General features: G+C 60.0%; 35 protein-coding genes and 2 pseudogenes. 21 read left to right on the top strand and 16 right to left on the bottom strand.

The genetic code is table 11. The annotated features are described in order from the left end of the window. Positions 1-100: 100 nt before the first annotated feature. From CFR78_RS12510 to CFR78_RS12490, 4 genes and pseudogenes are all read right to left on the bottom strand, one after another. Positions 101-439: pseudogene (locus tag CFR78_RS12510) on the bottom strand (EamA/RhaT family transporter); the annotation flags it as partial. 140 nt (positions 440-579) lie between these two features. Next, entirely contained in the window at positions 580-1,500 is a 921-nt protein-coding gene (locus CFR78_RS12505) for a helix-turn-helix domain-containing protein (RefSeq protein WP_223846657.1), read from the bottom strand. A gap of 158 nt (positions 1,501-1,658) precedes the next feature. Then, on the bottom strand, positions 1,659-2,549 hold the full coding sequence (locus tag CFR78_RS12500; protein ID WP_034932244.1) for a transporter: 891 nt from the start codon (positions 2,547-2,549) through the stop codon (positions 1,659-1,661). A gap of 796 nt (positions 2,550-3,345) precedes the next feature. Beyond that, on the bottom strand, positions 3,346-4,266 hold the full coding sequence (locus tag CFR78_RS12490) for a LysR family transcriptional regulator (RefSeq protein ID WP_007398020.1): 921 nt from the start codon (positions 4,264-4,266) through the stop codon (positions 3,346-3,348). A 158-nt stretch (positions 4,267-4,424) separates the two neighbouring features. Here CFR78_RS12490 and CFR78_RS12485 point away from each other — a divergent pair, with 158 nt between their 5' ends. The 10 genes from CFR78_RS12485 (at position 4,425) to CFR78_RS12435 (ending at position 16,395) form a co-directional block, all read left to right on the top strand. After that, entirely contained in the window at positions 4,425-4,904 is a 480-nt protein-coding gene (locus CFR78_RS12485) for a lipocalin-like domain-containing protein (RefSeq protein ID WP_034932232.1), read from the top strand. Between the two features lie 596 nt (positions 4,905-5,500). Then, the gene (locus CFR78_RS12475) at positions 5,501-7,000 is read left to right on the top strand and encodes a carbohydrate porin (protein WP_007398015.1); all 1,500 of its coding nucleotides are present in this window, start codon (positions 5,501-5,503) and stop codon (positions 6,998-7,000) included. A 147-nt stretch (positions 7,001-7,147) separates the two neighbouring features. Further along, positions 7,148-8,647 carry a glycerol kinase GlpK gene (glpK, locus tag CFR78_RS12470; protein WP_039998799.1) on the top strand — a complete coding sequence of 500 codons (1,500 nt, stop codon included), beginning with the start codon at positions 7,148-7,150 and terminating at the stop codon, positions 8,645-8,647. Between the two features lie 35 nt (positions 8,648-8,682). After that, positions 8,683-9,522, top strand: a complete 840-nt coding sequence (locus CFR78_RS12465; RefSeq protein ID WP_110581207.1) for an MIP/aquaporin family protein — start codon at positions 8,683-8,685, stop codon at positions 9,520-9,522. Between the two features lie 88 nt (positions 9,523-9,610). After that, a complete protein-coding gene (locus tag CFR78_RS12460; RefSeq protein ID WP_110581206.1) occupies positions 9,611-11,239 on the top strand; it encodes an FGGY-family carbohydrate kinase in 1,629 nt (542 codons plus the stop codon). A 142-nt stretch (positions 11,240-11,381) separates the two neighbouring features. After that, the gene (locus tag CFR78_RS12455; RefSeq protein WP_258366111.1) at positions 11,382-12,668 is read left to right on the top strand and encodes an ABC transporter substrate-binding protein; all 1,287 of its coding nucleotides are present in this window, start codon (positions 11,382-11,384) and stop codon (positions 12,666-12,668) included. A gap of 14 nt (positions 12,669-12,682) precedes the next feature. After that, positions 12,683-13,603, top strand: a complete 921-nt coding sequence (locus CFR78_RS12450) for a carbohydrate ABC transporter permease (protein ID WP_258366109.1) — start codon at positions 12,683-12,685, stop codon at positions 13,601-13,603. Position 13,604: 1 nt separating this feature from the next. After that, positions 13,605-14,432 (top strand): carbohydrate ABC transporter permease, encoded by an 828-nt coding sequence (locus tag CFR78_RS12445; protein WP_007398009.1) that lies wholly within the window; start codon positions 13,605-13,607, stop codon positions 14,430-14,432. 48 nt (positions 14,433-14,480) lie between these two features. After that, positions 14,481-15,590: an ABC transporter ATP-binding protein gene (locus tag CFR78_RS12440; protein WP_007398008.1), complete on the top strand. Its 1,110-nt coding sequence runs from the start codon at positions 14,481-14,483 to the stop codon at positions 15,588-15,590. Between the two features lie 31 nt (positions 15,591-15,621). After that, positions 15,622-16,395: an SDR family NAD(P)-dependent oxidoreductase gene (locus CFR78_RS12435; protein WP_007398007.1), complete on the top strand. Its 774-nt coding sequence runs from the start codon at positions 15,622-15,624 to the stop codon at positions 16,393-16,395. Between the two features lie 105 nt (positions 16,396-16,500). On the opposite strand, the gene CFR78_RS12430 is transcribed toward CFR78_RS12435, so the two are convergent. The 3 genes from CFR78_RS12430 to CFR78_RS12420 all read right to left on the bottom strand — a co-directional run bounded on the left by CFR78_RS12430 (position 16,501) and on the right by CFR78_RS12420 (position 21,483). Then, complete coding sequence (locus CFR78_RS12430) at positions 16,501-17,976, bottom strand: NCS1 family nucleobase:cation symporter-1 (RefSeq protein ID WP_007398005.1); 1,476 nt, start codon at positions 17,974-17,976, stop codon at positions 16,501-16,503. Between the two features lie 88 nt (positions 17,977-18,064). Further along, on the bottom strand, positions 18,065-20,512 hold the full coding sequence (locus CFR78_RS12425) for a TonB-dependent receptor (RefSeq protein WP_258366108.1): 2,448 nt from the start codon (positions 20,510-20,512) through the stop codon (positions 18,065-18,067). A 194-nt stretch (positions 20,513-20,706) separates the two neighbouring features. Next, on the bottom strand, positions 20,707-21,483 hold the full coding sequence (locus tag CFR78_RS12420; RefSeq protein WP_110581203.1) for an aspartate/glutamate racemase family protein: 777 nt from the start codon (positions 21,481-21,483) through the stop codon (positions 20,707-20,709). 158 nt (positions 21,484-21,641) lie between these two features. Here CFR78_RS12420 and CFR78_RS12415 point away from each other — a divergent pair, with 158 nt between their 5' ends. Then, positions 21,642-22,322: a GntR family transcriptional regulator gene (locus CFR78_RS12415; RefSeq protein ID WP_007398002.1), complete on the top strand. Its 681-nt coding sequence runs from the start codon at positions 21,642-21,644 to the stop codon at positions 22,320-22,322. A 108-nt stretch (positions 22,323-22,430) separates the two neighbouring features. Here the strand turns inward: CFR78_RS12415 and CFR78_RS12410 are convergent, their stop codons facing one another. Further along, positions 22,431-24,950, bottom strand: coding sequence for a phosphocholine-specific phospholipase C (locus CFR78_RS12410; RefSeq protein ID WP_050800620.1), 2,520 nt, complete (start codon positions 24,948-24,950; stop codon positions 22,431-22,433). Between the two features lie 690 nt (positions 24,951-25,640). On the opposite strand from CFR78_RS12410, the gene CFR78_RS12405 reads away from it, so the two are divergent. Then, on the top strand, positions 25,641-26,891 hold the full coding sequence (locus tag CFR78_RS12405; RefSeq protein WP_007397997.1) for an MFS transporter: 1,251 nt from the start codon (positions 25,641-25,643) through the stop codon (positions 26,889-26,891). A gap of 59 nt (positions 26,892-26,950) precedes the next feature. On the opposite strand, the gene CFR78_RS12400 is transcribed toward CFR78_RS12405, so the two are convergent. The 6 genes from CFR78_RS12400 to CFR78_RS12375 all read right to left on the bottom strand — a co-directional run bounded on the left by CFR78_RS12400 (position 26,951) and on the right by CFR78_RS12375 (position 34,932). Beyond that, complete coding sequence (locus tag CFR78_RS12400) at positions 26,951-27,547, bottom strand: LutC/YkgG family protein (RefSeq protein WP_110581202.1); 597 nt, start codon at positions 27,545-27,547, stop codon at positions 26,951-26,953. Next, positions 27,544-29,070, bottom strand: a complete 1,527-nt coding sequence (locus CFR78_RS12395) for a lactate utilization protein B (protein ID WP_110581201.1) — start codon at positions 29,068-29,070, stop codon at positions 27,544-27,546. Before CFR78_RS12395 ends, CFR78_RS12400 begins: the two co-directional genes overlap by 4 nt. After that, complete coding sequence (locus CFR78_RS12390; RefSeq protein WP_110581200.1) at positions 29,067-29,810, bottom strand: (Fe-S)-binding protein; 744 nt, start codon at positions 29,808-29,810, stop codon at positions 29,067-29,069. Before CFR78_RS12390 ends, CFR78_RS12395 begins: the two co-directional genes overlap by 4 nt. Positions 29,811-29,845: 35 nt before the next feature. Then, positions 29,846-31,597 carry a D-lactate dehydrogenase gene (gene dld / locus CFR78_RS12385; RefSeq protein ID WP_181417540.1) on the bottom strand — a complete coding sequence of 584 codons (1,752 nt, stop codon included), beginning with the start codon at positions 31,595-31,597 and terminating at the stop codon, positions 29,846-29,848. Positions 31,598-31,629: 32 nt separating this feature from the next. Then, the gene (locus tag CFR78_RS12380; protein WP_110581199.1) at positions 31,630-33,111 is read right to left on the bottom strand and encodes a carbohydrate porin; all 1,482 of its coding nucleotides are present in this window, start codon (positions 33,109-33,111) and stop codon (positions 31,630-31,632) included. A 486-nt stretch (positions 33,112-33,597) separates the two neighbouring features. Continuing rightward, positions 33,598-34,932, bottom strand: a complete 1,335-nt coding sequence (locus CFR78_RS12375) for a sensor histidine kinase (protein WP_034930155.1) — start codon at positions 34,930-34,932, stop codon at positions 33,598-33,600. A gap of 337 nt (positions 34,933-35,269) precedes the next feature. On the opposite strand from CFR78_RS12375, the gene CFR78_RS12370 reads away from it, so the two are divergent. After that, positions 35,270-37,549: a TonB-dependent receptor gene (locus CFR78_RS12370; RefSeq protein WP_034930153.1), complete on the top strand. Its 2,280-nt coding sequence runs from the start codon at positions 35,270-35,272 to the stop codon at positions 37,547-37,549. A 448-nt stretch (positions 37,550-37,997) separates the two neighbouring features. Beyond that, positions 37,998-39,743, top strand: coding sequence for an oleate hydratase (locus CFR78_RS12365; protein WP_034930150.1), 1,746 nt, complete (start codon positions 37,998-38,000; stop codon positions 39,741-39,743). A gap of 182 nt (positions 39,744-39,925) precedes the next feature. On the opposite strand, the gene CFR78_RS12360 is transcribed toward CFR78_RS12365, so the two are convergent. After that, complete coding sequence (locus tag CFR78_RS12360; protein WP_240471385.1) at positions 39,926-41,413, bottom strand: HAD-IIIC family phosphatase; 1,488 nt, start codon at positions 41,411-41,413, stop codon at positions 39,926-39,928. A 634-nt stretch (positions 41,414-42,047) separates the two neighbouring features. Between CFR78_RS12360 and CFR78_RS16050 the strand changes: the two genes are divergently transcribed. Next, positions 42,048-42,335, top strand: coding sequence for a hypothetical protein (locus tag CFR78_RS16050; protein WP_146221289.1), 288 nt, complete (start codon positions 42,048-42,050; stop codon positions 42,333-42,335). Here the strand turns inward: CFR78_RS16050 and CFR78_RS12355 are convergent. After that, a complete protein-coding gene (locus CFR78_RS12355; RefSeq protein ID WP_084149661.1) occupies positions 42,301-44,616 on the bottom strand; it encodes a TonB-dependent receptor in 2,316 nt (771 codons plus the stop codon). The genes CFR78_RS16050 and CFR78_RS12355 overlap by 35 nt on opposite strands. A 570-nt stretch (positions 44,617-45,186) precedes the next feature. Between CFR78_RS12355 and CFR78_RS12350 the strand changes: the two genes are divergently transcribed. The 6 genes and pseudogenes from CFR78_RS12350 to CFR78_RS12325 all read left to right on the top strand — a co-directional run. Then, complete coding sequence (locus CFR78_RS12350; protein ID WP_007397977.1) at positions 45,187-46,200, top strand: LacI family DNA-binding transcriptional regulator; 1,014 nt, start codon at positions 45,187-45,189, stop codon at positions 46,198-46,200. A gap of 123 nt (positions 46,201-46,323) precedes the next feature. Continuing rightward, entirely contained in the window at positions 46,324-47,259 is a 936-nt protein-coding gene (locus CFR78_RS12345; protein ID WP_034930148.1) for a sugar phosphate isomerase/epimerase family protein, read from the top strand. Further along, complete coding sequence (locus CFR78_RS12340; protein ID WP_034930146.1) at positions 47,256-48,299, top strand: sugar phosphate isomerase/epimerase family protein; 1,044 nt, start codon at positions 47,256-47,258, stop codon at positions 48,297-48,299. Before CFR78_RS12345 ends, CFR78_RS12340 begins: the two co-directional genes overlap by 4 nt. A gap of 14 nt (positions 48,300-48,313) precedes the next feature. After that, entirely contained in the window at positions 48,314-49,411 is a 1,098-nt protein-coding gene (locus CFR78_RS12335; protein WP_034930163.1) for a Gfo/Idh/MocA family protein, read from the top strand. 42 nt (positions 49,412-49,453) lie between these two features. Beyond that, positions 49,454-51,118, top strand: coding sequence for a GMC oxidoreductase (locus CFR78_RS12330; protein WP_034930143.1), 1,665 nt, complete (start codon positions 49,454-49,456; stop codon positions 51,116-51,118). Positions 51,119-51,202: 84 nt separating this feature from the next. After that, positions 51,203-51,952 (top strand): annotated as a pseudogene (locus tag CFR78_RS12325) (IS3 family transposase); the annotation flags it as partial.

The raw sequence follows: 51,952 nt of genomic DNA, 5'->3' as shown, positions 1-51,952 counted from the left end.
CGACGCCATCTGGTCCGGGGTTAACCCCGGACCAGATGGCCAACAGCAACGCCGTCAGAAGGGCGGCATAACAACAACCGGGTATAGCTTATCAAGCCCGCAAAACTGTCCGAACGGACGGGACCACCTCTATGAGCGACAGCGCTTCAGGCATGGGCAGAAGCATGAAGGCCTCCACACTGGCGGCCGTGGCGGCAAAGGTTGCCACGGCCCGGACCAGCCACATGCCCGGATGCCTGGGAGAGAAAATATCAAGGTAGGATTCACTGGGCAGGCGGATGAACGGAATGATCAGGAAACCGAATACCCCGCCGGAGAACGCCACCTCGAACGGGTCCAGTTGCCCGGCCAGAAGCTTTGAATAGGCATCGCTGATCGAGAATGATGAATATGCCGCAAAGGCAAGCATCATACCTGACGTAAGAAAGGTCAATTTCATCTGTGGCATCCTAACCTGCGGTCAGAAAGGCCATTATAAATACGGGCGGTTAAAAACCAGTGCGGGTAAGGAGAGCCTGCCATGCGTGGCGCCCGTTCACCGGGCCGGGGTGTCCATGCCGCACGCCCCGTGCGCCCGGATCAGCGCAGGCCCAGCATCTTCATCTTGCGGTATAATGTCGCACGCCCGATGCCAAGGTTACGGGCCGTCGCGGCTACATTGCCATGCGCCAGCGCAAGGGCGGAGCGGATGACATTTTCCTCTGCCCTGCGAAAGCTGATCCGGTCCTCCACCGCCAGCGTGCCCAGCAGGTTGGGATGCGTGCGGATCATGTCATCCGTCCAGCCTGTCAGCATGCGGGCCCCACGGGTCGCACCGGTCACCTCACCATCGCGGTTGATGGCGACCAGCGATGCGGAACAGCCTTCTGCCGGGCCAAGGCTCAGTATTCTTTCGCCCATATGGTAATCACGGAACAGCTGTTCCTCGATCCGGCGACCGGACTGCTGCAATGTATCCAGCACAAGCGGCGCAACGCCGGCTGTTGCGGGACCGTTGAAGGCGGCAAGGTTGATCACCCCCGCCACCTGCCCCACCGCATTGAAAACCGGTACCGCATAGCTGGCCAGCAGCGAGAAACAGAAACGCCAGTGCTCGCCCTCGCCCAGAAAGATGGCGCAGCAGTCCTGCACAGCCGTGCCGATCCCGTTTGTTCCGGCAATCCGTTCATCCCATATCGCCCCTTCCCGCAGGGCAAGCCTGGTGCACAGGGGCAGATGCGCATCATCTATGTTACGTGCCAGGATGGTCGCGTCGGGATCGGCCAGCAACACCATGAGATCCAGCCCCTGCACCAGTCTGAACAGCCGCCGCATTTCCGGCATGGCGGTCCCCAGCAGCGCGGCGGAGCGGTGGCTGACATGACGCAGTTCCGCCCCGGACAGGACCTCCGCCTTCCACCGCTGTGACGGATCAAGATTATAGGAGGACAGGCAGCGCTGCCAGGACTTGATGATCTCGGTCGTGACCGTTCCCTGTAAAGCCGGCCCGGGGCGGGGCATGGGCCGACTGCAAAGCGTATTCATCCCTGTGTATCCCCCTGCACCGTAATCCTGCCTTCCGTCATGCACCTGAGGAGGCCCTGAAGATTTCCCGAAACGGCTTCATGTAATGATCTGGCAATATTTGAAAACCGTTATCCGGCACTCTACTTTTCATTTTACCACAGATAGACGAATTTCACGTAATATGCATTACTTTCCGGCACGTTTCGCCCATCAACAGAATGCGAATATCGTGTCGTGAAGGAAAGATGCTGTGAAATATTGAACATCGCACCCGCCCCCAGGGTTATCTCGCGGCTGTTGGAATCATCCAGATACTGCCCGGCTGTCCGGTCGTACGTGCCTTTTACATTCTGCCAGTCCAGTGCAAAAAACGGTTCGAACAGACGGGTCGCCTTCCAGCTGAAACGCAGGTTGGTATAGAACACCACGCCGGGGGAATAGGTGTGTCCCCCCTTCACATGTTTGGCAGCCCCCGCCACGGTCCCGGCATCGCCATCGAAGCTGAAATGCTTCCATTCATAGTCAAAAATGAAACTGGAAATGTTGGACCAGTAATTGGGTGATGTCGCATCCCGCGTGCCAACTGCCGTCTGCATGAAGGTCTGGATGCCGAAAGTACTGTGTTTGTTGGGCTTGAACCATGCCGCTGGCCCGACAATGGTCGGGCCAAGCCCACCATAATTCGTGCCATCCGCCAGGCTGTAGCTCTCGCTCTGGATCAGTTCGAAGGCAAAGCCGACATGGGGAATGGCTTCAAAACTGCGGAAGTGCACATATTTCGTCATGCCTGACCAGGTATGGCTGCCGCCCGTCGGCTTGCGCGCGCCCAGACTATTATAGGAATGCCCCGCGGCGTTGCCATCACCGTATTGGACCAGCACGTTGAATGGCTTGAAATCAACCGGCAGGTCATATTCATGGGGGCCGATTATCCCTAGGGTCACATCCGATGCCCTGGCCCCGGACGCAAGGAAAAGCACTGCGGGCGGAATGGTGAGACACAGCACGGCATGCAGCCATACCGATCTTTCTGTCAGACGCATGGGAGAAATTTCCATGTAAAGCTGCGGCATCCGGCGGGGGCCGGAGTCCTGCACGGTTATTGTTGTTTATTGGGCCATGGCACCATGATGCGTACCATCGGGCATCCGGATGACCGGGGCATGACTGGTGCCTGACCATCCACGGGGGCGTGGCGGCTCCGCATGACCTTGCCGTCATTACGATTGAAAGGACGCCGATGATCATCGGCCCTTGCGCGGCCGGACACAACGCCGCTGCCGGTCACAATATTGCCACCGCAATGGTACCGGCCCGTGACTGACGGCCGGCTGCCATGTGTCTGAAATCGCGGCATATCATGCATCATGCCGGCCTGGCGCCCCTTTCCGCTGCCATCCGCGGGGCGGACAGCGCCGGCCAGCACCCACCGGAACGTCCCGCATGGGGCAGGCCGCACGGCCATCGGGCAGGCAGGCATGGCAGCGCCATGCCGCCATGCGGTTGGGGGTATTACGGTTTCGTGCCGGATTTCAGGCGTGGACCCGCCCTGCGCAAACCGGCCCGTTCCCGTTACAGGCCATAACAAAGATGTCAGGAGCGATAATATCTCTCCACTCGTTTCCTGCATGCCGCGTATCTTTCATCGTTCTCCTGTGGCAGCACGATATGTGAAGGTAACGGTTCCCTATCGCGTCCAGCCCATGCCCCTGTTCAGCATGAAGAGCCCGAAAAGGGCCATGCCTTACCCGAATGCCATCACAAAGGTTTGTCCCGTTTCGGCCAGACTGTCTCATATCCGAGACAGTTTTCCGGCCCCGATGGCACCGGAAGGCAGGGTTATCCCTGATCCATGAAGCCTGCGGTGCGGATATAGGGCCGGAGTTCATTCACGAAGGCCCGGACACTGGCCCGTGTATGCTGGCGACCTGGCAGAACGGCGTACAGGTCGATCTTTTCACCCTGCAGGTCTGGAAAGATGCGTACGAGTTTCCCCTCTTCCAGGTCCTGGTACACATCACAGAGCAGTTTATAGGCAATCCCCTGCCCCGACAGCGCCCAGTCATGAATGATTTCCGCATTGGTGGCGGAAAGGCGTGGCTCGACCGTCACCACTTCCGTTTCCGTGTCATTCCCGATGGCCCAGCGGTTGAGCAGGGCCATGGTCTTGTTGCGACGCAGGCACAAACAGTCATGCCGGACCAGCTCACGCGGATGCGCGGGCAATGAACGGCGCCGGATATAGTCGGGAGAGGCACACAATACCCGCATGGTCGAAGCCAGGCGGGTCACCACGGCACCGGGCGTATCAGGCAGGCCCAACCGGAGCACGACATCAAGCGAGTCACTGAAATCATAGACCCCTTCTGATGCCAGGGCGAGATTGATGTTCAGCTTCGGGTGACGGGCACTGAAAGCCTCGATGAAAGGGGCTATCTGGCGACGCCCCAGTTCCACCGGCGCACCTATGCCCAGCGTGCCCCTTGGCGCACGGGTGGAAGAGGAGATTTCCTCCTCCAGGTAATCAATCTCGGCCACGATCGCCAGGCCACGTTCGTAATAGAGACGCCCCGTCTCACTCAGCCCGAAATGGCGTGTATTGCGGATGACCAGCGTGCTGCCCAGCCTGGCTTCTATGCGCGCCAGCCGCCGCGATACGGCGGCAGGGGACGTGCCCAGTCCCCGCGCGGCGGCCGTCAGGCTGCCTGCATCCACCAACGCACTGAAAAAACGCAGGTCTCCAATTTCATCATAAGACAATTCCGTCGCCTCCCGCCTGCCTTTCTTGCGTTTTTCGCAATATTATTTTTCCTTACAGATCACTACCGGCCTGTCCAGGTAAAAGGCATGTTACCGCCGACAGACACCGACACTGCGCGTGCACCGGTGCCAAGCATCAGCGATGGAGACATAAAAAGATGCCCGTTCAGGACACCATGCAGCAGCCCGAAACCATGCTTGAAGGCGAAGAACTGCGGCAGAAACTTGTCGGGACATGGGAACTCGTGTCCTACAGGGTGGAAGAGAAGGAAAGCGGCGCCTTCATCCCGGCCATGGGGCCTGCGCCACGGGGCCGCGTCGTGTTCACGGCCGATGGCTGGGTGGCCTTCAACCTTGAGGGCAGCCACCGCCATCCGGCAAAAAATGATGCGGAACGGGCCCGGCTCATGAAGACGCTGGTAGCCTATATCGGCCGCTACCGGGTGGAAGGCAACCAGTGGATCACGAATGTCCAGACCGCATGGGCACCTGAATGGGTCGGGACGGAACAGCGCCGGACCGTTGTGATAAAGGACGGGCACGCCAATGTCCTGACCCCATGGCGCAAGATGCCCAACTGGGCCGAAGGGCGCCTGTCACGCAGCATCATCCGGTTCCAGCGCGCGGCCGGGGCGTGACGCGGGCCTAAGGTAATGCCGCCTTTGCGCAGGAAGAAGGCGGCGTTGGAAACCTTCCGCTGGTCCCTGCTCCGTTTCCCGGATCAGCCGGGTCCCGTCCGCCTGCATCAGGGGGCAGCCGCTGCCGTGTGGCGGCTCCCTGCCTCCTTGAATGGATGATGCCCGGAACACGGCCCGCATGGAACACGATCCGGATCATGCGGGCATCGTACCCGCCGGGCACCAGCAGGGGCGACATGGCAGGCCGCGGGGTTATATCCCGTGCCCGTGTTTTTTCATGGTGTTCCGGTTCACAGGCCATGACCACATGGTCCTGTGCGCTGACCGGGACGGCCGGCAGGAGAATCCCGGACACATCCACCGAACCATGATCGTAGCGGGGCATATGGAGCGTGGATTGTGATTGATCCTCTCCATTACCGGAGACTGATGTAGTTTTCTTACGAAAGCCATTCTGTTCAAATAAAAATTAAAGAAAAATATCACAAAATTGTGTTATTCATGAATAAAATCTTTCTTCCCCGTGGGCCGATACACACTCTGTTCCTGATAGCCGAACCCGAGGCGCCAGTACGCCCGGGAAGGGAGAGCAGACAATGTGTGTCATCAAGACATGCGCCAATAACGAGAACAAGTCTGCAATAAAATGGAACTTCATCCCCGTCCGCATCAGGCTTCTGGCTGTTGCGGTGGGCATGCTGTTCATCGGTTGCACGCTCACGTCCGAAGTATTGGCCCAGACAGAAACAGCCAAGACCGCCTTCACAACCCATTATGACCCGGCCGCCTTTCCCATGACCGAAATGGGGCAGGTGGCGATCGGCCCCCTTGTGCCAATGCTGACCGCCTCCCCCCATCTGTTCGGGGACTGGGGCGGCATTCAGCCATGGCTGACGAACCGGGGCATTTTCCTCAACGTCACGGTCAATGAGGAATATATGGGCAACGTTACCGGCGGCAGGCAGCGCGCCAACGTGGCGGCCGGACAGGTTGCGGGCGCGCTGGACATCGACTGGCAGCGCCTGGCGGGGGTTCCGTCTTTCTGGACCCATATGCTGGTTGTAAACGGACATGGCAGCAGCCTGTCCAATGCCATAGGGGACTCGATCACCAATCCTGAAGAAATATATGGCGCACGCGGCAATGTGGTCGCCCATCTGGTGGACATGTATGCCGACAAGGGGTTCCTGCGTGACCGGATCATCCTTTCGGTCGGTGTCATACCCACGGGCAGTTTCTTCAATCAGGACTATCTGGCCTGTTCGTTCATGAACGTATCGGTATGCGGCAACCCGGCACCTTCCAAATACGTGCCGGGCGGTCGTGACTGGCCATCGGGCAACCTGGGGGCGGTGCTGCGGGTGCGCCCCACGCTGCGGACCTACATCATGGGCGGCATCTTTGCCGTCAGCCCCCATGCCTATAATGGCGGCATATCGGGCTGGGCGCTGGGCCAGGACGGACTGGGCAAGCTTTCCTCGCAGGTCGAGATCGGCTGGAGCCCTTCCTTTGGCCGCCATCATCTGCTGGGGCACTACAAGATCGGGTACTGGTATGACAATTCGCGCTATCCCAACCTGTATGCCGACATAAACGGCAATTCCTTCCAGGCGACCGGACTGCCACGCCGCTATGAATCCGGCATGAATGCGGCATGGTTCCTGTTCAACCAGATGATCCACCGCAGCGGGGATGGCCTGGCCAACGGCCTGATCGTGATTGGTGGCGCTGACTACACCCAGGGCAGTCAGGTGGCCATGCGCGATCATGAATGGATCGGCCTGCTGCAGAGCGGCACCCCCTGGGGCCGCCCGCTGGATCAGGTCGGGGCCATGTTCCAGTATATGGAAATGGGCCATACCGTCACCCTGCAGCAGGAATCCTCGCTGGCGCTTGGCCTGCCCTACCTGTCCAACCAGTGGGGCGCCGTTTACGGCATACAGAGCCATGAGAACGTGTGGGAAGCCTTCTACAGCATCCATGTGGCCCGTGGCACGGCCTTCCAGCCCGATTTCCAGTATCTCCAGCGCCCGGGTGCCACCACGACCTTCCATGACGCGGCGGTGATCGGGTTCCAGTTCACCACAAATCTCTGACCATCCGCCCCTAGGCGAACGCCATGGACCGCGACAGGGCAGATGCGCAGGCCACGATTCCATGCGGGGGCTGCCACCCGCGGGCAACGACACGACCGGGTCACGAAAAATCATGGACAGAACATAAAAACAAAAAAGGAATGCAGCATGACGGACTACGTTGGCGCGATAGACCAGGGCACGACCAGTTCCCGGTTCATGATATTCGACCGGAAGGGAACAATCGTTTCCGTTGCCCAGAAGGAGCACCGCCAGATCTATCCCCGCCCCGGCTGGGTTGAACATGATCCCATCGAAATTCTTGAAAACACCAATGAAATGATTGGCGCCGCCATGGCGCGCGCCAATCTGGGTGCCGCCAGCCTGGTATCGGTCGGGATTACCAACCAGCGTGAAACCGCCGTGCTGTGGGACAGGACAACGGGCCTGCCGCTCCACAATGCCATCGTATGGCAGGACACGCGCGTGGACCAGCTGGTCAGCGAATATGGCCGCGATGGGGGGCAGGACCGCTTCCGCGCCATTACCGGCCTGCCGCTGGCAAGCTATTTTGCGGGCCTCAAGCTACGCTGGCTGCTCGATAACGTGGAAGGCGCGCGCCAGAAGGCCGAGAGCGGACAGGCGCTGTTCGGCACGGTGGACAGCTGGCTTTCATGGAACCTGACGGGGGGGACCAGGGGCGGCATCCACATCACCGATGTGACCAATGCCTCACGCACCCAGCTCATGAACCTGAAAACCTGCGCGTGGGATGAGGATATGCTCGCGGCCTTTTCCATTCCCGCCGCCTGCCTGCCCCGTATCGTGCCCTCCTCGCAGGTATATGGCACGATCACGATCCCCAGCCTGCAGGGCACGAAACTGGCCGGCATTCTGGGCGACCAGCAGGCGGCCCTGGTCGGGCAGACCTGTTTTTCACCCGGCGAGGCCAAGAATACCTACGGCACCGGATCATTCCTGCTGATGAATACCGGCACCGACCCGGTCCAGTCAAAGGCGGGGCTGCTGACAACGGTGGCCTACCAGTTTGGCACGGAAGAACCCCGTTACGCGCTGGAAGGCTCCATCGCCATTACAGGCGCGCTGGTGCAGTGGCTGCGCGACAACCTGAAGCTGTTTGATCTGGCGACACAGATCGAACCGCTGGCGCGCAGCGTGGCGGATAACGGCGGCGTCTATATCGTGCCGGCGTTTTCCGGCCTGTACGCCCCATACTGGAAGGAGAATGCCCGGGGCGTCATTGTCGGACTGACCCGCTACGTCACACGCGCGCATTTTGCCCGCGCGACACTGGAGGCCACGGCCTATCAGGTGCGCGATGTCGTGGCCGCCATGGAGGAAGACAGCGGCATCGTACTGCGCAGCCTGAAAACCGATGGCGGCATGGTGGCGAACGAACTGCTCATGCAGTTCCAGGCCGATATCCTGAACGTGCCGGTTGTCCGGCCAAAGGTGGTGGAAACCACCGCGCTGGGCGCGGCCTACGCTGCCGGCCTGGCGGTGGGGTACTGGAAAAACATTGATGACCTGCGCGCCAACTGGGAAGTGGACCGCACCTGGCAGCCCACCATGCCGCCGGAACAGCGCGCGCGTTACCTGGCGTGGTGGAAGAAGGCCGTACAGAAATCCTTTGACTGGGCCGAATGAACCCGGCCCCAACCCATATGTAAGGAAACAGGCCAATGAATCGGGTATTCCTGGGCGAACTTATTTCCGAAGCGCTTGCCGTTTTCATCATCATCGCCTTCGGTGATTCGGTGGCGGCGATGTACCTTCTCTATGATCCCAGCCCGTACCTGCATGCCTACTGGGGCGTGTGCATCGTATGGGGGCTGGGGGTGACCGTTGCCATCTACGCCACCGGATCGGTTTCGGGCACGCATGCCAACCCGGCGGTCACGCTGGCACTGGCCACCTATCGCGCCTTTCCATGGAAAAAGGTAATTCCTTACTGGTTCGCACAGATCGTAGGCGGCTTTCTGGGTGCGGCACTGGTCTATGCGCTGTATTACCCCGTCATCGATCACTTCAATGACATGCACCAGCTTGCCCGCATGAGTGGCGGCGGAGCGGGCGTGTTCTTTACCGCCCCCGCGCCGGGCATAACCCTATGGCATGCCTTCAGTGATGAAATCATCCTGACCGCCATACTGGTATTCGGCATTTTCGCCATTACCGAACAGTATAACGAAATGGCGCCCGGCGCCAATTTCGGTGCGCTGATCATCGGCTTCCTGGTCGCGGCCATTGGCGCCTCCATGGGGTATCTGGAAGCCTGGGCCATCAACCCGGCCCGCGACCTGGGGCCACGGCTGTTCGCCTATGTTGCGGGCTGGCATGAGGCCGCCCTTCCCGCGGCGGGTCACTACTGGTGGGTACCGGTTGCCGGGCCACTGATTGGCGGCCTGCTGGGGGCGACCGCCTATGAATACCTGATCTACCCGTTCCTGCCCGCACAGCTTCGCGCGCGACAGGCCTTGCAGGGCAAGATCGCGGAAGAGACAATCATCATAGGAGAATGAGTCCCCCTTCCCCGCCACTGTCACGGGGGCAGGATTTCCATGGCCAGAAAGGGTCCGGCACAGCGATACAAGGGAGTGGACCAGGCAGATGGACGTCGTCATAGGCATTGATGTGGGAACCGGCAGCGCGCGGGCGGGCGTTTTCACACTGGATGGCCGCAAGCTGGGCGCGGGCACGACGCCAACCCGGACGTGGCGGCCACGCACCGACCACATGCAGCAGTCTTCCGCTGATATCTGGCGTGCGGTGTGCCAGAGCGTCGCCATCGCCCTGCCCATGGCGCGGGACACGGCGGGGGAGACGCTGGCTGTGCGGGGCATCGGGTTTGATGCGACCTGTTCGCTGGTGGTGGTAGGGCCCGATGGCCAGCCACTTTCCATTGATGCGGACGGCGCACCGGATCAGGACGTGATCCTGTGGATGGATCACCGCGCCATGACGGAGGCTGCCGCGATCAACGCAGGTCACCACGATGTGCTGCGTTACGTGGGCGGCGTGATTTCGCCCGAGATGGAAACACCAAAGCTGCTGTGGCTCCGGCGCCACCTGCCCGATGTGTTCGATCGCGCCGCCCTTTTCCTTGACCTGCCGGATTACCTGACCTGGCGCGCAACCGGAGCCACTTCACGCTCACGCTGCTCAACCGTGTGCAAATGGACCTACCTTGCCCACGAAGACCGCTGGGATGACACCTATTTCCGGGCCATTGGCCTCGGCATGCTGGCCGATGAGGGTTACCGCCGCATCGGCACGGACATCAGGGCACTGGGCGATCAGGTCGGGAACGGGCTGGACATGCGGGCAGCCATGGAACTGGGGCTGCCGGTGGGTACCCCCGTGGCGGTTTCAGCCATTGACGCACATGCCGGCGGCATAGGTGTCATGGGGGCAACCCCCGATGACACGCCGCCCGATTTCAACCGGCGCCTGGCCCTGATTGGCGGCACTTCAAGCTGCCACATGGCGGTCTCCCCCCTGCCCCGCTTCGTGCCCGGTGTGTGGGGACCATACCGGGATGCCATGCTGCCCGGCATGTGGCTGAATGAAGCCGGGCAGTCGGCCACCGGCAGCCTGATCGACTTCATCATCGCCACCCATCCCGCCACCCCGGCCCTGCGCCAGCAGGCCGAAAAGGAAGGCAGGACGATCTATCAGGTCCTGAACGACCTGCTGGCCACCGCCGAAGGCGACCGGCCCGCCGGCACCCTGACGGAATCCCTGCATGTCATGCCCGATTTCCATGGCAACCGTTCCCCCCATGCCGACCCGACCCTGCGCGGCATGATCAGCGGGCTGGGCCTGGGTGCCACGGCGCAGGATCTGGCCATCCTGTATCTGGCAACGATACAGGCCCTGGCCTATGGCACGCGCGACATAGTGCGCGTGCTGAACGGACAGGGCTATGCGATCGATACGGTCATCGCCACGGGCGGGGGCACGAAAAACCCCGTTTTCGTGCGTGAACACGCCAATGCCACCGGCTGCCGCATCCTGCTGCCAGAAGAACCGGATTCCGTTTTGCTGGGCAGTGCCATACTGGGGGCGGTTGCTGCGGGGGCCTATCCCTCCATCCGGGCGGCCATGGCCGGCATGGCACGCATACGGGCGGAAATTCGGCCCTGTGCCGGAAGCGCCCCCTTCCATGCCAGGAAATTCCGCGTCTTTACCCGGATGTATGCCGACCAGATCCGCTACCGGCAGATCATGAACAAATAAGACAGGCACCACGGGAACCGGACGGTTCCCGTGGCGCTTTACAGAAAAACCCAAGAACCGGACCTCCAGACCAAATACCGAAAAAAAACGGAACCAATCAATAAAGGGTATTGCAATGGTGACTTCCAGGATTCTGGCCGGCATGACCGTGCTCGGCATGCTGCTGGCCGGGCGCGCGCAGGCGGCCGGCACACTGACCATCGCCACGGTCAATAACGGTGACATGATCATCATGAAACAGTTGTCAGGTGAATTCGAAAAAGCCCATCCCGATATTCACCTGAACTGGGTCACGCTGGAGGAAAATGTCCTGCGCCAGCGGGTCACGACGGATATCGCCACCCATGCGGGACAGTTCGATGTCCTGACCATTGGCAATTACGAAGTGCCGATCTGGGCAAGACAGGGATGGCTGGCCCAACTCAGGCCCGGTGCGGATTACGACATGGATGATATCGTGCCCTCCGTGCGCGCCGGGCTGAGTGTGGACGCAAAGCTGTACGCCCTGCCGTTCTATGCGGAAAGTGTCATGACCTATTACCGGACCGACCTGTTTCGGAAGGCCGGGCTGACCATGCCGCAACACCCCACCTATGACCAGATCCGCACCTTTGCCGACAGGATTACGGACAGGGACAGCCAGACCTACGGGCTGTGCCTGCGCGGCAAGCCGGGCTGGGGGGAGAACATGGCCTATGTCACCGCGCTGGTAAATACGTTTGGCGGCCAGTGGTTTGGCGATGGGTGGAAGCCGATGCTCGATACCCCGGAATGGAATGCGGCGCTGACGTGGTATGTATCGGCCATGAAGGCCGACGGGCCACCCGGTGCGACATCCAACGGCTTTAATGAGAACCTGGCCCTGTTTGCCAGCGGCCATTGCGGCATATGGGTTGATTCAACCGTCGCGGGCGGCCTGCTGTTTGACCCCAAGCAGTCGCATGTGGCGGACAGGGTCGGTTTTGCCGCCGCCCCCATCGGGCCGTATGGCAAGGGACCGACATGGCTGTGGAGTTGGAACCTTGCCATTCCCGCATCGTCCAGACATGCGGATGATGCCCGCATCTTCATCGAATGGGCAACCTCCAGGGCCTATGTCCAGCTTGTGGCCCGGCATGCAGGCTGGGTGGCCGTGCCTGCGGGGACCCGTATCTCCACCTATGCCAGCCCCGATTACCAGAAGGCGGCGCCGTTCGCGGCCTTTGTCCATACCGCCATCGACACGGCCGATCCCAACGGCCAGACAAAGCAGCCACGCCCCTATGGCGGTGCGCAGTTTGTCGGCATTGCGCCGTTCCAGGCCATCGGCACGCAGGTTGGCCAGAGCGTTGCCGCGACCCTGTCGGGCCAGATGACGGTGGAACAGGCGCTTGCCGCGGCACAGGCATCCGTGACCCGCACCATGCGCCAGTCCGGCTACCTGCATTAAGAAAGGGGACGAAGATGGACAAAGCGGCAATCCGCGCCCCCCTGACGGCCAGCCCTGCGGGCGGCGGTGCCCGCAGCCGGGGCCTGCAGGGTTTCCTGCTTCAGTCACCCGCCATCATGCTGCTGCTGGTATGGTCGGTGGTACCGCTGCTCATGACGCTGTGGTATTCGCTGCGCAACTACAACCTTGTGGACCCGACCCGGCAGGGCTTCGCGGGTATCAGCAATTACTGGTACCTGCTGACGGACCCGGATTTCCTGACATCGCTGGAAAACACCGCCATACTTGTGGGTGGCGTGCTGGCCATCTCGGTCGGGTTGGGGACGTTGCTGGCAGTTCTTTACAACGAGGAATTCGCGGGGCGCGGCATTGCCCGCATCCTGGTCATCTCGCCCTTCTTCATCATGCCCACGGTTGCCGCCCTGTTGTGGAAAAACCTGATGCTGCACCCGATCTATGGCGTGTACTCCGCCATGATGCGCGCCGTGGGCCTGACACCCATTGACTGGCTGTCACGCTACCCGCTGGCAACGCTGGTAATGATCGTGGCGTGGGAATGGCTGCCCTTTGCGGTCCTGATCCTGCTGACCGCCATCCAGTCGCTGGATACGGAACAGAAGGAAGCCGCGCGCATGGATGGCGCGGGCATGGTGGCGCAGTTCATCAACATCACCCTGCCCCACCTGTCACGCGCGATTACGGTCGTGATCATGATCGAGACCATTTTCCTGCTGACGGTATTTGCCGAAATCTCGGTCACCACGGCGGGCGGCCCGGGTGTGGCATCGACCAACCTGGCGTTTCTCATCTATTCGCGCGCCCTCCTGCAGTTCGATGTGGGCGGGGCCTCGGCAGGTGGCGTCGTGGCCATTGTCGTCGCCAATATTGTCGCAGCCTTCCTGCTGCGCGCCGTGGCCCGCAATCTGGAGACCTGACATGGCAAGAACCCGCACACGCCTGCGCCAGGGCGTAGTCACCATCCTGGGCTGGGCCATTGCCCTGTGGATGTTCTTCCCCATCCTGTGGATGTTCCTGACGGGTTTCAAGAACGAACCCGATGCCATCTCCACGCCACCGCATCTGTTCTTCAGTCCGACGCTTTCAAGCTACCGGGACGTTTTCGCGCGGGAGGATTACTGGCATTTCGCCACCAACAGCGTCGTGATTTCGGTCCTGGCAACCGTGGTGGCCCTGCTTGTGTCCATTCCCGCGGCCTATGCCATGGCGTTCCTGCCGGGACCCCGCACGCGCATGACGCTGCTTTGGATGCTCTCCACGCGCATGCTGCCGCCGGTGGGCGTGCTGGTGCCGATCTACCTGCTGGCCCGCGCCACCGGCCTGCTGGACAGCCGGACGGGGCTGATCGTGATATACATGCTGACCAACCTGCCCATTACGGTATGGATGCTCTACACTTTTTTCAGGGAAGTGCCGGTACCCATACTGGAAGCCGGGCGGATGGACGGGGCAACCCGCTGGCAGGAAGTGACGCAGGTCCTGATGCCGCTGGCACTGCCGGGCATTGCCTCGACCGGGCTGCTGTCGCTGATCCTGTGCTGGAACGAAACGTTCTGGTCGCTGAACCTGACGTCTTCCATCGCGGCACCGCTGACAACGTTCATTGCCTCCTTCTCCTCACCCGAAGGGCTGTTTTTCGCCAAGCTTTCCGCGGCCTCCACGCTGGCGGTCGCCCCCATCATGGTCTTTGGCTGGGCCAGCCAGAAGCAGCTTGTGCGCGGCCTGACATTCGGGGCGGTAAAATAGGATCAGGCGGCCCGCACCCCGCGTAGCAGCGACAGGAACAGACATGCCATGGCGACCGTAGAACTGCGCAACCTGCGCAAGACCTATCTGCATGAGGAAATCATCAAGGGCATCTCGCTTGCCATCACGGACCGGGAGTTCGTCGTCTTTGTCGGCCCTTCGGGCTGTGGCAAGTCCACCCTGCTGCGCATGATCGCGGGGCTGGAGGACATAAGTGCCGGAGACCTGCTGATCGATGGGCAGCGGGTAAACGACACCGATCCCGCACGGCGCGGGGTGGCGATGGTTTTCCAGTCCTATGCGCTGTACCCGCATATGAATGTCTACCGCAACATGGAGTTCTCGCTACGGCTTGCCGGCATGCCCGAAGCCGAACGGCGGCGGCGCATCGGTGATGTAGCGCGCATCCTGCAGCTTGATCCCTACCTTGATCACAGGCCGGGCCAGCTTTCGGGCGGCCAGCGGCAGCGTGTGGCGATCGGGCGGGCGATCGTGCGCAACCCCAGGGTCTTCCTGTTCGATGAACCGCTGTCCAACCTTGATGCGGCGCTGCGCGGGCAGATGCGCGTGGAACTGGCCAGCCTGCACCGGCGGCTGGGCGCCACCACGATCTATGTCACCCACGACCAGGTGGAGGCCATGACCATGGCCGACAGGATCGTGGTGCTCAACAGGGGTGTTGTGGAACAGATCGGCACCCCGCTGGAACTCTATCACCGGCCACGCAACCTGTTTGTCGCACGCTTCATGGGATCGCCCGCAATGAACCTGCTGCCTGCGCGTATTCATGCCCTTACCCCCGACGGGATGGCACAGGTTCAGGCGGGGGCGGTCAGCGTCTCCATCCCCACGCGGCATGGTGGGCCGGAAGCAGGCACCGCGGGCACGCTGGGCATCCGGCCCGAACATATCCTGATTGACCCGCAGGGGGCGATCACGGGCATGGTCACGATTAGCGAGCGGCTGGGGGCGATAACCCTGCTGCATGTCCGCCTGACTGACGGACAGATGATTGTCGTGCAGACGGGCGGGGACAATACGGACCGTGCCGATACCCCCATCCGCCTGACATTAGGCGAAGAACACTGCCACCTGTTTGACGCGGATGGCATGGCGCTGGCCCGTGAAGCGGACCATCCCCTGCTTTCGGACCTCTGAAAAACGGCTTTCCTGTTCAGGATACAGACATATGTATACGCAAAAACTCCGCCTTGACGGGCGGGTCGCGGTTGTCACCGGCGGCGCGCGGAATATCGGCCTGGCCTGCGTTACGGCGCTGGCGGAATTTGGCGCCCGCGTCATCATTGCCGATCGTGATGCGGAACTGGCGGCTCGCGCCGTGACCGAACTGACCGCACAGGGGCTGGATGTATCGGCCACGGCCCTTGACGTGACCGATACGACGCAGGTGGATGCCTGCGCCACGCGCATCGGCGCCGAAGAAGGGCATGTCGATATCCTGGTCTGCAGTGCCGGACTCTGCATTTCCGAAGTCCGGGCCGAGGACATGACGGATGGACAATGGCTGAAACAGATGGATATCAACCTTAATGGCATTTTCCGCTGCTGCCGGGCGTTTGGGCGGATCATGCTGGCGCAGGGCCGTGGCGCGATCGTGAATATCGGGTCCATGTCGGGCCTGATCGTCAACCGGCCGCAGGAGCAGGCGGCCTATAACGCATCAAAGGCCGGCGTGCACCAGTATACCCGTTCGCTTGCGGCGGAATGGGCCATGCGCGGGATAAGGGTGAACGCGGTGGCACCCACTTATATCGAGACAACCCTGACCCGCTTTGGCATGGAAAACCCACGCCTGTACGCCGCCTGGCTGGATGGCACGCCCATGCACCGCGTGGGCCAGCCCGATGAGGTCGCCTCGGTCGTGCAGTTCCTGGCATCTGATGCAGCCAGCCTGATGACGGGGGCGATTGTCAGTGTCGATGCCGGTTTTACCGTATGGTAGAAAGCAGGCCACGACCCGTAATGATCCCCCCATGGCCCAGTCCGCCAGGGCCGGACAGAAAGATTTTTCTGGCCCGCCTATCGGCAATACCGCCCTGGCGGGCCATCAGGAAAGCGGATCGGCACGCCGCATGAAGGCGATGTAGCACAGGCCCCCGGTCAGGCACCCCGTAAACCAGGCAAAGCCGGACAGGGCCGATAGCGCAGGCACAAATACACTGGCCCCCCCTGCCACCACCGCGGCAAGCAGGGACAGGACCGCCGCCGGATTGACCCCGTTACGATACCAGTAACGCCCCTGCGGGCTGGTTGTATAAAGCGCATCCACATCCACCCGGCAGCGGCGCACGATATAATAATCGCATACCAGAATGCCAAATAACGGGCCAATAAATGTTGCCAGCACGTCAAGTGTCAGATGCATCACCTGCGGACTGCCGTACAGCTTCCATGGCATGATGGCCATGGACCCGATGGCGGCAATCATGCCGCCACGCCGCAGGTTGATATGCCGGGGCGAAAGATTGGAAAAATCAAACGAGGCTGAAACGAAGTTGGCCACGATATTGATACCCGCCGTTGCAATGATGAAGGTCAGCATGCCGAATACGACCGCACTCAGGCTGTCGATATGCGCCACGGTTTCCACCGGATCAGTCATGACATGGCCAAAGGCTGGCGCCGTCAGCGCAATGGTGCAGACCGTCAGCGCTGAAAACCCGACGAAATTGAACGGCAGCCCCCAGAAATTGCCACGCCTGATATCCGCCGCGCTGCGTCCGTAGCGGGCAAAATCACCAAAATTGAGCATCGGCCCCGAAAAATAGGAAACCACAAGCGCCACGGCATTCACGCTGGCCCAGACAAGCGCGCGCCCATGCAGGGGCGCACCGCCATCCGTGACATGAAAGGAAAAATGACGCCACCCCACACGATGGAGCAGATACACATCCAGCGCGATCATGACAGCATAGACTGCCGGCCCCGCCAGTTCGATGAACCGGCGGATCGTCTCGATCCCCCGCCAGAAAATAGCGGCCTGCACCAGCCATAACAGGCCAAACGCCCCCCACCCCACAGCGGACAGGCCCAGCATGCCATGGCGTTCAGCCTGCGCCCATGGCGTCATGCCTGGTGCAAGCCGCAGCGCCAGCACCACCAGCGCGTTCGATGCCAGCCACGTCTGTATGCCGTACCAGCACACGGCTATCACGCCGCGGATCAGCGCGGGAATATTGGCGCCCAGCACGCCAAAGGACATGCGGCATACAACCGGGAACGGCGTGCCCGTGCGCTGGCTGGGCACCGCCACAAGGTTGCACAGGGCATTGACGATCAGCACACCAGCCAGCAGGGCCGCAAAAACCAGTCCCGCCGGCAGGCCAAGCATGAACAGGTTGCCCGCCGTGACATAGCCACCAACACTATGCACGTCCGACATCCAGAAGGACAGATAGTCATACCAGGTCCAGTCCTGCATGGCCGCGGGCAGCAGGTCACGGTTACGCAGCCTGTCATCGTTCCCCCCTGTTCGTGTGGTGGAAGAAAGGGAAACCGGTTCCGGTCGGACCTGCACATTCATACGCGTAACCTCCGCCGGTCAGTATGCTGTGGCGCACCCGCCATGTGAAGGTTGTACCAGCCCGCACGCCCCATTACATGATGCCCGCTCAGAACCCGGCCCGGAACGTGACAACCGCCGAGAACCGGCCCAGCGTGTTATAGGTTGGCGCGGTGCCCTGAATCCTGCCGATTGTCGTATTGGTCAGGCTGACACTGTTGATGGCGGAATAGGCGTGGCTATCGATCATGTTGTTGACCCACAGCATGATTTCCGGGCTTTTGAGAAAACTCAGGCCACGGCCCACCAGGCTGTTGCGCGGCAGGCGGGCGCCCACGGTTGCATTCATGGTGTAAAGGGAAGGCAGCGCTTCCTGATTCATGAAGGTTGAATACTGCTTTGAAAAGTAGTTCAGGCCATAATTCCAGAAAAATATGCCGTTATCCCAATCTATGCCAAGTGATGCCGCCCAGGTCGGGGTATTGACCGCCATCTTGCCCTTGGTCGGCAGGCCATCAATGTTGTTGTCGATCGTGGAGTGAAGATACTGCATGGAGGCATAGGGACGGAAATGATGGATGGGCCGCGTCCCGATTTCCGCATCGAAACCGTTGGTGGTCTGGTTGCCTGCATCGATCACCTGTCCGATCGCCTCGTTCCCAAGGAACAGGGAGGTGGACACCTGGTGATGCGACAGGTTGTAATGGAAGTAGGTAAATGACCCGATGATATATTTCCCGGTATAGCGCACGCCCACTTCTTCAGTAATGTTGTATTCATCATGAATATGGGTGGCACCCTGATTGGCGATCTGCCCGGTATTGGGGTTGATGGTCGTGATCATGGCGCTGTCGGGTGGCGCCTTGGCTCCGGTCGAGACACCGCCGAAGATCTGCACGTATCTGTTCAGCTGGAAATGACCACCCAGCGTGGGCAGCGGCATGAATTCATTGGCGCTGACCTTGCGCTGCAGGCCGGGAATGTTGTCCGTGCCATCACGGTGGATCATGGTCACGCGCATACCGCCGTCCAGCACCAGCCGCCCGTCAAGAAGTGTGACCGTATCCCCCGCATAGATGCCATTGACGGTGGAAATGTCGCTGTAATTCTGGGAATAGAAGACCTTGCCATTGCTCAGGCGCAGCGAGTCACGCGCCCGCCCCCATGATGTTGCGGGGTCCCCGCCACTGCTTACGCCCGTATAACCAACCAGGTTGGTTGAATTGTCGTAATCGAACCAGTAGCCCAGGTAAATATGGTGATGCCCGACCTTGTAACTCAACTTGGCGTTCACGCCGCCACGCATTTCATTCAGGCTGCTGTACTGTTCGGTCACGCCATAGGACTGTCCAGCCTGCTGGCCCGGAATGACAATGGATTGCGGGCTGCTGCCATATCCATCATAGACCTGATCGTTCAGTTCAAAACCCGAACCGTAAACCTTCTGGTTGGCCGCGACATAGGGCGTCACATCCAGCCCCAGCCGCCCGAAGTTGAAATGCGAGGGGGCTGCGATGTTGAAGGTCTTGGAATGCAGCCAGTTAAGCTTCCAGTAATCAGTGCCGCCATCAGCGTCATTCAGGTTGTACGAACCTGCCAGTTCGTTCTTGAGCCCCTTCTGGCGCCAGCTTGCCATGGTCATGTCCCAGTATGGTTCATTGCCGATGATACCGCGCGTAAAGCCACCAACCAGCGAAACCCGGTTGCCATCACCCCATTCCTTGAGGATCTTGAAGTCGATATGCTTGAAATCTTCCTGGCCCGGGCCATGGTAGAACGTGTCATGCTGGTTGGAGAACGAAATGTAGGAACGGATGCCCGTCTTGCCCCACTCTCCCGTATCCACGCGCAGGAACTGGCGCGTGTAGTCACGGTTACCCACACCGACATCACCCAGGCCGCCGAATTTCTTGGATGGATCGCGGGTCTTGAACTCGAACATCCCCCCCGAACCGTTAATGGCGGGCGTATCAAGGTTGGACGAACCGGGCTGCACGGATACACTGCCAATATTTTCGCTATCGGTTACCCATGCCACATCAAGGTTATAGCCGCCAATACTGCTAAGCGGCATGCCTTCCCACACATTCGCGATCTGGTCCTGTGTCAGGCCACGCATGCTCAGGGCGGATTTTTCATGCCCGGCGGGATCTGTATTCGCCACCACGATACCCGGTAGCAGCTTGACCGCATTATAGGCGTTCTGTGCCGGGGACTGTTTCATGATATAGTCAGGGGTGACGGTGCTGCGGGCCTTGGGGGCTGTCTGCTTCTGGATCAGGCCGCCGCCGGGGGCACGCCCGGTCACGCCATCGGCGGAATGAACGATCGCAGCCCCTACATGGATCTGTTCGGCCGCGCCCGTGGCGCGTATGCCGCGTGGTGGCGTGGTGGCCGTATCCTGCGGCCGGGGAGTGGTGGCGCGCGAATGGGCGTCATGCCCCGCCACCGTGCGCGCAAGGGCCACCCCGCGCGGCGCACCCAGCGCCAGCGCGCCTGTCAGCAGCAGAAGAAGCCGGAAACCGGATTGCGGGGCGGGCAGCGGGCATGTGCGCATGTCATGTATGAAACAATATGATCCGGTCGGACTTTTTCCGTCAAGGCACATCGCGGGTGTCCTTATTGTCTATCCCGTACGGCAGGCGGGATTACGGCGGGAAATGATACTTGAGAGCAATATGTCTCGTTACGGATAGAGAATAATATGCACCCAAAATCCGAGTCAACGCATATTATTTACAAAATTGGATTTCAATTATGGGTTACACAGATATCGGGCCCGGATACCAGATAATGCTGCAGTTCAGGTGACAGGCCCACCGTTTCCATCCCGCCCCGACAGGGGGTGGTGGACAGTGCAGGCCGCGCAAGCTGCCGTTGTGCTTCCAGCAGGCTTTCCCGCAACGAACACAGGACCGGGGCCACAACCTGCGACGCAATACGTGGGGCAAAACCCGCAAGCCCTGCCCCGCCCAGTACGATTCGGCTTGCGCCGTCCTCATGCACGGCCCGATTGCAGGCCTGGACCAGCTGACGGCACGTACCGTCCCCATCAAGGGCCAGCACGTTCCCCGTTTCGGGCAGAATACGGATGGATGCCAGACGGTCCCGCAGCCCCATGGCCTGTACCAGTTCCGCCAGCATGGGTTCCCATTTCGCCCCGCCCGTTACAATGGAGAACCGGCCCGGCAGGCGGGCTGCCCGCATGATGGAAGCCTGCGCCATGCCCATGACCGGCACCGGACAGATGCTGGCCAGTGCCTGCCGTCCCGGATCGCCAAAACAGGCCACCAGTACCCCGTCAAATGGCTCCTGCATGCATGCCAGTGCATCCAGTACTGCATGGCCTGCAATCGTAAGCGAAACCCGGTCCGTTATGTAGCGTGCGCCAAAACGTGCGGTTACAGCCTGAACCGTAACGGTCCCGGCAAAAAGCGCCCGGGCATGGGCCGCCATGCGTTGCGTCATGTCCATATCGGTATTGGGGTTGATCAATAGCAGGCGCGGCACGGGCAGGCATCCAATCATGAACTGAAAACAGGTCGGGACGGGAACCTGTCCATGATCAGTATGGTTTGAAAACCATTTACGTCAACCATGATTGTTTACAATGTTCAGGCTCTTGACGCAAACGCCAGACTGCCGCAACAGAATGCGTTTCTGTTCAAGGGGGGGGAGAGCGGGCCATGGGATCAACAGCCAAGGAAGAAACGCGCATTGCTGATGCTTTGTGCAAGGCTGTCCTTGAACGCAGGCTTGCACCGGGCAGCAAGCTGCCGGAAGAGGAACTGGCCCAGATCTTCCGCTCCAACCGCGCCAAGATCCGTCGGGTGCTGCTCTCGCTTTCGCGTTACCATATCGTAACGCTGGAACCGGGGCGGGGCGCGTTCGTCAGCCGTCCCTCCCCCCAGGAAGCCCGTGACGTACTGGCCAGCCGCCGGCTGATCGAGGTCAGCCTGCTTGCCAACCCCCATCGCAGCCTGTCAGCCGAAGGCGCGGAGCGCCTGCGCAAGATCATGGCGCAGGAAGCAAAGGCCCATGCCGACCACGATGCGGCGGCCATGATCCACACATCCGGGCAGTTTCATCTGACCCTGATCGAGGAGCTGGGCAATACGGTCATCAAGAACATTATCGAGGAACTGATCCTGCGCATGTCACTCATCATCACATTGTATGAGCGCCACAACACGACATGCTGCCTGTCATCCGACCATAATGACCTGCTGGACCTATTGCTGGCGGAAAAGCACGCGAAAGCCTCCGCGCTCATGGCCCGTCATCTGGAAGGGATCGAAAGCTGTCTCGATTTCCACCGTGAACCGGCCAGCACCACCATCCTGAGCCAGATCCTCAAGCCCGTCTGACGCCCGCGACATCACACGCCCCGCCAGGCACACGCCCCGCCCGGACGGCACGACCCTGGCCATGGCTGGCGGCTGCCCCCCCATGGGCGCGACGCATATCACGGGCCCTTACGCTGCGGGCCGCGGCCCTGATCCGGCAGACGGCACGCCCCCCATGACCGGGTCCGTCCGCCCCGGCTGCCCGGTCTCGATCCGCCCGGCAAACTGGTAGAGGAATTCCGGCTCATGCGCGCAGGTCAGGGAAATATCATACCATAGCAGGCCCAGCGCCAGATCGAATGGGAGTTCAGCCACATGGCCCGGCGCCACCTGCACGGACCGTGCCATACCCGACAGGGCCAGCGTGCAGGTCAGGCCAGCGGCCCTGGCACCATGGTTGCTTACGCGCACGACCAGATCCTGCCCCGGCCCGCAGAGATAACGGCATTCCACCTGTAACCGCAGGCCGCCGTACATCCCCCTGTAGCGCCGGTAAAAACCATTGGGCGCATGCACATCCACATCATACCGGCCACTGGCGGAATGTGTGCGGGCAAAGGCCGTGTCCAGCACATCTCCGGCCGCCACGGCATAGGTGCCAGCCTGCATGCCACCGCCAGCACCCGTGCCATGGCGGTAGATGTTGAACGGCACACCCGCCGCACGGGCGCCGAAACGGGTGTTGCCGGCACGCAGGCGAATGGCCACCCGCCTGCCATCTCCCGACAGGCCGCCATCGCAGTATGGTTCATAAGGCAGGGCACAGGCGGGGCGCGTGCCCGCTTCCTGCGTCAGGACGGCGCGCAGCCCTGCCGGATCGTTCCGCAAGGCCGCGACCTGGGTTACATCCAGCGCACTGAACCCGCCGGGCAGCGGCCGGTCACGTGTCTTTTCAATGGTGCGCAGGTAGGCATCGCGCCCAAGAAAAGGCAGGCGGGGTACGGTCCCGTCATAGGGGCGGAAGCATGAAGTCAGGTCACCGCTGATCGCGCGACGCCACGGGGAAATATTGTGCTCGGTAACATCCTTGCCGAATTTGTCCTGCACGAAAGCTTCAAGGAAACGCAGCGTGGACGTATGTTCAAACAGTTGGGAATTGACCCATCCCCCACGGCTCCATGGGGAGGCGACGATCATCGGCACGCGAAAACCCAGCCCGATCGGGCCACTGCGTGCCAGATGTTCCGGCACACCCCGATCCGTTTCATCCTGCGCTGTCGTATATTCCAGCCCCGGCTGGCCAATACTGCGGGAGGAACAACCGGTTTCCGGCCGCCTGGGATCGGGCGCGGCATAGGAACAGCAATGATCGAAATAGCCATCATTTTCATCATAGGTCATGATGAAGATCGTTTTTTTCCACACCTCGGGATTGTCGGTCAGGATATCCATGATTTCCGAAACGTACCATGCGCCATACCAGGGCGAGGTCGGATGGTCGGAGAAATGTTCGGGCGCGGCCAGCCATGACACCGTGGGCAGCCTGCCCGTTTTTACATCCTTCCTGAACTGATGAAGGATATCGCCGCGTGGGGCCTTCATATGGATGGTCTTCCTGCCATCATGAAATTTGAGTTTTTCCAGCTTGCGGTAATGCTGGTCCCCCCTGTTGGTGACAAAGGCCTTTTCAAACAGGCTGCGTTCCGCCGGGGTCAGTTCCTCCGGTGTTTCACCTGCCGATGCCCGCCGGCGCATCAGTACGGCCAGCAGGGCATGCGCTTCGGCCAGTTGTTCCGCATGGGTCTGGGAAACCAGCAGTTCATGACTGTTCAGCCGGTCGATATGATTCTGGCATTCACTGATACGCTCTTCCAGCCATGTACCAAAACCGGGATTGGCCGTGATGTGGTACCGGTCAAAGCATTCCAGGACATTACAGCCGAAATTGGACAGCCATGCCCGTTCATCGCGGCTCATGCCACCAGTCTGTGACAGTTCGTTCTGGTAGAATTTCCATGAAACACCAGCCTGTTCCAGACGCTCGGGGAATGTGGTCCAGTTCATTCCCCCTTCCAGTATCTCACCATTGCGCATGTAAACCCTGGATGCGGGGTCCTGCCGGTCCCGCACGGTACCGGTCCAGAACATCAGCCTGTTGGGCGTTGTACTGGTCATGGCGCCACAGTAATTCTGGTCACATACGGTAAAGGCATCAGCCAGCGCGTAGTAAAAAGGAAGATCCTCACGCGTGTAATGGCCCATGGTCAGCGGATAATGCGCATAATCCTTATGGTATGACTTCTTGGCGTCGATCCATCCATCATGGCCGCCACCGTTCCAGGCATCAACCTGACTGTCACGCGAATGCGGGACTGATCCCATCCATGTCACACGGGTATCATGGATATTGAGCCGCCAGGGCAGGTAGGTTTCACCGGACCGGCTGCCCTGGGCAAAAACCGGGTTCCCGTCGGGCAGGCGCATGGCACGCGGGTCATGAAAGCCACGCACACCCTGCAGGGTACCGAAAACATGGTCAAAAGAACGGTTTTCCTGCATCAGGATCACGACATGTTCGGCGTCCCGCCATGTGGACCCCATTTCCGGCGCAATGGCGAAAGCGCGGGAGATGGAAGCCGGCAGCCGCGCGGCGGAAGCCGCCGCACCGGACATGAGAGCATACTTCAGGAAATTCCTACGTGTTGTCATCAATCGCCCCCCGCAAATACAAATAAAACAAAAAAATACCCATTGAAAATATTCGAATTCAATAATAATTCATGAATTCTTCACAGGAAACAGGGCGCCTGGGCAATTCTTCCTGAATCCTTTCAGCTATCCATATATGAAAATCTTACAGTCCGGCCTCTTTCGTGTCTTCCATCCTGATCCTGGAAATCAATGAAGCATGTAGCCATAATCACAGACGGGAACCCGAAAGGCACTTTCCACTCACGCCGCATCGTTGCGTTGGTGGCATAGTCATACATTGAAAACAGATAATGCCGCCCCTTGCCGGAATTGACAAGATTCAGCCTGCCCCTCAGCACAGCCCCACCACTTTCCGACCGTTTTCTACCAATGGCCAGGCGGACGGAAGACCCGAAGGCGGTACGGTGCGTGGTGCACGACCCGCACCGGATGCCATCACCAGACATCAGGCCAGGTGGCGGCAGCATGCATGCCACTTTCCATATCCGGTCCATGCATAAAATATATTTCCATATTACTGATACTTACCTGCGGTAACAGGAAGGAAAATCTGGTAAAGCCACCCATTCCCACCCGGACAGACAGGCCGCCGTGCCGACGGTTACGGCTGGGAACGGGCGCGATCGGTCCCGATGGCGTCCATCCCCTATTCCGGCGGGGCGGCATGGCCGTTACCGTAAATCAAGGATGCATATCTTGCCTGTTGCGTTGCTGGCCCTTGCCATCGGGGCGTTTGGCCTTGGCACGACGGAAACCATTGTCATGGGGCTGCTGCCACAGCTTTCCGCAGGGCTGCATGTCTCCATCGCACAGGCGGGGCTGCTGGTGTCGGGTTATGCCATCGGGGTTACCATCGCATCACCGCTTGTCGCCATCCTGACCAACAGCCTGTCGCGCCGTGCAACGCTGCTGCTGACAATGGGCATATTCATCGCGGGCAATGCCTGCAGCGCCCTGGCGCCGGATTACACCAGCCTCATGCTGGCGCGTGTGCTGACATCGTTCTCCCACGGCACGTTCTATGGCGCAGCCTCCATCATGGCGGCGCAGGTCGTGCCCCCCGCCAGACGGGCAGAAGCCCTGTCCCTTGTCTATATCGGGCTGACGCTGGCCATGATCCTGGGCGTGCCCATGGGCACCGTGGTGGCGCAGATGACATCATGGCGCATGGCCTTCTGGCTGATCTGCGCGGTGGGCGTGCTGGCCTGGAGCACCATGTGGCTGTGGATTCCGCAGGACAGGGCCAGCGGGCCTGCCATTCCATTATCGGCACAGTTCAGGGCCATGCTGCATCCGCTGGTCATTACCATGATGCTGGTTTCGATGTGCACGTCATCCAGCATGTTTACCCTGTTTACCTATATCACTCCGTTCCTGCAGACCCGCTCCGGCTTCGGCACGCATGCGATTGACGGCATCCTGCTCATGATCGGGGGCGGCCTGTGCCTGGGCAACCTGCTGGGGGGCAGGCTGGCGGACTGGAAGATGCTGCCATCATGTGCCGGGCTTATGGCAACGGTGGCCGTGGTGCAGGTACTGCTTGTGCCCGGCAGCCTGCACCCGTGGGCCTGCCTTGTGCTGCTGTTCCTGTGGGGGGTGTGCATCTATGCCCCCATGGCCCCATTGCAGACCTATGTGGTTGCCTGCGCGGGGGCGGCGCCCAATATCGCCGCCGTCATGAACCAGAGTTCCTTCAATTTCGGTAACGCGGTCGGGGCCTGGGCGGGTAGCCATATCGTGGAGACCCACTGGTCCTATGGCGGGTTGCCCGTCCTGTCCGCCTGTTTCGCCTTTACCGGGCTGGGGCTTGTGGGGCTGGCGGAATATTATGTCCGCCGACAGACGAAAAAACCCCGTGAAGTCGTGCCTCACCCGCTGACCAGCGCGACCCATGCCGTGGTCGCCCACCCGAAACAGAACCTGCGCCCCCACGCATAATGGGTGGCGCGGCCGGGCTCCGCGCAACGGTCCCGGCCCCACTGCACTGTCAGGACAGGTCAGCCAGCCCGATCAGGGACAAAAAACAGGCGCAGGGAGCGCACGCCCTGCGCGCCATGCACCAGCACCCCTTCAATATCCGCCGTGGCGGACGGGCCGCTCTGCAGGACCGCGTAATGCATCGTCCGCCATTCCGGGCGCTGATAGGCACGATGCAGGTTGCTGACAATCCGCGCGGGGTCCAGCAGCACAATCAGGTGCTGTGGCAGGTAACCCAGCGTATTGACCAGCAGGTCCACTTCCGTCAGGCAGACCGATCCCGTTTCCGCCACGCCAAAGGACGCGCGTACCACGCCAATATCGACATCCGCCAGCGATGCCGGGAGCGTATCGGCGCCCAGGGCACGGTTCCCCCGCACCTCCGGCACCTGCGAACAGCTGACGGGCACGGCCGCGACAATCCCGCGCACCACATCCAGCGGATCGGCCGCGCCACAATCGGGCAATGTGCCCCCCATCTGCACGAAGGACGCGCGGAAGACCGCGGTCAGGTCCGTGCCCGGGGGTGGGTCAAAGTACGGCACCTGCGGCAAGGGACGCGCAAGGGCCGGCTTGTGCGCGCGCACGCGGGCCAGAATGTCTTCGCGGCTGCTCATGACGGCTCTCCCTGCCCGGAAGCACGGTTTGCGGCGTACCACTGGTGGAATGTCTCACGCGGTGGGGCCGGCACTTCGCGGCCATGCCCCCATGTGTTCAGGCGATTGTATACCATGAAGCGCGGCAGATGCTTCAAGGCACTGTCCGCCGTTGCAATGGCTGCGCGGTACAGCGCCGGATGGGACAGCAGATGCCCGGCCTCGCGCATCATCGCCTTTTTCATCAGCGGCAGTTCATGCGTTTCCGCCAGCACCCTGCGCCAGCCCGCGATCTGTTCATGGATATTGATCTTTACGGGACAGACATTGGTGCAGCTTCCATTCAGCGTGGAGGAAAACGGCAGGCTGCTGTAGCGATGGCGGTTGAAGGTCGGGTCAATGATCAGCCCGATCGGCCCGGCATAGGTGGCACCATAGCTCAGCCCCCCGCTGCGGCGGAACACCGGGCAGGTATTCATGCACGCACCACAGCGGATGCATTTGAGCGATGTCCAGAACTGTTCCATGCCCAGCCGCTCGGAACGGCCATTATCCACCAGCACCACATGCAGTTCCCCCCCACGCCTCGGGCCACGGAAATGCGAGGTGTACTGGGTAATGGGCGATCCCAGCGCGCTGCGTGACAGCAGGCGCACGAAAACCGGCAGGTCCTCCAGACGGGGAATGACCTTCTCGATCCCGATGGAGGCAATCTGCAAAGGCGGCGTGTTGGCCGACAGGTCGGCATTACCCTCATTGGTGCACACCACGAAGGTCCCGGTTTCCGCCACTACGAAATTGGCACCCGTCAGCCCGGCCTGCGCATCAAGGATCAGCGGGCGCGTCTTTTCACGCTGCTGTTCGGTCAGGTAATGCACGTCGTCATCATTCGGGTCCGTACCCAGCGTGCGGGCAAACACATCCGCCACGTCCGAACGCAGCTTGTGCACCGCAGGCACCACAACGTGGCTGGGCGCTTCATCATCAAGCTGCTGGATGCGCTCACCCAGGTCGGTTTCCACGACCTCGACCCCGGATTCAGCCATGAAATCACGGAAGCCGCATTCCTCCGTCAGCATCGACTTGCTTTTGATCAGCCGTTTGACGCCATGATCGCGCAGCAGCGAAAGGATGATGGCATTATGTTCATCCGCATCCTGCGCCCAATGGACATGGATGCCATTGGCCCGCGCATTGGTCTCGAACTGTTCAAGGTAATGGTCGAGATGGGTCAGGGCATGTTCCTTGATTTCGGATGCCAGCCTGCGCAGGTCTTCCCACTCCGTAATCCCATGCATCTGCCGGTCACGCTTCTGCCGCAGGTCCCACAGGCGCGCGTCATGCATGCGTTCGTGTTCGGGGGCGGCCATGAAGCGTTCGGCGGCTTCGGCCTGATTGATGGGCTGGTCACCATTTATCACCGCCCCACGGGGCTGGGCCTCACGCACGCGTGAGTGCAGCGGGACGGACGCCCCTTCGGCATGGTCAAGCCTGCCGGGCCGGGGCGGATTGCGGTTCAGGTCGCTACCCTGTGCCCCGCTCATGCCCGTGCCCCGTTCAGGATCTGGGCAATGTGGATGAATTTGAGCGGCATATCCAGCCGCTGCGCGCAGCCCTGCTGGTGCATCATGCACGAACTGTCGGCCGAGACGACATATGCCGCCCCGGCGCTGCTGTGGTCACGCACCTTGTCATACCCCATCTTTTCCGACACGCCCTTTTCAAAGACCGAGAACGTACCACCAAAGCCGCAGCATTCATCCGGCCGCTGGATATGCACGAATTCCAGCCCGCGCACCCTGGCCAGCAGGTCGGCCGGTTTTGAAAAGGCCGGTTCGCGCAGTTCACTCATGCTGGCATGGTTCAGCCCGCGCAGGGCGTTGCAGTTGTTATGCAGGCTGACACGGTGCGGGAATTCCGCCCATGGAAAGGCATCGACCTTCAGGATGTCATGCAGGAATTCGACCAGTTCATAGGTCCGTGCGCGTACCTGGCGCACGTCATCGGTCTGTTCGACGGCATCCATGTCGCAGCGCACATGATGCACGCAACTGCCCGACGGGGCCACGACATAGTCGTACCCGGTAAAGTTGCGGACAAACAGGGCCTCCGTCGCAGCCGATTCCGCATGGCAGCCGGTATTGGTCATGGGCTGGCCGCAGCAGGTCTGGTTACGCGGATATTCGACATCCAGCCCGAAGCGTTCAAGCAGCTGGAGTGTTGCGATCCCGACCTCGGGATGGAAGGCATCAATGTAACAGGGCACAAACAGGCCAATACGCATGGTGGGCACTCCGGTCTTTGCGAATGGAAAGGCGGTCAGGACATGCTCTGCGCCTGCCAGTTGCGGCGCTTGGTGGTCTTGCCGATACCGGGATTGAAGCAGTTGCAAGGATCAAGCGCGCGGTAATGCTGCTGCAGTGCTTCCGGCGCCGCGTACAGGTGCCCGTAATTATGTTCCGCCGGGTAGCGCGCGCCACGCTGGTCCAGAAGGGCAAGCATCTGGGCCTCGATCGGGGCGCAGGCATTGCCCTTGCGCACGATATAGTCCTGATGCATGACGTGACACAGGAAATGCCCGTAATACAGCTTGACGATCAGCTGGCGGTCCAGGCCGGATGGCAGGGTTTCCTTCCATCTGCGGTCATTGCGGCGCAGGGCGACATCCAGGGCCACGATATCCTCCACCGTGCGGTGATGCGTGGCGCGGTAGCGGATGGCGGCACCCGCCGCGGCAAAGCGGTGCAGGAAGGCCTTTGCTCCCTCATCGGGCGTGCAGGCAAAATAGCGCGTGCCACCGCGTGCGCAGAAACCGTCAAGGAATGTCCGTGCCTCCGCTTCCAGATGGCTGCCGACTTTGAGCATGAGATGATGTTCAAAGCGGTCCCGGAAGTCATACATGCGTTTGGGCAGGTGGCGGGGGAACAGGCGGCTTGCGGCCTGCAGCAGCCGGTCGCTCATGTTGCCGGGCAGGAAGGGAAAACGTTCGGTCAGCCGGTCAAAACGGTTCTTGAACGCAAACAGCATGGGCAGGCGGCGGGTGCCGATGGCACGGATGATCAGAAACGTGTCCTTGCCATATTCCTCGGCAATGTCGAACGCATCGCGGTGGATGTATTCACCCGCGATCGGCAGTTCGGAAAACGCGGTCAGGATATGGCGGCGGATATCTTCCAGTTCATCGGGGTTGTTGGTCCCGATATAGAAAACGGCAGGATTGCGTTCAGCCGGGAACGTATCCAGCCGGACGGCAAACAGCGCCATGCGCCCCGCACATCCCGCCCCTTCAAACAGGCGGGCGGGATCGGCATTGTAGCGGGCGGGCGTATTGGCATCGACATCACGCACATGGGTTGCGTAATTGTCGTCATGTCCCTTCCCTGCGTTCCAGTTTATGGCGCTTTCGGCAATCACGCCATGATCCAGGGTGCCCAGTATCTCCTCCGGGTCCGTTCCCAGTTCAACCCCGAGGTGATTGACCAGATGCAGCGTGCCCCTGTCATCCACCTGCGCGAATACCGACATCTGGGTAAACGCCGGGCCACGCTGTACCAGCGCACCGCCGGAATTGTTGCTGACCCCGCCAAAGACCGCCGCCCCGATGCATGATGACCCGATAACCGAATGCGGTTCACGCCCCAGCGGGGCCAGCGTGCGCTCAAGCTGGTCCAGTGTGGCGCCCGGCAGGCAGATCACCTGCCTGCCCCCGCCAATGACGAATATCTTTTTCAGCCGCATGCCGCTTACGATGACGATATCACGGTCATAATCATCCCCGTCCGGGGTCGAGCCACCGGTAATGCCGGTATTGGCCGCCTGCATCAGCACGATCCTGTCCGCCCTGATACAGGCCTGCACCACCTGCCACTGCTCCACCAGCGTGCCGGGATGGACCACCGCCAGCGCCTTGCCCAGCCCGAAGCGGAACCCCCGGCGGAACGGCAGCGTCTGCGCCGGATCGGTCAGGACATGGGCATCTCCCACAATCCGGCGCAACTGCCGGACAAGGGGGTCATGGGCCGCATCCGGCGCGGCCGTGCGCGAAAACAGTGATTTCAGGACGGTGAACATGTCGTGTCTCCTCCTGTTCCATCGGGAACGGGTTACAGGGTGCCGATAACTTTCAGCCCCACCACTTCGGCATTGGGAATGTGCGCGGTCTCGCCGGGGCGCATCATGTACTGGAACTCGGGCTGGACCAGGATTCCGGGATAGACCGGCACGCCGTAATAGGCTTCCAGCACGGCGGCATGGGTCTGTGGCCCATTGACATGGGCGCCCAGCGCCATGCCCGCATCCATGCGCAGCTGCTGGCCCAGTTCGGTACGCGGACTCATGCGGTAATAGGAATACATCACGCCAAAGCGGTCATGCGGGCGATGGGGAATAATGCCCAGAAGGGATGAACCGACATAGAATTCATCCGATATGACCGATACATCGGGCGTATTGTGGATATAACCGGCCAGGACATATCCACCCGCCATCTGGCTGGCCCCGCCCTTGCGGTATAGCATCTGGTCGGCTTCCAGATAGAAGGTATCGCGGGCTTCCCCCCCGTGGGGTCGTATGGCGCTGCCGGCCGGAACATCGCCAATATTATCGGCATAGCGGGTGGTGTCGTGCGCAAAACCCAGCACGTAATGGCCAGGCAGTTTCCGGGGACCGAAAAAGGGCTGCCACGCGAATTCAACCGGGATCATGAGCCCGGTGCTTTTTTCTCCTGCCCATGCCCAGCCGCTTATGTCCTCGTTCAACGGGCTGACACTGTAGGCGCCGATCTGGACAAGCGTGTCGCGCGTTGGGCGCAGGCGCACCCGGCCGCCCCACGTCGCCTTGGGATAGACACTGAAGCCTGCGTCAAGCTTGATGGCCACCGGGGCCGAACACGTCATCATGAAACTGCACAGAAGCGGTGACGTGGCAAACACATGGGTCAGCGCCATGCGCCCGAAGGCCAGGTCAACCGTGTTGTGCAGGAAGGATTTCTGCGCGTACATATCGGTCAGGTGCGCCACCGAGTGACCGGACAGGCTGTACACTTCCATCAGGCTGATATTGTAATCACCCACCCGGTCATGCGAGACCTCGCGGCCCACACGTTCCATAAGCAGGGTGTGGACCGTCCAGCCCGTAAAACCGAACAGGCGGCCCAGGTCAAACTGGGTCTGCAGTGTCAGTTCATGAACATAATCCATGCCACGCGATATGCCGCCCCCCACATCGGCCATGGCCTCACCCTTGTAGGTAAAGGCGAAGGTGATCCCCCGGTTCTGGAGACGGGAACGCAAGGCCCCGATCTGGGGCAGGATATGGCCTGGTGCCTCGGATGACGCATAATACCCGGCCGACAGGTCACGCACGCGCAGCGCATCCTCGCGGTTGGTCAGCAGGATGGACAGTCCTTCGGTCCTGAAAATACTGTTAAGACGGGTAGAAACACTGGCATGCGGCGCCGCGGGCGTTTCACGCGCCTCCGCATGCGGTTGCGACACCAGTAAACCGGACTGTGTCCGTGCAGCATGGTCGGGAACAGGTTTGCGCGCCCATGACAGGTTACAATAAAAACTGACCACAACACACATAAGAAGCCAGAAATTTTTGTATAAATGGTAAAACCAATCAGGTGATGCGCATCCTGTTATTTTCGGGATACGAAACATGAAATGTTTTTTAAAATTTATTCTCCCCTGTCATCAACACACGAAATGGGGAGTGACGCCTTCGTTACCTAAAGAATTTCAAAAAGAGTGTGATACGCAGCGTGTCATTGATTTTTTATAAATACTTTAAACTTGAAATTTTTATCTTACCGGATTCTTGCATGCATGGGATGCAACGGTTCCGTCAACCTGACGCGGCACTGTACCCTCTGTTCAGGATACAAAAACATATCCATGAAAAAACCATTAAAATTTATGTATTTGAATTCTTTAATCTGACGATTACTTAATGTTTTTAAACACAAATCCGTACAAGCCCCCTTCTACGGGTATGGTTTCCACATATTCATCATGCCAGGCAGAACCGGAAAGCGCGTCCCCCTGCATACGGTCCATCCCGTCGCGTTCCTAACTGATTTCGACAGCAGGAAAACGGACCGATACGACAAAGCCCCGGCTGCTGCCCGGAACAGGCGAGGCAATCCGCAGTTCCGCATCCATCTGCCGGGCAATATTATTTGCAATCGCAAGGCCCAGGCCGCTTCCCTGCACGCGGGTTGCGCCACGGACAAACGGGTTTGTCAGCCGGGCAGCCACCGATGGCGGAAGGGGGGCGCAGTCATTGGCAATCAGCACGCGCCCGTCCCGCTCCAGTGTCAGGCGCACGGGCTGGCTTGGCGCGCTATGGATCAGGGCATTCTCGATCAGGTTCCGGAACAGGATGCCAAGCGCATCCATGTCACCGTGGATGATGAAGGCTTTCATGTCCGCCGTATCCATTTCGATACGGTGACTGTCCCGGGCGGGCGGGTCCATGTCATCAATAAGAATATGTACGATCGGCAGCAGGTCCACACGCTCACGCCGGAAGGCCATGCCGGACGAGGCACGTGAGAACTGCAGCAGTTTTTCCACGGTCCGGCCCAGCCTGCGCGTACGCGTGGTAATCACCCTTACACGGGCCACAAGGGCCGGGTCGGGGGCCACGGCGGTTTCCAGTACCTGGGCCTGTGCCAGCAGGGCGGCAATGGGGTTGCGCAGTTCGTGGGCCGCACTGGCGGCAAAGGCCCGTTCGGTGGAAAGTGCCGTTTCCAGCCGGGACAGAAGGGTATTGACGGCGTGCTGGATGGAAATCAGTTCAACCGGCAGGTCCAGCGATGCAATGGGGCGCAGGTTGCCGCTGCCACGCGACTGCATCTCATCATGCAGGCGGTCCAGCGGACGCAGCGCACGCCGCACGATCAGGCGCACCAGCACCCATATGACAGGCAGGAAAACCAGTATCGGCACAACCGCCATGGCCGTGGCACGCCATGTGGCACCACGGCGGTGCAGGTTGGGTTCCCCCACCAGCACACGATAGGCCGTGGTGGTGGGCGCCGCGACATATACCCTGAAGGTGGGGGTGTTGGCAAAGCCCGTGCGCATGTCGGCCACGAAGGGCTGCACGGGCGCATTCTGGGACCGCAGCACGACATGCCCGCTGCGGTCCACGACCTGATAGGCAAGCGTCCTTGGGCCGACATCGGGCACCCAGGCAACATTGTCCGGTCGTGGTCCCTGCAGATGGGTGACGGTCGTGGCCTGCAGGCGTTCGGACACTTCCTGCAGGGAATTGTCCAGCCGCTCCGTTATCTCGTACCGGGTGAAACCGGCCACAGCCATGCTAAGGGCAAGAAGACTTACGGTGACCACGCTCAGGACACTGCTGACAATGCGGGTCGCCAGGCTCCAGTGTTTCATGTGAATGCCCCATCGGCAGGGCAGTCCCCACGGCCATGGACTGGCTTGCCGACCGTATTGCCCGGTTGCTGGTACCGGCGGTTTGCAGAAGCCTTCATGATATTGCCTTCTCCATCATTATCAATGGGTAGGGCGCGCACCACGGTTCCCGCTGGCGGACGGACCATCCTGTCCGTTACTGATTCTGAATATCATGAATGAACATCGGATGGGGGTTTGGACCATATCGTATGGAATTCATGAATTGTTGCATTCTGCAACAGGACTTTTTTGACATTGCAATTCATTATCACTTGCGTGATAAGCGGGCGAGTCCTGTCACTATGCGAGTCATGAAATGAGCCTGCGTGCGTCCCTTCTGGTTACAATCTGCGCGTCCAGCCTCCTGGCGGAGGCTGGAGGTCCTGCGGTTTCCATCGCCCTGGCTGATGAGGTGCCGCCGGTAACAGGCAGGTCGCAGCCAGCCGCCGGGACAGTCACAGGCCACCCCGCCGCTCGCGCCAGGAACGCAGGTCAGGGCACTGCGGCGCACGGCACAACGGATGCCGGCAATGCGGACAGCAGGCACGAGGATATTGTCGTGACCGCCGCACGCAGAAACCGCATGTATGTGACAAGCGGCGGCGATCTGGGCGCACTGGGCAACAAGAAGGGGCTGGATGTACCCTTCAACATCCGCAGCTACAATTCCAGCCTGATCCTGAACCAGCAGTCACAGACACTGGGGGATGTGCTGCTCAACGATCCCACCGTGCGCACGACCATGGGGTATGGCAATTACGCCCAGCTGTTCCAGATCCGCGGCTTCACGCTGTATGGCGATGACGTGGCGATTGACGGGCTGTATGGCGTGACGCCACGCCAGCTTGTCTCGCCACAGCTTTACGATTCCGTGCAGGTGCTCAACGGTGCCAGCGCCTTTCTCAACGGTGCGGCACCGGGCGGGTCGGCCATCGGGGGCAATGTCAACCTGATTCCCAAACGGGCAGGTGCTACGGACATTACGCGCATTACCGGTGACTACACCAGCAGCGGCCAGGGTGGTGGCGCCTTTGACATAAGCCGCCGCTTTGGCAAGGACCGGGCCTTCGGCTTCCGCTTCAACGCCGCGGGCATGGATGGCGAGACAGCGATCAAGGGCGAGCGGCATGATGACGTGGCCCTGGGTGTCGCCTTTGACTGGCATAATGACGACACACGCATCAACATGAACATGAACTACCAGAAACAGCAGGTTTTTGGTGGCCGCAGCGCGATCATCGTCTCCAGCCTGGCAACGGACATGCCTGCGCCCAAGGCGACCTCCCCTTCCGAAAACTGGGGGCAGCGCTGGGCCTATACCGATCTGTCCTATCTGTTCGGAACGTTCAATGTCGAACATGATTTTGGCAGCCACATCACCGCTTACAGCAAATTCGGCGCCCAGAGCGGCAACGAGATGGGCAACTACGCCACCACCACGCTCACAAACTCCGTAACCGGTGCCGGTACCGTCGGAGCCATGGCCGACGCCTATAATGTGATGAACGAGGCCACGCAGGCTGGCGTGCATGCGCATGTCACCACCGGCCCGATCAGACACGAGATCAATGCGGGCGGCTCAGCCATATGGGAAGAATCGGATGCCGCCTATTCCATGAGCCTGGTCTCCCAGGCGGGCAACATCTACCACCCCACGCAGTTCACTCCTTCCGAGACCTATAGCGGGGGCATCCTGAACAATCCCGGACGCGTGTCATGGAACAAGCTGTACAGCCTGTTCCTGTCCGATACGATGACATTCTGGCATGACCGCATCGCGCTTACGGGGGGCTTCCGGTATCAGGATATCCTGTCGGATTCCTTCGCCTACGGTACGGGCAAGCTGAGCACCCATTACGATGCGGCGGCGTTCTCCCCGGTCATCGGCCTGGTCATCCATCCGGTCCGGCATGCGGCCCTGTATTTCAACCGTATCCAGGGCCTGTCCGCCGGGCAGACGGTGGGGTCGACCTATGTCAATGCCGGGCAGGTTTTCGCCCCTTACCAGAGCACCCAGTACGAAGTCGGCGCCAAATACGATATCGGCCGCTTTGCCGCGGGGGTCGCCTTTTTCCAGACGTCCATGCCCTATGGCCTGACCGAGGCATACGGCAATACCGGGCAGGAAATCTACACGCAGGATGGCCGGCAGCGGAACCGGGGCATGGAACTGACATTCAATGGCGAGATTCTGCGCGGCCTGCGTTTCAACGGCGGGCTTACGCTGATCGACGCGAAGCAGACACACACGGCCGGCGGCACCTATGATGGCAAGACGGTCATTGGCGTGCCGAACTACACCATCAACGGCAATCTTGAATATGACGTGCCCTTCATCAAGGGGCTGACGCTGGTCGGGCGTGTCATCAGCACGGGCAAGCAGCAGTTCAACAATGCCAATACGACGCACCTGCCCGCGTGGTCCCGGTTCGATCTGGGCGCACGCTACACGTTCCTTGCCGCCAGCAAACCGCTTACGGCACGCTTTGAGGTCGATAACATCGGCAACCAGCGCTACTGGGCTTCGGTTTACGAGAGCGATCTGGTGATGGGGGACCCCGAGACCTTCAAATTCTCGATCAGCGCGGACCTCTGACCGGCGGGACGTCGACCCGCCGCGGGGTGGGGCCTGCAATACCCCCTGCCCCGCACGGCCTGTCCCGCCTGCCTGGCTTCATCAACGAACAGCCAGTCAAAACCCTGTTCGTGTTCCGGCCGGGCAAAAAAGGAAGGCCGTGCCGCCCACCACCCGTGCCTTACGCCAGCGCGGGATCATCGTTGGCGCCCCCATCCATAACTGCATCAGTCACAATGCTGGCATGCCCTGTATGCCTGTCCTGCATGGGATAAGGCCCGATACCCATGCCTTCCGCCATCAGGACGAAGGGCAACCGGCCTTACCCTGCCGGACAACACTGTATCCCACCCGCGCGCAGTTGACGCACGTCAACGACAGCCCTGACAAAGACGCCTGTTGTAATCGGCAACATTTACCATATGGCACATGGTCGCCCACGACCGCGCCAGGCAGAGGCAGGCAGTTCATGAGATACGCCCACAGCAATTTTGAAGCCTTTGTACGCCCGGCCCGACCTGCCGGGATCGGGAACCGCTCGGCGTGGATCGTGGGCGGCGGGCTGGGGGGCATGGCGGCTGCCGCCTTCCTGATCCGTGATGCGGGCATGACACCATCACGGATCACCATCCTCGAGGCATCGGATGCCGACGGCGGGGCGCTGGATGGCGCGGGCAACAGCGAAACCGGCTGGCTTATCCGTGGCGGCCGGGAAATGGAGGAACAGTTCCAGTGCCTGTGGGATCTCTACCGCTCCATCCCCTCGCTGGAGGAACCTGACGCTTCGGTGCTGGATGAGTTCTATCGCCTCAACCGGGCCGATCCCAGCAGCAGCCCGATCCGCGCCATGTGCGGGCGGGGACAGAAACTGCCGGATCGGGACCGGCTGACCCTGACCGGCAGGGCACGGCGGGAAATCATTGCCCTTATCCTTGCCGATGAAAAAACGCTTGATGGCAGGACCATCAGCGATGTGCTGTCCGACGATTTCATGAAATCGAATTTCTGGCTGTTCTGGCGCTCGATGTTCGCGTTCGAGACATGGCACAGCGCGATCGAGATGAAGCGTTACCTGGCCCGCTTCGTCCACCAGATACTGGGGCTGAAAGACCTGCACACACTGAAATTTACAAGATTCAACCAGCAGGAATCCCTCAGCCGCCCCCTGGCAACATGGCTTGTCAGTCAGGGCGTCATCTTTCGCCATGGGGTGCGGGTAACCAACGTTCTTGTTGATACCACGGGCGCAAAAAAGGTTGCGACCCGCATTGACTGGCTGGAAAGTGGGCAGTCCGGCCATACGGATCTGGGTGCAGATGACCTGGCTTTCGTCACCAACGGCTCCATGGTGGAAAACGCCCGCTGGGGCGACCACCATACGCCCGCGCCGCTGGATACCACCATCGGGGAGGGCAATGTCTGGCAGCTATGGCGCAACATGGCAGCGCAGGACCCGGCCTTCGGGCGGCCCGACGTGTTTTGTGGCGATACCACGCGATCACGCTGGGAATCCGCCACCGTCACCACGCTGGATACGCGCATCCCTGCCCTGGTACATGAGGTGACGGGGCGTGACCCGTTTTCCGGCCGCACCGTTACGGGAGGCCCCATCACCATAAAGGATTCCGCGTGGCTGATGAGCTGGGTCGTCAGCCGGCAGCCGCATTTCAAGGGCCAGCCGCAAGGGCAGATGGTGGCGTGGCTGTATGGCCTGTTCAGCAACGTGCCGGGCGATTACGTAAAAAAACCCATGCAGGACTGCACGGGAGAGGAAATCACCCGCGAATGGCTGTTCCATATGGGCGTGCCCGAGGACCGGATTGATGACATGGCCGCCACGGGTGCGATCACCCACCCGTGCATGATGCCCTTCATTACCGCGCAGTTCATGCCGCGTGCGACAGGCGACCGGCCAAAGGTGGTGCCGGATGGCAGCCGCAACCTCGCCTTCCTCGGCCAGTTTGCCGAAACCCCGCGCGATACCGTCTTTACAACGGAATATTCCGTCCGCACCGCGATGGAAGCGGTCTATACACTGCTGGACATTGATCGTGCCGTGCCGGAAGTTTTTGGCAGTGTATATGATATACGCATGCTGCTGCAGGCGGCTGCGGAACTGCGGGATGGAAAGAAGGTTCCGGCTTCAGGCCTTCTGCGCCACATCACGGATGGTACTGAAATCGATACCCTGCTGGAACGCTACGGACTGATCTGAAGGCCCCGTCCGTGCATGCGCGCATTTGGCCAGCCGGAGCCTGACATGGCCCATCCGGCAGATACCGCATGCACGGCCGGTTTTTTCTGTTCCACATGACTACTGCATATTCTCAGCCCCGCACATTTCCTGAACACAGGCATACGCGGGGCAGTTACTGTAACTGTATTCCAGAGCGGATTTCACATTTTCAGCGTTATGTGGGACGGCGCGATACAGGTTTCATTTCCTTCGATGGAAAACATCATGGAACCGGAGCCATCATTATTCCTGCAATGAAAGCCAGCGGTTTCATATAATGCCTGACATGGACCGTTATCCCTGCTTTTTATCATAACACCATTCACGGCTCCGACATGCGTGCCCTTACGTATTGCATTCACAATGCCAGCCAGGACCGAATACTCTATATCCATCCCCATGACGCGACAGCTCATCAGGAACTGCATGATGGTATGCCCCAGCACATACACAACCCCCACAAGGCCATAGTCGGCAAATCTGTCTTTTACGGAGAACGTAAAAATCAAGCCGCCGCCTGACAGGAATTCTTTTATTTCCGCATGGGTCCACCGCTTCCCTGTCGTATTGAACTGGTTTGTCCTGTTGGTCAGTTCCATGATGCGGCCCAGATTCCGGTCTGCTTCATGATCCGCTCGGGAAAGACTGACTTCCGTACCAAGAGAGTCCAGGAATTCCCCACGGGTTTTTGCATTACGGACCTGTTCGCGCGCAATCTGTCCTTTAACCATGACTTCACGCCGTGCGGATTCATCTGTCAGATGCAGGACCTGGGTCTCTGCCGACCATAACAGAATGCGACGCACCAGATAGGGGTTACTGCCAATCACCCGTATGTCGGGCAGTGCGGCGCGCACGGATTCACGTTCGACCGGATTATCGTCAACAAATACGACATTCCGGGTCTTTATGTTGAATATATTGCATATTTCCTGAATGTTTTCCGGTTTGGGCTGCCAGTTAATCCGAACGGCCGCAAAATCATCCAGCGACAGGAAACCGGGCTGGACAACACTGTCCCATCTGTCCTGCACAAGAGCCAGGTCATTTTTTGAACAGATCGCCACCAGAATGCCACGGGCACGCAGATGATGGATTGCCTCCCATATGCCCAGTGGCCAGCCATCCGTTCTGGGCCAGGGCTGACGGTCGGGGCGATAGTCCTCGGCAATCTGCCCGCGCCACAGGGTATTATCCAGATCGAATATGACCGCCTTGACCTGATCCATCTGCCGGACCGTGCGGTATGTTGAGACCATCTGCTCATAAACGGCAGCAAGCAGTTCCGCCTGATGGGATTCATAGACCGTATCAAGCGCCGGAATGGCTTCGATACGGTGATGGGGCGGACGGTCCCATTCATCCTGAAAGAAACTGGCACCATGAGAATAGAAATACACCATGTCATCCAGGAAGTACTGCTTTCCCAGACTGTTTCCTATGGCATCGACATCACACAATATGACATTGTCATATTTGCGGATGCATTGTGCAAGATAGGCATTAAGGTCACGGACAACCTGCGCAAGATCACCCGCCCCGTGCCTCTCATCCAATGAGAGCGTTATGTTCATCTGCGGAACGGCAAAATTGGCGACAAATGTCAGAAGGCCGTGAGACCGATTATAACCCAGCGCGGAATCCAGCATTGTATCCAGAATGCCATAGCCATCTTCACGGATCTGTCTGAGAAAACCCGGCTGGCCCAGCCGTATTGCCCATATGATCCTGTCCGTCAGGATTGACCGCAGTGGAATCTGGACATATTGAAAATCATAACCGTCTGCCGCCGCCGGTGGCTGGTCCGGCAGGCTGCCCGCGTAATTGAACGCGATATAATCGAACCGTATGTCAGGATACAGGCGGCTGAACTGTTCATAATAAAGGGCGGTCAGACAGGAGCCGACAAGAAGTACGCGGCTGATTCCCGCAGGCGTTACACTCAACTCGCGCGGAAACAGAAACCCGGCAGGCTTCATGGGCGCGGAAATCTTGATGGTCGGCCGAAGTAAAGAATACATGTCCGGGTCCGACACGGCCTGCAGAACGATTGCCCCGTCATCCCCTGCCCGGACCTGCTGCCACATGGGTACCGCATGCATGTTATAGAGGACAAGGCGGCCGCGCCTGATATCCCACCTGGCTTCGTTCGGATGTTCATGCCCCACGATGCCGCCATCTGGTCCAAAGCGCATGGTCGTGGTCAGGGGCCTGCCCGCACCCGGGCCGAAAGTCCAGTCTCCTGTCTGCAGCCGGGTGCGGATGGAAGCAATCTGATTGTTCATGACCATTCTCGAAGCAGTAGAACTGATTTCCTCCGGGCGAGGAAGAAAAATGCTAAGAGAATATTCTTTTTCAAATGTTAATACAGTTTACTGCCTCTTTCCCGCAGGCATCGTCCTGCTCTGCCATGCGGAAAAACAGGCCTGTGCCAAGCATATCGCACAAGGCCTGTATGGTGTTTTCATGAAATATTTACGGGGTATCGCCTGTCAATACAAAGGCGACACCCGGACTGTGCACGCCCGCGCAGCCTTTAAAATGCCGTGGAAATGGTTCCTGTCATGCTGAAGCGTGGTTCCACATAGAACTGTGCCCCTGTCGAGCCCGCAATACGCTGGCCATTCAGCAGCGTTACGGCATGATAGTTATCCGTAACCCCAGTTGTTCCCGTGCGCACCATCGAGCCGGTCAGATTGGTGAAATTAAGCCGGAACGTCGGTGACTTTGCCACCAGGAAGGGAGAAAACCGGTAACCCAGTGAAATGGTATCCGTCACGTAGCCCGGTATCCGCTCATCCCCCACCAGCGTGACGGACTGGGGACCGGTGTAATGGACGGTCGCATTGGCAAAAAAGTGCTTGTTATCATAGGTCAGGCCAAAATTGGCCATGACATGGGGGGCCATGATGGCTTCCTTGCCCCTGGTCGGCAGGTAGGACGTGCCGTACTGGACATTTGAGTCCTGATGGGCATTCAGGTATTCGAATGAAACATAGGGACTGAAGTGATGTATCGGGTGTGTAGACAGCATGATATCAAAACCACGCGCCGTCTGATTACCGGCATTGATCGTGCTGTATGAATTATTGGCGTTATAGACACTCAGCAAACGGTTTGTAATCGCATAATTGAACAGGGAAAGATCAAGCATCATGTAACGGTTGTTATATCGATACCCGAGTTCCTCCTTGATGGAATACTGATTGCGCGGCAACGCGGCATTCTGTGAAAGATTGCTGGGATCGGGCGCACGAAAGTCACCCTGGGCATCCACATAAATCTGATGATGACGGTTGATTTCATAAGATACTGAAAAACGGGGGAGCGGCACAGTGGAATTGGAACCCATATTGGCGTGGGTAAGGTAGTTATTGAACCAGTAATTGATCATGGCAAATTTGAACCCGGCCGACACCACCAGACGGTTCTGCAGGTAACGGGCCGTGTCCTGGATGAACAGCGCATGTATCTGGTCACCCGTCTGCTGGTTTGCGGAATAGTCGCGTTGTCCGTCCCTGAAATACGCGGTCGACAGGTTGTCAGGGTCAATAGCAAAACCATTCTGGTTTACCGCGCTGTTTGGCCCCCACTGCCTGCTTTGTGTATAGCCGTACCAGTACCCCAAAGTGACCTGATTATGACGAGAAACATCATAGGTCAGCTTGACCGTGGCCCCGGTGGTGGGCGTACGCTGGTCATAATAATTGACCGAAAGCTGGGTGGGGGAGACAGCGGTGCCATTGGCGTAGGTCAGGCCCGAACCGGCCTCGCCCGAGGAAGACGAACTCCATCCACGGCCATAGGCAAAATAGGGTACAAGATCAAATTGCAGCCGATGGGTCAGGCGAAGATGGACCGGCAATGTAAGAAACAGTTCATTCCACGGGCCTTCACGATGACTGCCCCAGAAATCGGTGCTGTTCGGGTCACTGCTGCCGCCCCATGTACCGGTTCCATGCTTCTTGGCATAAAACTGGTCGGCTGTGGGGTAATTATAGATCCCGTAACGCTCCTGGTTCCAGGATGCGAAGAACTTTATGTAGGAATCGGTGCCGATATCCTTCTGCGCGCCAAAATCGATATGTTTCTTGTCAGAAGCACCGGCACCAATCCAGTTATCGGCATGTGTATGCGAAAATGAAAAGAACGTGCGCAGGCCGGTCCTGCCAATGTCACCGCTTTCCAGACGGATGAACTGCCGCGACATGTCATTGGTACCATAGGAGAAATCAACCAGACCACCATATTTATGGCTGGGTGTATGGGTTGCGACATTCATCACCCCCAGCGCTGCCGACGTTACCGGCTGGTCAATGGCTGACGTGCCGGGCGTGACTTCGATACGGTCCATGTTTTCGGTATCGATATCTTCCTGAATATATTCCGTACCCGATGTCACAACCGCGCCATCAATCAGCAGCGCCATGTCCCCATCGTTCAGACTGCGGCTTTCAATCGAACCGCCGGTCATGCCCGATGTATCCTGGGTGGACACATTCAGGCTGGGCAGGTTTTTTACCATATCCAGTGCCGTACCGGCCGGGCTGCGCATGTCCATGAACTGTCGCGTAACGGTCTGGATACTATGCGATGCGGTCTCCCGACGCATCATCCCGCCGCCGCCCGCACGGCCTGAATTCACATTCAGGATTTCCGGCGTCGCCGTTGACCGTACCGCCCCCGCGGGCTGCTGCGCACCAGCCCGGGCTGGTGCCACATGCTGGCGCGCCGGACGGGATGCATGACGGGTATCCGCCACCCTGTCCGGAACCTGTGCATGCGCTACCGTCACGAAACCTGTCGTACCGAAAAGAAATGTTGCTAATAGCCAACGTCTGCCATGCGGCATAACACCCACAATCATATCGAACTCCCCACCTGGAACGATCGTATGCCTGACCTGACGCAGGGCCGCGTCATCAGGAAACAGCATACACGGGAAACGATTGCCATGATTCCAGCCAGAGAGTCTATCGCGCAGCAGATTCATTTTTAAAACTAAGTTTCTTATTTTGTTGTTTATTTATAATAAAAATACGTATTTTCTGATTTTTCCTGCCGGAAGATCGTCAATGCGGAGAGATAAAATAACCAATTATCATTGCATTAGGACAACGTATGGCAAACGATGGCAATGCCGGTTCCCTGTCATGTGATCCGCGGCGCGGCCAGGGTAAAAACCCATATTTGCAGGGCAGGTGTTGCGGATTGACTACAGTCACCGGCATCCGGTCGCTCCTGCCCCGCACGCGATGCAGATCAATCCGGGATGCATCTTCACTCCGGCTCTCGACCTGAAGGCGCAAGCACCATATCCTGTCGACCATCGCCATCCGGGTACGAACCGGACCCGCAGCCCGACCCCTCACACTGCGGAAACAAGGCATTGACGGCAAAAACCTAAGGAGACACCGGAACGGTGGCCAAGCGTGTAACCCTGGCGGATCTGGCGGAACAGACCGGCCTGAACATTTCCACAATAAGCCGCGCGCTTTCCCGGCCAGACCGGGTCAGCACCGAGACGCGGCGACTGGTGGAAAAAGTTGCATCCCAACTTGGTTACGCAACGAATATTGCCGCGCGCAACCTCAGCCGTGGCACCTCGGATACCATTCTGGTCCTGGCGCCCAGTTTTGAAGGACAGGCGATTTCCCCCGTTTTCACCCAGATCCTGCTGGGCGTCTGTGAAGAAGCGAAATCCCTGGGCCTGAATGTCATGCTGCAGCAATGCCTGGGGCAGACCGTTTCGGCCAGCGATGTCATCCGGCATCTGCAGACCGGCGTGGCGGACAGCGTGCTGCTGGTGGCGGTTGAAAACTGGCTCCCCCCCACGGATGGGCATGCCGGGGAGACAATCCTGCCCGTCGTGAGCATTTTCCGGGATCTGACGGCCTCCGGCCTGACCAGCGTCATGACACAGGAAGCCGATGGATATGTTGCAATCGTCGACCATCTGGTCGCGCGGGGGCACCGCCAGTTCGCCTTTGTGTCCGGTCCCGAAGGGATGCACCATGAACAGGTCCGTTACAATGCCGTCAGGCACAGGCTGTCCCAGCTGGGACTGGACAGGAAACTGGTCCGGCTGGAAGGGGGGCCTTTTGACATGCCTTCGGGCCAGAAGGCTGCCGAATCCTTCCTGGCCCTTAAAAACCGCCCCTCTGCCGTCATCTGCTGTAGCGACGCACTGGCTCTGGGCTTCATGCATGCGATTCTGGACAGTGGCCTGCGCGTGCCGGACGATGTGGCCATAGCCGGCTTTGATGGCATGGATTATACCGCGTTCACCACCCCCAGCCTGACCACCGTCATCCAGCCCACGCTGGAGATCGGCCGCGTTGCGGTGCAGGTCCTGACCGACCTGCATAACGGCAGGATCACAACCCCCCGCCTTGTCGCCCTTGCCCCCAGCTTCGTGATTCGGCAGTCGACCTGACACATGCATTACAGGTTGCGGCAAACGTTTGCATTCCCGAGGCATTCCTGTATGTAGGATTCCGGCATTCATTGCACTCAGTCCACAAAGCCACCGGGAACAGGCTTCAGGGAGCATGCGCAGGTGAAAATCGGAACGGACCTAGTTACCTTCTACAATCCCGCGTTCTGGGGTGTTACGACAGAGGCGGACATCACCGCTCTGGCCCAGGCGGATGGCCGGGCATTCTGGACCCGGCTGCTCGATACCCTGCACATGGCGGGCATAACCGGCATTGAACTGACATTCCCCCCCTTCGACCAGATGGGCGCGGTGGCGGCCTTTACCTCGGAAGCCGCATTGAAACATGAACTGGAAATCAGGGGGCTGGAAATATGGTCGTGTTTCTTCCCTGCCCTTGACCGTATTCCGGTAGACCGTTACGCCGATGCCGAAGCACAGATTCTGGCCGATGTCACGGCCGTAGCCCGCTTCCTGTCCGCCATGGGGGGAACCGTGCTGGTAGCCGGCCTTCCCTGCCGCAGGACGTTCCTTTCCGATCCTCCCGGCTTTGTGGACCTGGCTTTTGCAACCCCCATTGCCGGGCTGCTCAACCACATGGGGTTTGCCGCCGCCCGGCATGGCGTCACACTGGCCATCCATACGGAAGCCCACACCGTTGCCTGCGCCCCGCGTGATGTGGACCTGTTCATGCTGCTGACCGACCCGCGCTATGTCTCCCTCTGTCCGGACCCGGCCCATATCGTTCTGGAAGGGGGCAATCCGGTGGATCTTGTCGCCCGCCATCGTGAACGGGTGGTTGCGATGCACTGGAAGGACGCGACCCGTGCCATGCCGGTTGATACCCCCATTGCCGAGGACATCCATACCCGACACCGCGCCTATTTCTGTGAACTTGGCAACGGGCAGGTCGATTTCAGGCAACTGGCGCAACAGCTTGCCGGTGCGCCGCGGCTCTGTGGCCCCATTCTGGAACTGGATGCCTGCGCTGATCCCGTGCCGACACTGCGGCGGGGCATGACGTTTATCGAAACACTGGCCCAAAAGGGTGCGGCATGAAGGGGCCAGGCATTTTTGTTGCCCAGTTCATCGGACCGGACGCCCCCTTCAACACCCTGCCCGGACTGGCCCGCTGGGCCGGGGGCCTGGGTTACAGGGCCCTGCAGCTTCCGACACATCTCGATCATGTCTTCAATCTGGAACAGGCCGCAGCCAGCCAGGATTACTGTGATGAGATACGGGGGACACTGTCGGAATACGGTCTTGTGATCTCGGAACTGTCCACGCATGTTCAGGGGCAGTGTGTCGCGGTCCATCCGGCATATGATATCCTGTTTGACCGCTTTGCGCCCCTGTCGGTACGGGGCAATGCCGCCGCACGCACGCAATGGGCGTGTTCCCGGCTTGGTCTGGCGGCGCGGGCTTCGGCACGGCTGGGACTGCAGGCGCATGTCACCTTTTCCGGTGCGCTGGCGTGGCCCTACCTCTACCCCTGGCCACCACGCGACAATGGCCTGATCGATCTGGCATTTTCAGAACTGGCGGCACGCTGGCGGCCCATTGTCGACGCATTCGAGGATGCAGGCATCAACCTGTGCTTTGAACTTCATCCGGGCGAGGACCTGCATGATGGGACAAGCTTCGAGCATTTTGCCGCGTTGCTGGGCAACAGGCAACGCTGCGCCATCCTGTATGATCCCAGCCATATGCTGCTCCAGCAGATGGATTACCTTGCCTTCATCGACCTGTATCATGACCGGATTGGTGCGTTCCATGTAAAGGACGCCGAATTCCGCTCCACCGGCAGGCAGGGCGTCTATGGCGGCTTTGCCGACTGGCGTGACCGAGCGGGCCGCTTCCGCTCCCCCGGTGACGGGCAGATTGACTTCGGCGGCATTTTCTCACGCCTGACCCAATACGGTTATGACGGCTGGGCCGTTCTGGAATGGGAATGCTGCCTCAAGGCCGCCGCACAGGGCGCGCGCGAAGGCGCCCCCTTCATACAGCGCCACATGATCGAGATGTCCCGGCAGTCCTTTGATGATTTTGCCGCCAGTCCCCTCTCCGATCAAGAGCGGCAACGCTGTCTCGGCCTGTAAGTGTGGAGCACGACATGAAGACATGGCCCGTCGGCATGATCGGGGGCGCGCCCGGTTCCTTTATGGGGGATGTCCATCGGCGCGCGCTGGCCCTGACCGGACAGTTTTCGCTGGTTGCCGGATGCCTGTCGCGGCACCCGCAGCAGGCGCTTGAGGCCGGGCAGGCCCTGGGGCTGGACCCGGCGCGGGCCTATACCGACTGGACACGAATGGCGCGGGAGGAAGCCGCCCGGCCGGATGGCATTGCCCTTGCCATTATCGTTACACCGAACGCCATGCATCTGCCCGTGGCCGCGGCCTTTCTGGATGCGGGCATCCCGGTGCTGTGCGAAAAACCGCTGGCACTGACACTGGAACAGGCACGGCATTTCGCCATTCGTTTCGAAGAAAAAACAAATGACATGATCATGGCCTATACATACAGTGGCTATGCCATGGTACGGGAAGCGCGCCGGCTGGTACAGACAGGCGCGCTGGGTGCGCTCAGGGGCATTCAGGTCGAATACCTGCAGGACTGGCTTGCCGATGCCGACAGCGATGGTGGATGGCGGCTTGACCCGCGTACCGGTGGCGCGGGCGGTTGTGTGGGGGATATCGGCACGCATGCCTTCCATCTGGCGGAATTCGTGTCCGGCCTGCGGTGTGAAGCCCTGTCGGCCCGGATCTCGCACCTTGTAGCCGGTCGCGCCGTGCCCGATGATGCCCAGATCCAGCTCCGCTTTGCCGATGATACGGTAGGCGGCCTGTGGGTCAGCCAGGTTGCCACCGGCTGCGGCAATGCCCTGCGGCTGCGCCTGTTTGGCGAGAAGGCCGGGCTGGAATGGAATCAGGAGCAGCCCGATACGCTGGTCCTTTCAACCATGGACGGCTGTCAAACCCATATCGCACGCGCTGGCAGCGCGGTGCCGACCCCTTCCCTCCTGCCGCGCGGTCATCCCGAAGGCTATCTGGAAGCCTTTGCCCGGCTTTATGCCGATACGGCGGGCCTGCTTGGTGGCCACAATGCGCCGCTGCTGCCACGTCTGGACGCGGGGCTGAGAGGACAGGAATTCATCGAAGCCGCGCTGGAATCCGGCGCACGATACGGTGCATGGACCGCACTGCGGACATAGCCATGTGGCCTGTCCCTATTTTTGCACCATCAGGAATGGAATATGACCGGAACAGGATACGATGTCATTGTCGTCGGATCGGGCGCTGCTGGCGGTTTTGCAGCGAAAACATTGACGGATGAGGGCCTGTCCGTCCTTGTGATCGAGGCCGGACGCACGCTTTCGGACAGAGACATCAAACCCCCGCGCGGGGGCAAGCAGGACAATATACAGCTTTTCCCCCGCATCAAGGCCACGCTGTCGGGACAGCATATCCAGTCCCGCGTGGCCTTTTTCAGTGAAACGCTGAAGCATCTTTTCGTCAATGACCGCCAGCATGGCTATACCACGCCAAAGGATGCCCCGTTCCTGTGGATACGCGGGCGGCAGACCGGCGGCCGGCTCCATACCTTCGGGCGCGTCCTGTTCCGCTGGTCCGATTATGACTTCAGGGGTGCCAGCAAGGCAGGGGGCGGCGTGGACTGGCCCTTTTCCTATGCCGATCTTGCACCGTGGTACGACAGGGTGGAAACCTTCCTTGGCATCCACGGCACCCGTGACGGGATTGAAACGGCGCCAGATGGCGTCATGGCCCAATCGACCCCCCTTACCCCGGAAGAACGTAGTTTTCGCACCGCGGTCGAGACCCGCTGGCCGAACCGGCATGTCGTGCCATGGCGCTTCAACCCGCATAATGGCAGCCCGCTGTCCAGTTCCCTCCAGGCGGCCATGGCAAGCGGCAGGCTGACAATACGGTCGGATGCCGTGGTGCGCGAAGTCCTGACGGACCCGGCCTCGGGACGCGTGACCGGCGTAGGCTATATCCAGCGCCAGACAGGGGAAGCACGGGTGGCGCATGCAAGGGCCGTGGTCCTGTGTGCTTCCCCCATAGAAAGCGTGCGCCTGCTGCTGAACTCGCGCAGCCGTCTGCATCCTGACGGACTGGGCAACAGTTCCGGCATGCTGGGCCGCTATTTCATGGACCAGTGCCCAAGCCTCATGTTCGGACGCTGGCCTGCATCCTGCCGCGAGGGACAGGATGAACCGCTGCCCACCCATACGCTTTTTGGTACGACCGGGGGCCTGTACATCCCCCGCTATGAAAACGCCTGCGGCGCGCATGACCCTGCCTTCATGCGCGGTTACACGTTCCAGGGCTCCATCGGCCGCCATGCCAGGTCGGACGGCGCGGATGTACCGGTCACGATAATGGGCTTCGGGGAAATGCTGCCCTACCGCGACAATGCGATCACCCTCGACCCGCGCCGACGCGACAGATGGGGCGTTCCCCTGCCCCATATCCGCTGCGTTCCGCATGCCAATGAACGCGCCATGCTACGCAAGCAGATCCGTGACTGCGCGGACATGATCGAAGCGCACGGGGGCCACGTCGATTTCTGGGCATCCCCACTGGGCCTGGGGGAAGGCGATGCCGGACTGTATCCTGACAAGCCGTTCCCCATACGCTGGTTCATACGCCAGATGTTCCCCCGCAGCATGACAATGGGCGCCGCCATTCATGAAAGCGGTGGCGCACGGATGGGCAATGACCCGGCCACATCGGTGCTCAATCCTTTCTGCCAGGCATGGGATGCGCCCAACCTGTATGTAACCGATGCATCCTGCTTTCCCTCTGGCGGGGCGCTGGGCACGACACTGACCGTCATGGCCGTAAGCATGCGGGCCTGTCACCATCTTGCCAGCGAACTTGGGACTGGCCGCCTGTAGCCGTTCATTCCAGTCGGGAGAGGTGGTCCCCATTTTTCGGACAGGGCGATAAGCTATCATCTGGCCTGAACGAGGACGGGTTTTATGGGCAAGGTTACGCGGAAACGGTATGCGGCAGAGTTCAAGTCACGGGTTGCGCTGGAGGCGATCCGTGGGGAACTGACGCTGGCGGAACTGGCTTCGAAACATGGCGTGCATCAGACGATGATCGCCCAATGGAAGCGCCAGGCGATCGAAGGCATGGCAAGCCTTTTTTCTGGTAAGTCAGTAACGGAACCTTCAGTCAGCCCTGCTGATGTAGAGAAACTGCACGCCAAGATCGGCCAGTTGCTGGTGGAACGGGATTTTTTGCGGGATGCCTCTGCTCGGTTGGGCGTGATCAGAGGCGGCAGATGATTGACCCGAAGAGAGCATGCCTGCCGATAATCCGGCAATGCACGCTGCTGCAACTCAACCGGTCGGGCGTCTACTATCGGCCTGTGCCACAGAGCGAAGCCAATCTGGAGCTGATGCGGCTGATCGACGCCCAGTTCCTGGAAACGCCGTATTATGGCTCACGGCAGATGACATGGCATCTGCGCCGCCAGGGACATGAAGTGGGCCGCAAGCGGGTCCGGCGGCTCATGGCGATCATGGGCCTGCGGGCGATCTACCAGAAGCCGCGCACGACCGTGCCCCATCCGGAGCATCGGAAATATCCATATCTGCTACGGGATCTGGTCATCAATCGGCCTGACCAGGTCTGGTGTTCCGATATCACATATATTCCCATGAAACGGGGATTTCTCTATCTCGTGGCGATCATGGACTGGTTCACGCGCAAGGTCCTGTCCT

The organism is Komagataeibacter rhaeticus, from assembly GCF_003207855.1.
GTDB classification, from domain to species: domain Bacteria; phylum Pseudomonadota; class Alphaproteobacteria; order Acetobacterales; family Acetobacteraceae; genus Komagataeibacter; species Komagataeibacter rhaeticus.
Note: the sequence above shows the minus strand (reverse complement) of the source record. Positions and strands in the feature narration are given on the sequence as shown.

Excerpts from the sequence above, each read along its gene's own strand:
- CFR78_RS12400 (WP_110581202.1), bottom strand. The coding sequence starts at position 27,547 with ATGAGCAGCCGCGAAGACATTCTGGCCCGCGTGCGCGCGCACAAGCCG.
- CFR78_RS12355 (WP_084149661.1), bottom strand. The coding sequence starts at position 44,616 with ATGCCGCATGGCAGACGTTGGCTATTAGCAACATTTCTTTTCGGTACG.
- CFR78_RS12485 (WP_034932232.1), top strand. The coding sequence starts at position 4,425 with ATGCCCGTTCAGGACACCATGCAGCAGCCCGAAACCATGCTTGAAGGC.
- CFR78_RS12430 (WP_007398005.1), bottom strand. The coding sequence starts at position 17,976 with ATGAATGTGCAGGTCCGACCGGAACCGGTTTCCCTTTCTTCCACCACA.
- CFR78_RS12405 (WP_007397997.1), top strand. The coding sequence starts at position 25,641 with ATGCATATCTTGCCTGTTGCGTTGCTGGCCCTTGCCATCGGGGCGTTT.
- CFR78_RS12475 (WP_007398015.1), top strand. The coding sequence starts at position 5,501 with ATGTGTGTCATCAAGACATGCGCCAATAACGAGAACAAGTCTGCAATA.
- CFR78_RS12505 (WP_223846657.1), bottom strand. The coding sequence starts at position 1,500 with ATGCCCCGCCCCGGGCCGGCTTTACAGGGAACGGTCACGACCGAGATC.
- glpK (WP_039998799.1), top strand. The coding sequence starts at position 7,148 with ATGACGGACTACGTTGGCGCGATAGACCAGGGCACGACCAGTTCCCGG.
- dld (WP_181417540.1), bottom strand. The coding sequence starts at position 31,597 with ATGTTCACCGTCCTGAAATCACTGTTTTCGCGCACGGCCGCGCCGGAT.
- CFR78_RS12380 (WP_110581199.1), bottom strand. The coding sequence starts at position 33,111 with ATGTGTGTTGTGGTCAGTTTTTATTGTAACCTGTCATGGGCGCGCAAA.
- CFR78_RS12410 (WP_050800620.1), bottom strand. The coding sequence starts at position 24,950 with ATGACAACACGTAGGAATTTCCTGAAGTATGCTCTCATGTCCGGTGCG.
- CFR78_RS12450 (WP_258366109.1), top strand. The coding sequence starts at position 12,683 with ATGGACAAAGCGGCAATCCGCGCCCCCCTGACGGCCAGCCCTGCGGGC.
- CFR78_RS12460 (WP_110581206.1), top strand. The coding sequence starts at position 9,611 with ATGGACGTCGTCATAGGCATTGATGTGGGAACCGGCAGCGCGCGGGCG.
- CFR78_RS12360 (WP_240471385.1), bottom strand. The coding sequence starts at position 41,413 with ATGCTGGATTCCGCGCTGGGTTATAATCGGTCTCACGGCCTTCTGACA.
- CFR78_RS12370 (WP_034930153.1), top strand. The coding sequence starts at position 35,270 with ATGAGCCTGCGTGCGTCCCTTCTGGTTACAATCTGCGCGTCCAGCCTC.
- CFR78_RS12455 (WP_258366111.1), top strand. The coding sequence starts at position 11,382 with ATGACCGTGCTCGGCATGCTGCTGGCCGGGCGCGCGCAGGCGGCCGGC.
- CFR78_RS16050 (WP_146221289.1), top strand. The coding sequence starts at position 42,048 with ATGACCATTCTCGAAGCAGTAGAACTGATTTCCTCCGGGCGAGGAAGA.
- CFR78_RS12335 (WP_034930163.1), top strand. The coding sequence starts at position 48,314 with ATGAAGACATGGCCCGTCGGCATGATCGGGGGCGCGCCCGGTTCCTTT.
- CFR78_RS12390 (WP_110581200.1), bottom strand. The coding sequence starts at position 29,810 with ATGCGTATTGGCCTGTTTGTGCCCTGTTACATTGATGCCTTCCATCCC.
- CFR78_RS12435 (WP_007398007.1), top strand. The coding sequence starts at position 15,622 with ATGTATACGCAAAAACTCCGCCTTGACGGGCGGGTCGCGGTTGTCACC.
- CFR78_RS12440 (WP_007398008.1), top strand. The coding sequence starts at position 14,481 with ATGGCGACCGTAGAACTGCGCAACCTGCGCAAGACCTATCTGCATGAG.
- CFR78_RS12395 (WP_110581201.1), bottom strand. The coding sequence starts at position 29,070 with ATGAGCGGGGCACAGGGTAGCGACCTGAACCGCAATCCGCCCCGGCCC.
- CFR78_RS12330 (WP_034930143.1), top strand. The coding sequence starts at position 49,454 with ATGACCGGAACAGGATACGATGTCATTGTCGTCGGATCGGGCGCTGCT.
- CFR78_RS12420 (WP_110581203.1), bottom strand. The coding sequence starts at position 21,483 with ATGATTGGATGCCTGCCCGTGCCGCGCCTGCTATTGATCAACCCCAAT.
- CFR78_RS12375 (WP_034930155.1), bottom strand. The coding sequence starts at position 34,932 with ATGAAACACTGGAGCCTGGCGACCCGCATTGTCAGCAGTGTCCTGAGC.
- CFR78_RS12365 (WP_034930150.1), top strand. The coding sequence starts at position 37,998 with ATGAGATACGCCCACAGCAATTTTGAAGCCTTTGTACGCCCGGCCCGA.
- CFR78_RS12445 (WP_007398009.1), top strand. The coding sequence starts at position 13,605 with ATGGCAAGAACCCGCACACGCCTGCGCCAGGGCGTAGTCACCATCCTG.
- CFR78_RS12465 (WP_110581207.1), top strand. The coding sequence starts at position 8,683 with ATGAATCGGGTATTCCTGGGCGAACTTATTTCCGAAGCGCTTGCCGTT.
- CFR78_RS12500 (WP_034932244.1), bottom strand. The coding sequence starts at position 2,549 with ATGCGTCTGACAGAAAGATCGGTATGGCTGCATGCCGTGCTGTGTCTC.
- CFR78_RS12340 (WP_034930146.1), top strand. The coding sequence starts at position 47,256 with ATGAAGGGGCCAGGCATTTTTGTTGCCCAGTTCATCGGACCGGACGCC.
- CFR78_RS12425 (WP_258366108.1), bottom strand. The coding sequence starts at position 20,512 with ATGCGCACATGCCCGCTGCCCGCCCCGCAATCCGGTTTCCGGCTTCTT.
- CFR78_RS12415 (WP_007398002.1), top strand. The coding sequence starts at position 21,642 with ATGGGATCAACAGCCAAGGAAGAAACGCGCATTGCTGATGCTTTGTGC.